Annotated in this window: 61 protein-coding genes, 1 tRNA gene and 2 pseudogenes (1 of these 64 cut by a window edge); 29 read left to right on the top strand and 35 right to left on the bottom strand. The window is 54.5% G+C overall.

Annotated features, from left to right (window positions below):
* From GSQ70_RS21600 to GSQ70_RS21555, 10 genes are all read left to right on the top strand, one after another.
* Positions 1 to 451, top strand: the final stretch of a protein-coding gene (locus tag GSQ70_RS21600) for a flagellar hook-length control protein FliK (protein ID WP_158784428.1). It extends 848 nt beyond the left edge of the window; 451 of the gene's 1,299 nt are visible here — the last part of the coding sequence; its start codon lies off the left edge, out of view; it ends in the stop codon at positions 449 to 451.
* Between the two features lie 149 nt (positions 452 to 600).
* Positions 601 to 1,080, top strand: a complete 480-nt coding sequence (fliL, locus tag GSQ70_RS21595; protein WP_158784427.1) for a flagellar basal body-associated protein FliL — start codon at positions 601 to 603, stop codon at positions 1,078 to 1,080.
* A 6-nt stretch (positions 1,081 to 1,086) separates the two neighbouring features.
* Positions 1,087 to 2,094 carry a flagellar motor switch protein FliM gene (gene fliM, locus GSQ70_RS21590; protein WP_158784426.1) on the top strand — a complete coding sequence of 336 codons (1,008 nt, stop codon included), beginning with the start codon at positions 1,087 to 1,089 and terminating at the stop codon, positions 2,092 to 2,094.
* Positions 2,087 to 2,488 carry a flagellar motor switch protein FliN gene (fliN, locus tag GSQ70_RS21585; RefSeq protein ID WP_158784425.1) on the top strand — a complete coding sequence of 134 codons (402 nt, stop codon included), beginning with the start codon at positions 2,087 to 2,089 and terminating at the stop codon, positions 2,486 to 2,488. Before fliM ends, fliN begins: the two co-directional genes overlap by 8 nt.
* On the top strand, positions 2,489 to 2,887 hold the full coding sequence (fliO, locus tag GSQ70_RS21580) for a flagellar biosynthetic protein FliO (protein WP_158784424.1): 399 nt from the start codon (positions 2,489 to 2,491) through the stop codon (positions 2,885 to 2,887).
* Complete coding sequence (fliP, locus tag GSQ70_RS21575) at positions 2,887 to 3,621, top strand: flagellar type III secretion system pore protein FliP (protein ID WP_158784423.1); 735 nt, start codon at positions 2,887 to 2,889, stop codon at positions 3,619 to 3,621. Before fliO ends, fliP begins: the two co-directional genes overlap by 1 nt.
* 18 nt (positions 3,622 to 3,639) lie before the next feature.
* Positions 3,640 to 3,909 carry a flagellar biosynthesis protein FliQ gene (gene fliQ, locus GSQ70_RS21570; protein ID WP_158784422.1) on the top strand — a complete coding sequence of 90 codons (270 nt, stop codon included), beginning with the start codon at positions 3,640 to 3,642 and terminating at the stop codon, positions 3,907 to 3,909.
* On the top strand, positions 3,909 to 4,694 hold the full coding sequence (gene fliR / locus GSQ70_RS21565; RefSeq protein WP_158784421.1) for a flagellar biosynthetic protein FliR: 786 nt from the start codon (positions 3,909 to 3,911) through the stop codon (positions 4,692 to 4,694). Before fliQ ends, fliR begins: the two co-directional genes overlap by 1 nt.
* 651 nt (positions 4,695 to 5,345) lie before the next feature.
* Positions 5,346 to 5,981, top strand: a complete 636-nt coding sequence (rcsA, locus tag GSQ70_RS21560) for a transcriptional regulator RcsA (RefSeq protein WP_158784420.1) — start codon at positions 5,346 to 5,348, stop codon at positions 5,979 to 5,981.
* Between the two features lie 265 nt (positions 5,982 to 6,246).
* A complete protein-coding gene (locus tag GSQ70_RS21555) occupies positions 6,247 to 7,950 on the top strand; it encodes a methyl-accepting chemotaxis protein (protein ID WP_158784419.1) in 1,704 nt (567 codons plus the stop codon).
* Between the two features lie 153 nt (positions 7,951 to 8,103).
* Here GSQ70_RS21555 and dsrB read toward each other — a convergent pair whose 3' ends face one another.
* A complete protein-coding gene (gene dsrB, locus GSQ70_RS21550; RefSeq protein WP_158784418.1) occupies positions 8,104 to 8,292 on the bottom strand; it encodes a protein DsrB in 189 nt (62 codons plus the stop codon).
* A 73-nt stretch (positions 8,293 to 8,365) separates the two neighbouring features.
* Complete coding sequence (locus GSQ70_RS21545) at positions 8,366 to 8,524, bottom strand: YqaE/Pmp3 family membrane protein (protein ID WP_158784417.1); 159 nt, start codon at positions 8,522 to 8,524, stop codon at positions 8,366 to 8,368.
* Positions 8,525 to 8,963: 439 nt separating this feature from the next.
* On the opposite strand from GSQ70_RS21545, the gene GSQ70_RS21540 reads away from it, so the two are divergent.
* On the top strand, positions 8,964 to 9,767 hold the full coding sequence (locus GSQ70_RS21540; RefSeq protein WP_158784416.1) for a mannosyl-3-phosphoglycerate phosphatase-related protein: 804 nt from the start codon (positions 8,964 to 8,966) through the stop codon (positions 9,765 to 9,767).
* 40 nt (positions 9,768 to 9,807) lie between these two features.
* Positions 9,808 to 11,028, top strand: a complete 1,221-nt coding sequence (locus tag GSQ70_RS21535) for a glycosyl transferase (protein WP_158784415.1) — start codon at positions 9,808 to 9,810, stop codon at positions 11,026 to 11,028.
* Here GSQ70_RS21535 and dgcQ read toward each other — a convergent pair.
* The 5 genes from dgcQ to GSQ70_RS21515 all read right to left on the bottom strand — a co-directional run bounded on the left by dgcQ (position 11,025) and on the right by GSQ70_RS21515 (position 14,557).
* Positions 11,025 to 12,707, bottom strand: a complete 1,683-nt coding sequence (dgcQ, locus tag GSQ70_RS21530) for a cellulose biosynthesis regulator diguanylate cyclase DgcQ (RefSeq protein ID WP_233268403.1) — start codon at positions 12,705 to 12,707, stop codon at positions 11,025 to 11,027. The two genes, GSQ70_RS21535 and dgcQ, sit on opposite strands and share 4 nt — an antisense overlap.
* Before the next feature lie 116 nt (positions 12,708 to 12,823).
* Positions 12,824 to 13,003 carry a YodC family protein gene (locus GSQ70_RS21525; RefSeq protein WP_158784413.1) on the bottom strand — a complete coding sequence of 60 codons (180 nt, stop codon included), beginning with the start codon at positions 13,001 to 13,003 and terminating at the stop codon, positions 12,824 to 12,826.
* 189 nt (positions 13,004 to 13,192) lie between these two features.
* Positions 13,193 to 13,324, bottom strand: a complete 132-nt coding sequence (locus tag GSQ70_RS26255) for a hypothetical protein (RefSeq protein ID WP_255455430.1) — start codon at positions 13,322 to 13,324, stop codon at positions 13,193 to 13,195.
* A gap of 46 nt (positions 13,325 to 13,370) precedes the next feature.
* A complete protein-coding gene (locus GSQ70_RS21520) occupies positions 13,371 to 14,273 on the bottom strand; it encodes a DUF808 family protein (protein ID WP_158784412.1) in 903 nt (300 codons plus the stop codon).
* Positions 14,274 to 14,290: 17 nt separating this feature from the next.
* Positions 14,291 to 14,557 (bottom strand): hypothetical protein, encoded by a 267-nt coding sequence (locus GSQ70_RS21515; RefSeq protein WP_158784411.1) that lies wholly within the window; start codon positions 14,555 to 14,557, stop codon positions 14,291 to 14,293.
* 185 nt (positions 14,558 to 14,742) lie between these two features.
* Between GSQ70_RS21515 and yedA the strand changes: the two genes are divergently transcribed.
* Together yedA and GSQ70_RS21505 are read left to right on the top strand one after the other, a co-directional pair.
* Positions 14,743 to 15,678, top strand: coding sequence for a drug/metabolite exporter YedA (gene yedA / locus GSQ70_RS21510; protein ID WP_158784410.1), 936 nt, complete (start codon positions 14,743 to 14,745; stop codon positions 15,676 to 15,678).
* A 111-nt stretch (positions 15,679 to 15,789) separates the two neighbouring features.
* Positions 15,790 to 16,746, top strand: coding sequence for an acyltransferase family protein (locus GSQ70_RS21505; RefSeq protein ID WP_158784409.1), 957 nt, complete (start codon positions 15,790 to 15,792; stop codon positions 16,744 to 16,746).
* On the opposite strand, the gene GSQ70_RS21500 is transcribed toward GSQ70_RS21505, so the two are convergent.
* On the bottom strand, positions 16,747 to 17,220 hold the full coding sequence (locus GSQ70_RS21500) for a very short patch repair endonuclease (RefSeq protein WP_158784408.1): 474 nt from the start codon (positions 17,218 to 17,220) through the stop codon (positions 16,747 to 16,749).
* 21 nt (positions 17,221 to 17,241) lie between these two features.
* Positions 17,242 to 18,165: a LysR substrate-binding domain-containing protein gene (locus tag GSQ70_RS21495; protein WP_158784407.1), complete on the bottom strand. Its 924-nt coding sequence runs from the start codon at positions 18,163 to 18,165 to the stop codon at positions 17,242 to 17,244.
* A gap of 71 nt (positions 18,166 to 18,236) precedes the next feature.
* Between GSQ70_RS21495 and GSQ70_RS21490 the strand changes: the two genes are divergently transcribed.
* Positions 18,237 to 19,118, top strand: coding sequence for a DMT family transporter (locus tag GSQ70_RS21490; protein ID WP_158784406.1), 882 nt, complete (start codon positions 18,237 to 18,239; stop codon positions 19,116 to 19,118).
* Here the strand turns inward: GSQ70_RS21490 and GSQ70_RS21485 are convergent.
* A complete protein-coding gene (locus tag GSQ70_RS21485) occupies positions 19,105 to 20,508 on the bottom strand; it encodes a DNA cytosine methyltransferase (protein WP_158784405.1) in 1,404 nt (467 codons plus the stop codon). The two genes, GSQ70_RS21490 and GSQ70_RS21485, sit on opposite strands and share 14 nt — an antisense overlap.
* 77 nt (positions 20,509 to 20,585) lie before the next feature.
* Positions 20,586 to 21,161, bottom strand: coding sequence for a nuclear transport factor 2 family protein (locus GSQ70_RS21480; protein WP_158784404.1), 576 nt, complete (start codon positions 21,159 to 21,161; stop codon positions 20,586 to 20,588).
* A gap of 173 nt (positions 21,162 to 21,334) precedes the next feature.
* On the opposite strand from GSQ70_RS21480, the gene GSQ70_RS21475 reads away from it, so the two are divergent.
* The gene (locus GSQ70_RS21475; protein ID WP_158784403.1) at positions 21,335 to 21,991 is read left to right on the top strand and encodes an epoxyqueuosine reductase QueH; all 657 of its coding nucleotides are present in this window, start codon (positions 21,335 to 21,337) and stop codon (positions 21,989 to 21,991) included.
* A 125-nt stretch (positions 21,992 to 22,116) separates the two neighbouring features.
* The gene (locus tag GSQ70_RS21470) at positions 22,117 to 23,703 is read left to right on the top strand and encodes a methyl-accepting chemotaxis protein (protein WP_199257292.1); all 1,587 of its coding nucleotides are present in this window, start codon (positions 22,117 to 22,119) and stop codon (positions 23,701 to 23,703) included.
* Positions 23,704 to 23,765: 62 nt separating this feature from the next.
* On the opposite strand, the gene GSQ70_RS21465 is transcribed toward GSQ70_RS21470, so the two are convergent.
* Both GSQ70_RS21465 and GSQ70_RS21460 read right to left on the bottom strand, forming a co-directional pair.
* Positions 23,766 to 24,014: a hypothetical protein gene (locus tag GSQ70_RS21465; RefSeq protein ID WP_158784402.1), complete on the bottom strand. Its 249-nt coding sequence runs from the start codon at positions 24,012 to 24,014 to the stop codon at positions 23,766 to 23,768.
* 73 nt (positions 24,015 to 24,087) lie between these two features.
* Positions 24,088 to 24,792, bottom strand: a complete 705-nt coding sequence (locus GSQ70_RS21460; RefSeq protein ID WP_158784401.1) for a phosphohydrolase — start codon at positions 24,790 to 24,792, stop codon at positions 24,088 to 24,090.
* A 603-nt stretch (positions 24,793 to 25,395) separates the two neighbouring features.
* On the opposite strand from GSQ70_RS21460, the gene GSQ70_RS21455 reads away from it, so the two are divergent.
* From GSQ70_RS21455 to GSQ70_RS21440, 4 genes are all read left to right on the top strand, one after another.
* Positions 25,396 to 26,055, top strand: a complete 660-nt coding sequence (locus GSQ70_RS21455; RefSeq protein WP_158784400.1) for a hypothetical protein — start codon at positions 25,396 to 25,398, stop codon at positions 26,053 to 26,055.
* Positions 26,056 to 26,134: 79 nt separating this feature from the next.
* The gene (gene mtfA / locus GSQ70_RS21450; protein ID WP_158784399.1) at positions 26,135 to 26,926 is read left to right on the top strand and encodes a DgsA anti-repressor MtfA; all 792 of its coding nucleotides are present in this window, start codon (positions 26,135 to 26,137) and stop codon (positions 26,924 to 26,926) included.
* 123 nt (positions 26,927 to 27,049) lie between these two features.
* Positions 27,050 to 27,125: transfer RNA gene (locus GSQ70_RS21445), tRNA-Asn, on the top strand.
* A gap of 2 nt (positions 27,126 to 27,127) precedes the next feature.
* The gene (locus GSQ70_RS21440; RefSeq protein WP_158784398.1) at positions 27,128 to 28,000 is read left to right on the top strand and encodes a LysR substrate-binding domain-containing protein; all 873 of its coding nucleotides are present in this window, start codon (positions 27,128 to 27,130) and stop codon (positions 27,998 to 28,000) included.
* A gap of 53 nt (positions 28,001 to 28,053) precedes the next feature.
* Here the strand turns inward: GSQ70_RS21440 and GSQ70_RS21435 are convergent.
* Positions 28,054 to 28,248, bottom strand: a pseudogene (locus GSQ70_RS21435) (flavodoxin); the annotation flags it as partial.
* Positions 28,249 to 28,637: 389 nt separating this feature from the next.
* Between GSQ70_RS21435 and GSQ70_RS26490 the strand changes: the two are divergent.
* Positions 28,638 to 28,751, top strand: a pseudogene (locus GSQ70_RS26490) (hypothetical protein); the annotation flags it as partial.
* A gap of 15 nt (positions 28,752 to 28,766) precedes the next feature.
* On the top strand, positions 28,767 to 29,192 hold the full coding sequence (locus tag GSQ70_RS26485; RefSeq protein ID WP_199257291.1) for an EamA family transporter: 426 nt from the start codon (positions 28,767 to 28,769) through the stop codon (positions 29,190 to 29,192).
* A 167-nt stretch (positions 29,193 to 29,359) separates the two neighbouring features.
* Here the strand turns inward: GSQ70_RS26485 and uxuR are convergent, their stop codons facing one another.
* The 3 genes from uxuR to uxuA form a co-directional block, all read right to left on the bottom strand.
* Entirely contained in the window at positions 29,360 to 30,136 is a 777-nt protein-coding gene (gene uxuR / locus GSQ70_RS21425) for a Uxu operon transcriptional regulator (protein ID WP_158784396.1), read from the bottom strand.
* 157 nt (positions 30,137 to 30,293) lie between these two features.
* Positions 30,294 to 31,709, bottom strand: coding sequence for a glucuronate isomerase (gene uxaC / locus GSQ70_RS21420; protein WP_158784395.1), 1,416 nt, complete (start codon positions 31,707 to 31,709; stop codon positions 30,294 to 30,296).
* A gap of 1 nt (position 31,710) precedes the next feature.
* Positions 31,711 to 32,901 carry a mannonate dehydratase gene (gene uxuA / locus GSQ70_RS21415; protein WP_158784394.1) on the bottom strand — a complete coding sequence of 397 codons (1,191 nt, stop codon included), beginning with the start codon at positions 32,899 to 32,901 and terminating at the stop codon, positions 31,711 to 31,713.
* 341 nt (positions 32,902 to 33,242) lie between these two features.
* Between uxuA and GSQ70_RS21410 the strand changes: the two genes are divergently transcribed.
* Positions 33,243 to 34,541: an MFS transporter gene (locus GSQ70_RS21410; RefSeq protein ID WP_158784393.1), complete on the top strand. Its 1,299-nt coding sequence runs from the start codon at positions 33,243 to 33,245 to the stop codon at positions 34,539 to 34,541.
* A gap of 14 nt (positions 34,542 to 34,555) precedes the next feature.
* On the top strand, positions 34,556 to 36,937 hold the full coding sequence (locus GSQ70_RS21405; protein WP_158785417.1) for a glycoside hydrolase family 31 protein: 2,382 nt from the start codon (positions 34,556 to 34,558) through the stop codon (positions 36,935 to 36,937).
* Positions 36,938 to 37,030: 93 nt separating this feature from the next.
* On the opposite strand, the gene GSQ70_RS21400 is transcribed toward GSQ70_RS21405, so the two are convergent.
* Positions 37,031 to 37,219, bottom strand: coding sequence for a hypothetical protein (locus GSQ70_RS21400; RefSeq protein WP_158784392.1), 189 nt, complete (start codon positions 37,217 to 37,219; stop codon positions 37,031 to 37,033).
* A 224-nt stretch (positions 37,220 to 37,443) separates the two neighbouring features.
* Here GSQ70_RS21400 and GSQ70_RS21395 point away from each other — a divergent pair, with 224 nt between their 5' ends.
* From GSQ70_RS21395 to GSQ70_RS21380, 4 genes are all read left to right on the top strand, one after another.
* A complete protein-coding gene (locus GSQ70_RS21395) occupies positions 37,444 to 38,205 on the top strand; it encodes a hypothetical protein (protein WP_158784391.1) in 762 nt (253 codons plus the stop codon).
* 145 nt (positions 38,206 to 38,350) lie between these two features.
* Positions 38,351 to 38,986: a TetR family transcriptional regulator gene (locus GSQ70_RS21390; RefSeq protein ID WP_158784390.1), complete on the top strand. Its 636-nt coding sequence runs from the start codon at positions 38,351 to 38,353 to the stop codon at positions 38,984 to 38,986.
* 160 nt (positions 38,987 to 39,146) lie between these two features.
* Positions 39,147 to 40,526, top strand: a complete 1,380-nt coding sequence (locus GSQ70_RS21385; protein WP_158784389.1) for a D-arabinono-1,4-lactone oxidase — start codon at positions 39,147 to 39,149, stop codon at positions 40,524 to 40,526.
* 17 nt (positions 40,527 to 40,543) lie between these two features.
* Entirely contained in the window at positions 40,544 to 41,365 is an 822-nt protein-coding gene (locus GSQ70_RS21380) for a glycosyltransferase family 8 protein (protein ID WP_158784388.1), read from the top strand.
* A gap of 115 nt (positions 41,366 to 41,480) precedes the next feature.
* Here GSQ70_RS21380 and phnE (GSQ70_RS21375) read toward each other — a convergent pair whose 3' ends face one another.
* The 17 genes from phnE (GSQ70_RS21375) to GSQ70_RS21295 all read right to left on the bottom strand — a co-directional run.
* Entirely contained in the window at positions 41,481 to 42,362 is an 882-nt protein-coding gene (gene phnE, locus GSQ70_RS21375; RefSeq protein WP_158784387.1) for a phosphonate ABC transporter, permease protein PhnE, read from the bottom strand.
* Positions 42,359 to 43,228 carry a phosphonate ABC transporter, permease protein PhnE gene (gene phnE / locus GSQ70_RS21370; RefSeq protein WP_158784386.1) on the bottom strand — a complete coding sequence of 290 codons (870 nt, stop codon included), beginning with the start codon at positions 43,226 to 43,228 and terminating at the stop codon, positions 42,359 to 42,361. Before phnE (GSQ70_RS21370) ends, phnE (GSQ70_RS21375) begins: the two co-directional genes overlap by 4 nt.
* 70 nt (positions 43,229 to 43,298) lie before the next feature.
* Positions 43,299 to 44,222 carry a phosphonate ABC transporter substrate-binding protein gene (phnD, locus tag GSQ70_RS21365; RefSeq protein ID WP_158784385.1) on the bottom strand — a complete coding sequence of 308 codons (924 nt, stop codon included), beginning with the start codon at positions 44,220 to 44,222 and terminating at the stop codon, positions 43,299 to 43,301.
* 27 nt (positions 44,223 to 44,249) lie between these two features.
* On the bottom strand, positions 44,250 to 45,083 hold the full coding sequence (gene phnC / locus GSQ70_RS21360; protein ID WP_158784384.1) for a phosphonate ABC transporter ATP-binding protein: 834 nt from the start codon (positions 45,081 to 45,083) through the stop codon (positions 44,250 to 44,252).
* Between the two features lie 123 nt (positions 45,084 to 45,206).
* Positions 45,207 to 45,956, bottom strand: coding sequence for a phosphonate metabolism protein PhnP (phnP, locus tag GSQ70_RS21355; protein WP_158784383.1), 750 nt, complete (start codon positions 45,954 to 45,956; stop codon positions 45,207 to 45,209).
* Positions 45,957 to 45,959: 3 nt separating this feature from the next.
* Positions 45,960 to 46,496 carry a ribose 1,5-bisphosphokinase gene (gene phnN / locus GSQ70_RS21350; protein ID WP_158784382.1) on the bottom strand — a complete coding sequence of 179 codons (537 nt, stop codon included), beginning with the start codon at positions 46,494 to 46,496 and terminating at the stop codon, positions 45,960 to 45,962.
* Complete coding sequence (gene phnM, locus GSQ70_RS21345; protein WP_158784381.1) at positions 46,496 to 47,632, bottom strand: alpha-D-ribose 1-methylphosphonate 5-triphosphate diphosphatase; 1,137 nt, start codon at positions 47,630 to 47,632, stop codon at positions 46,496 to 46,498. The genes phnN and phnM overlap by 1 nt, the downstream gene beginning before the upstream one ends.
* Entirely contained in the window at positions 47,629 to 48,330 is a 702-nt protein-coding gene (phnL, locus tag GSQ70_RS21340; RefSeq protein ID WP_158784380.1) for a phosphonate C-P lyase system protein PhnL, read from the bottom strand. The genes phnM and phnL overlap by 4 nt, the downstream gene beginning before the upstream one ends.
* A 13-nt stretch (positions 48,331 to 48,343) precedes the next feature.
* The gene (gene phnK / locus GSQ70_RS21335) at positions 48,344 to 49,105 is read right to left on the bottom strand and encodes a phosphonate C-P lyase system protein PhnK (protein ID WP_158784379.1); all 762 of its coding nucleotides are present in this window, start codon (positions 49,103 to 49,105) and stop codon (positions 48,344 to 48,346) included.
* Entirely contained in the window at positions 49,102 to 49,947 is an 846-nt protein-coding gene (locus GSQ70_RS21330; protein WP_158784378.1) for an alpha-D-ribose 1-methylphosphonate 5-phosphate C-P-lyase PhnJ, read from the bottom strand. Before GSQ70_RS21330 ends, phnK begins: the two co-directional genes overlap by 4 nt.
* Positions 49,940 to 51,013, bottom strand: coding sequence for a carbon-phosphorus lyase complex subunit PhnI (locus GSQ70_RS21325; protein ID WP_158784377.1), 1,074 nt, complete (start codon positions 51,011 to 51,013; stop codon positions 49,940 to 49,942). The genes GSQ70_RS21330 and GSQ70_RS21325 overlap by 8 nt, the downstream gene beginning before the upstream one ends.
* The gene (phnH, locus tag GSQ70_RS21320) at positions 51,013 to 51,588 is read right to left on the bottom strand and encodes a phosphonate C-P lyase system protein PhnH (protein WP_158784376.1); all 576 of its coding nucleotides are present in this window, start codon (positions 51,586 to 51,588) and stop codon (positions 51,013 to 51,015) included. The genes GSQ70_RS21325 and phnH overlap by 1 nt, the downstream gene beginning before the upstream one ends.
* The gene (gene phnG / locus GSQ70_RS21315; RefSeq protein ID WP_158784375.1) at positions 51,585 to 52,034 is read right to left on the bottom strand and encodes a phosphonate C-P lyase system protein PhnG; all 450 of its coding nucleotides are present in this window, start codon (positions 52,032 to 52,034) and stop codon (positions 51,585 to 51,587) included. Before phnG ends, phnH begins: the two co-directional genes overlap by 4 nt.
* Positions 52,035 to 52,754: a phosphonate metabolism transcriptional regulator PhnF gene (gene phnF, locus GSQ70_RS21310; protein WP_199257290.1), complete on the bottom strand. Its 720-nt coding sequence runs from the start codon at positions 52,752 to 52,754 to the stop codon at positions 52,035 to 52,037.
* A 148-nt stretch (positions 52,755 to 52,902) separates the two neighbouring features.
* The gene (locus tag GSQ70_RS21305) at positions 52,903 to 53,340 is read right to left on the bottom strand and encodes a lysozyme (RefSeq protein ID WP_158784374.1); all 438 of its coding nucleotides are present in this window, start codon (positions 53,338 to 53,340) and stop codon (positions 52,903 to 52,905) included.
* Positions 53,324 to 53,656, bottom strand: a complete 333-nt coding sequence (locus tag GSQ70_RS21300) for a phage holin, lambda family (protein WP_233268402.1) — start codon at positions 53,654 to 53,656, stop codon at positions 53,324 to 53,326. Before GSQ70_RS21300 ends, GSQ70_RS21305 begins: the two co-directional genes overlap by 17 nt.
* A 79-nt stretch (positions 53,657 to 53,735) precedes the next feature.
* Positions 53,736 to 55,283 (bottom strand): lytic polysaccharide monooxygenase (locus tag GSQ70_RS21295; RefSeq protein WP_370521092.1); only part of this gene is annotated, 1,548 nt, incomplete at its 5' end.

Raw genomic sequence — 55,283 nt, 5'->3', positions numbered from 1 at the left:
GAGTTCGCAGTTGGGCAGCCCGGAATGGCAGCAGGCGCTGGGACAGCAGATCGTGATGTTCAGCCGTAACGGACAGCAGACCGCCGAACTGCACCTGCACCCGCAGGACCTGGGCAGCATCCAGATCAGCCTGAAGCTGGATAACGACCAGGCTCAGCTGAATATGGTTTCAGGCAACAGCCACGTGCGAGCCGCGCTGGAAGCAGCCCTTCCCCAGTTGCGAACTGCACTGGCAGAAAGCGGGATCAACCTCGGCCAGAGCAATGTCAGTAGCGATGCTTTCCAGCAGGGCCAGAGCTTCAGCGGGCAGCAGGGACAGCAGCAAAACAACAGTCGTGGCAACACATTTAGTCTTGCCAGTGAAAATGATGGTGATGTAACCCCGATTGCCGTTCCTGCCGCGCTGCAGGCTCGTGCAGCCGGTTCCAGCGCTGTTGATATTTTCGCCTGACGGTAACAAACGCATAAGCTAACGGCAAAATCCGCGCCTTTTCTACCAATTGTTTGGAACAGGACGCGGGATAATCTGCCCATAAAGCCGTGGGACAGTGGATAAGTTCAGTCCACACCTCGAAATAATCACAGGAAGTTATAGCTCATATGACTGATAAAAAAGCCAAAAGCGGCAAAAGCAAGCTCCTGATACCGTTAATAGTATTGGTAATACTGGTAGCTTGCGGCGCTGGGGGCTACGTGGTCTGGCACATGATGAAGGGCCCTGCTGACGCCACTCAGGCTGCGAAGCCTGAGCCACCCCCTGCGCCGGTCTTCTTTGCCCTGGACACCTTTACCGTGAACCTGATCAACCCGGATAACGATCCTGACCGCGTGCTGTATGTAGGCTTTACCCTGCGCCTGCCCGATCAGGACACGCTGCGCCGGATGACCGATTATCTGCCGGAAGTGCGCAGCCGTTTACTGCTGCTGCTCTCCCGCCAGAACGCTGCAGCATTGAGCAACGAGCAGGGTAAGCAGGAACTGGTTAATCAGATTAAAACTGTACTGGCACCGCCGCTGGTACCGGGACAACCTCAGCAGACGGTGAATGATGTGCTGTTCACTGCCTTCATCCTGAGGTAAGGCAGAATGGGCGACAGCATTCTCTCACAGGCAGAAATTGACGCGCTGCTCAATGGCGACAGCGACAGCGCGGCAGAAGAAAACGTCAGCAGCGTGGGCGACAATGACATTCGTCCTTACGATCCCAATACCCAGCGTCGCATGGTTCGCGAACGTCTGCAGGCGCTGGAGATCATTAACGAACGTTTTGCGCGCTCGTACCGTATGGCGCTGTTTAACCTACTCCGCCGTAGCCCGGATATCACCGTCGGTGCGATTAAAATTCAGCCTTACCATGAATTTGCCCGGAACCTGCCGGTGCCAACCAACTTAAACCTGATCCATCTGAAACCGCTGCGCGGTACGGCTCTGGTGGTGTTCTCTCCGAGCCTGGTCTTTATCGCCGTGGATAACCTTTTTGGCGGTGACGGTCGTTTTCCGACCAAGGTTGAGGGACGTGAATTTACGGCAACCGAACAGCGTGTGATCCGCAAGATGCTGAAGCTGGCGCTTGAAGGCTACAGCGAAGCGTGGAAACCGATCTACCCGCTGGACGTGGAATACGTACGCTCTGAAATGCAGGTCAAGTTTACCAACATCACCACCTCTCCTAACGACATTGTGATCACCACACCGTTCCAGGTGGAGATTGGCAACCTGATTGGGGAATTCAACATCTGTATTCCGTTCAGCATGATTGAACCGCTGCGCGAAACGCTGGTGAATCCCCCGCTGGAGAACTCGCGTCAGGAAGACCATAACTGGCGTGAAACGCTGGTTAAGCAGGTTCAGCACTCTGAGCTGGAGCTGATCGCCAACTTTGCCGACGTGTCGATGCGCATCTCAAGCCTGCTGGCACTGAAACCTGGCGACGTATTACCGATTGATAAACCGGACCGCATTATCGCTCATGTGGATGGCGTGCCGGTATTAACCAGCCAGTACGGCACCCTGAACGGGCAGTACGCGCTGCGTGTGGAACATCTGATTAACCCGATTTTGAATTCGATGAATGAGGAACAGCCCGATGAGTGACACCAAGAAGCCGTCCGAAGACGACATCTCCGCGGACGACCTGTGGGCTGACGCGCTGAACGAGCAGTCCGGCAGCTCCTCGCAAGAAGGGGTGTTTAAAACTCTGGAAAACAATGACATCTCCGGGTCGCTACAGGATATCGATCTGATTATGGATATCCCGGTCAAGCTGACCGTTGAGCTGGGTCGCACCAAAATGACCATTAAAGAGCTGCTGCGCCTGACTCAGGGTTCCGTGGTCGCGCTGGACGGTCTGGCTGGTGAGCCACTGGATATTCTGATTAACGGTTATCTGATTGCTCAGGGTGAAGTGGTGGTGGTCGCCGATAAATACGGCGTGCGCATTACCGATATCATCACCCCGTCAGAACGTATGCGTCGCCTGAGTCGTTAAATGAATACCAACACCAGTCAGGTGCAGCAGCAACCCACCGCCCAGCCGGTGATCTCTACCGGCTCGATGCTGACGCAGGTCAGCAGCGTACTGGCGGTCATTATTCTGTTAATTCTGGCCTGTGCCTGGGTAGCCAAACGCCTTGGTTTCACCCCTAAACGTGGGAGCACGGGTCAGAGCCTGTCCGTCAGCGCCAGTTGCCAGGTCGGCCAGCGCGAACGTGTGGTGATTGTTGATGTGGAAGACGCCCGCCTGGTGCTGGGCGTTACCGGTCAGCAGATCACCCATCTGCATACCCTGCCGCCGAAACCGCCGCAGGAAAATCCGGAAGCTCCGGCTGCGACGGCAGATTTCCGTCAGGTTTTACAGACGTTAATCAAACGCCCCGGAAAGCCATAATGAAACGCTCTCTTCCCCTGCTGGCTCTGCTTCTGCTGCTGGCACCCAATGTTCACGCCCAGCTGCCGGGCCTGATCAGCCATCCGATTGCGAATGGTGGTCAGAGCTGGTCGCTGCCGGTTCAGACGCTGGTGTTTATCACCTCGCTGACCTTCCTTCCGGCTATTTTACTGATGATGACCAGCTTCACGCGCATCATTATTGTGTTTGGCCTGTTGCGTAACGCCCTGGGCACGCCCTCTGCGCCACCGAACCAGGTGCTGCTTGGCCTGGCGCTGTTCCTGACCTTCTTTATTATGGGGCCGGTGTTCGACAAAATTTACCAGGATGCCTATCTGCCATTCAGTCAGGACAAGATCACCATGGACGTGGCGATCGATAAAGGGGCTCAGCCGCTGCGTGAATTTATGCTGCGTCAGACCCGCGAAGCTGACCTGGCGCTGTTTGCCCGCCTGGCGAACACCCCGCCATTGCAGGGACCCGAAGCCGTGCCGATGCGTATTCTGCTGCCTGCTTATGTGACCAGCGAACTGAAAACGGCTTTCCAGATTGGTTTTACCGTTTTCATCCCGTTCCTGATTATTGACCTGGTTGTCGCCAGCGTGCTGATGGCGCTGGGGATGATGATGGTACCGCCTGCAACAATATCGCTGCCGTTTAAGCTGATGCTGTTCGTGCTGGTTGACGGCTGGCAGCTGCTGATTGGTTCACTGGCACAAAGTTTCTACTCTTAAATTTCTCCGGAGTCACTTATGACACCTGAATCGGTCATGGTTATTGGTCACGATGCAATGCAGGTAGCGCTTGCTCTGGCCGCCCCGCTGCTGCTGGCGGCTCTGGTCAGCGGCCTGCTGATCAGCCTGCTGCAGGCGGCAACACAGATTAACGAACAGACTCTCTCCTTTATCCCTAAAATTCTGGCCGTGGTCACCACCATGGTGGTAGCCGGTCCGTGGATGTTAAATCTGATCCTGGATTACATGCGCACCCTGTTCAACAATCTGCCGTACATGATCGGCTAATGATCAACATCGACAGTAATGAACTGCTGATGTGGGTGAGCCAGCTGTTCTGGCCGCTGGCCCGCGTTCTTGCCCTGATCATGACTGCGCCGTTGCTCAGCGAAAAGTCGATCGGTAAAAAGGTTAAAATCGGTCTCGGACTGATGATTACCTATGTGCTGATCCCTTCACTTCCGCCGGTTAACGTGACTTTGTTCTCAGTTGGCGGTTTCTGGCTGCTTTTGCAGCAAATTTTAATTGGTATTGCGATTGGTTTTACGATGCAATTCGCGTTCGCGGCGGTCAGGCTGGCTGGCGAAGTGATCGGACTGCAAATGGGACTGTCATTCGCCACCTTCTTCGATCCCGCCAGCCGTCTGAACATGCCGGTGCTGGCGCGTTTTCTCGATATTCTCGCCATGCTGCTGTTTTTATCCTTTAACGGCCACCTCTGGCTGATCTCGATGGTGGCCGACAGTTTTCACACCCTGCCAATCGGCGGCGACCCGATAAATGGCAATGCTTTTATGGCGCTGACTAAAGCGGCAGGTATGATTTTCCTTAACGGAATGCGATTAGCGTTACCGCTAATAACTTTGCTGCTCACCCTTAACCTGGCCCTGGGTTTGTTAAACCGTGTTTCACCACAACTGTCCGTTTTCGCCATTGGCTTCCCTGTCACCTTATCGTTAGGCATGGTGTTCCTGAGCCTGATGATGCCTCTGCTGGCCCCGTTCTGCGAACATCTGTTCAGCGAAGTGTTTGATTTACTCGCGAGTGTTCTGAGTGAACTCCCTGCCAGATAAATTAATGTATGGACTAATGCATAATTAGCCATTGTTAAGCAGTAGAAATATGTCTGTGCATTTTTCGAACCAGTTTTATCAGAATTGCCTTAAGGAAATTCTGATAAATTGCCCGCCGCAATGAAAATTATTCTTATTAAATTCTGATTAGCGTATTTTGTTTCTCGAAACGGATGAAATGTTACCTGAACATTAATGTTCACAAAATACACAACATCTTGTTTTAACAAGATATTTTATTTTTGTTAGTTTTCCTTGTATCAAACTGCGTTTTACGGCATTGTCAACACTCCTCTCCGGATCACTCATTCGTGAGATGAATGTTTTTTAGGAATCGTCCTATCAGATTTTTCTGTGTTCTGCGCGATAGTGGCGGGGTTCACAAAATGATGCCGAAAGTTGTTGTAAGACAAATCTGCCAACGGGTCTGCCTGAAAGATCGCTCTTTCAGCGTCACGGCCGGGCATTATGTCGACCAAACTCAAATGTTACATCGGGCATGGACGAGTCAGTCGGAGCATAAGGCTCAGAATGATTCAATGCTGAAGTACTAATAACAAGACTGAAGTCAGAACGCTTACTCTCTAAACTACACAATCGCGTAATTCATCGTTGATTTAAACGGATAACAATTTGGTGAGGGTCGCAATAATGCCTACAATTATAATGGATTCATGCAGCTATACACGACTAGGGCTTACAGATTATATGATGGTGAAAGGAGTTAAAAAGAAAAATATCACTTCTGTTACCGATATCGATCAGTTACAAACCAAATGCCAACAGTACCAGCCAGGCGTGGTTTTTATTAATGAAGATTGCTTTATTCATGAAGCAGATGCCAGCCAGCGCATAAGAACAATTATTATGCAGCATCCTGACACACTGTTCTTCATCTTTATGGCAATATCCAATATCCATTTTGAGGAATACCTCTACGTTCGTAAGAACCTGATTATTACATCAAAATCGATAAAACCGGCTACGCTGGACAATCTGCTGCTGTCGTATTTTCAAAAGAAACTCAACGTTTCGCCACGTTATTCCGCTGGTTTCGACGTTCATCCACTGACGTTAAGCCAGACAGAATCAAACATGTTAAAAATGTGGATGTCTGGTCACGATACCATTCAGATATCGGACAAAATGCAAATTAAGGCCAAGACAGTTTCTTCCCACAAGGGAAATATTAAACGTAAAATTAAAACACACAACAAACAGGTTATTTATCATGTTGTCCGTTTAACAGACAACGTCACCAGCGGTATCTACGTTAATGTAAGATAACAAGGTGTGAAAAAGCCGACGCTTGTCGGCTTTTTTATTTTCTTTTTTTACATCTTTATGACAGATATAGTCCGGTAATTTTCCCGTCAGGTTTCCGTAAGTTTAGTTACAAAGCGCGTTTCCCCCTCTGCAACCTCCAGACGATCTTCTTACTGATTTTGTTAACCAGATCGCAATTCTTTGTTAAGACTTTTCTGAAGACTGCCGATGTTCTCTCTACAGACCGTAGCCCGGCTTCGCTTCCCCTCACAGAGAGCAAAAGGATATGAAATCATCACAAATCAGCGCCGAAACGCCCAGTATCTGGCAGCATCTGCGGCTCGTTCCTCTCTTTGCCGCCATCCTCGGCGGGATTTTGCTGTTATTTGCCCTGTGTATCGGCCTCGCCAGTTATTTTTTGATTCAGAGTAATCAGTCATTAAAAGATGTCACCGAAGAGATTCAGGTGCGCATGGCTATATCCAACAGCTCCAACCACCTTCGGACCGCCCGACTGAACGTGATCCACGCCGGTGCTTCAGCCCGTATCGGCGAAATGGACGCCTTCAGCGATAATCTTAAGCAAACGGAAAAGCGCATACAGCAGGCCACCGACAGCTTTAACGATTATTTAAAACGTCGGGTAAAAACACCGGCTGACCAGGCACTGGATGGCGAATTAAAAGCCCGCTTTGATGCCTATGTGACGCAAGGTTTACTGCCGATGGTGAAAGCGGCCAAAGATGGCAGTTTTGAAGGCGTGATAGCCCAGGAAACAGATTATACCCGCAAGCTGGATGACGCTTATAACGGCGTCCTGCTGAAAGCTATCGCCATCCGTACTCAACGTGCCGATGCCATCAACAACGAAGCGGATGCACAAACGCGCAACGGCTTTATTATGATGGCCTGCGCCTTTGGTGCGGCTCTGCTGCTGACTCTGGCCACCTTCGTCTTCCTCCGTCGCGTAGTGATTACCCCCCTGCGTCAGGCCGTCGACCGCATTGAGCATATCTCCCGTGGCGATCTGACCGCCCCGCTCCAGACCTGGGGACGCAGTGAAATTGGAACGCTCGGCAACAACCTTCAGACTATGCAGCAGTCGCTGGTCAAAACTGTCGGCACGGTACGTGAAGGTGCCGTGGCAATTTACCAGGGTTCCAGCGAGATCTCTGCCGGTAACACCGACCTCTCCTCCCGTACCGAGCAGCAGGCTGCCGCGCTGGAACAGACCGCAGCCAGCATGGAAGAGCTGACTGCAACGGTTAAACAGAATGCCGAGAACGCCCATCACGCCAGCCAGCTTGCCGCCGATGCTTCCGGAAAAGCCCGCCAGGGTGGCGACATTGTTTCCGGGGTGATCAGCACCATGAACAATATTTCCGGCAGCTCGAAGAAAATCGCCGAGATCACCACGGTGATCAACAGCATTGCCTTCCAGACCAACATTCTGGCACTGAACGCCGCGGTGGAAGCAGCACGCGCAGGTGAACAGGGTCGCGGATTTGCGGTGGTGGCCAGTGAAGTGCGTAACCTGGCGCAGCGCAGTGCCGGTGCGGCGAAGGAGATTGAGGGGCTGATTGCCGAGTCAGTCGATTTGATTGGCAAGGGATCGTCTCAGGTTACCCATGCAGGCGATACGATGACAGACATCGTGGAAGCCGTTCGCCGCGTGACCGATATCATGGCGGAGATTGCTGCCGCATCCGATGAGCAGAGCCGCGGGATCCAGCAGGTCAGTCTGGCAGTGACCGAAATGGATAATGTCACCCAGCAGAACGCCTCGCTGGTTGAGGAAGCCTCTGCGGCAGCCTCCTCACTGGAAGAGCAGGCCTCCCGCCTGACTCAGGCCGTGGCCGCTTTCCACCTCAGCGACAGCGCACCGCGTAAAACAGCCACTCAGGTTCCGGCTGCCAGCCCGGCGAAAGCTTTGCCGGTCCCGGCCCGTCCGGCTCTTGCCACCAGCAGCGATAACTGGGAAACCTTTTAACTGCTGACCGGCTGAAGTGTGTTAGTAAAAGCTAAGGGGCGACTATTCGCCCCTTAGCTGTAAGATACGCACGTTTGCAGAGACGGTCTCCCTTTCGGATCAATGATTATCCCCGCCCGTTATCACGGAACAGTCCCGTCAGGAGCGCCATTTTTATGGATGCGGTTCGACAAAAATGCCGTCCGAATGGCCTGTTTCGTTAAAGAACCAGATCCCCATCGGATAATCCTCCAGCGCAACCAGAAACATGGTGCCCTCACTGAAGTCTTCCACTGCCAGCACCGTGCCCGGCCTGCGCGGCCCGCCGTCAGTTTTCACCGTCACCCGATCGTTCACTTTCATACTGTCAGTCTCCCCTTATGTGTTCCACTAAGTTTATCCGAGAATAACCCGCTTTGCCGGAACAGACGTTGACTTAGCGTCGGGCAATCACCCATACCGCGTGCACAATACCCGGAATGTAGCCGCACAGAGTCAGCAGGATATTCAGCCAGAACGCCCCGCCGAAACCCACCTGCATAAACACACCTAATGGGGGAAGAAGTATTGCAATAATTATCCGGATAAAATCCATAATGCCTCCGCTGCAGGAAAAAAGTTCGTTTTATAATCGATTGATAAGTATAGCAGTTATCACTCAGTCCACCCTAAGCCCGTTGTAAAACTACGTAAGGTGAAAACCCTGAAGGCCTTTTCGTTTTTTTAACGTTTCACGGTGAGACTTCTTACGGGCTGCCCGCTTACACTGTCCCCACTGCACCAACCCCAAAGGCGCAGTCAACCTAAAAAGTAACAAGGATTTTTGCCCGCGCAGCGCGGGCTTTTTTTTGCCTTTTTTCCCCCTTTCCCGGTTATTCTCCATGCCTGCCACTTCGACCATTCAGGACAATTGCTGGCAGCGATCCCCCTTCCGCCACCGGAATTCTCTCCCGCCCTGGATCCGAAGGTGAGCAAGAACGCTATACTCGATGATTATCCTGCTTTTTTGTCCGGCTCTGATTGAGGTAATGACCATGCCCACGCTCCAGGATCCGCTGATGATTGTGACCGACCTTGACGGCTCACTGCTGGATCATCACACCTACAGCTGGCAGCCCGCGCAGCCCTGGCTTGACCGCCTCAAAGCCGCCGGGGTCCCAATCGTCATTTGTTCCAGTAAAACGGCGGCTGAAATTCTGCCCTTACAGCAGTCGCTGGGCATTACCGGCGCGCCTTTTATTGCTGAGAACGGCGCGATTGTGAAATGGAAAAACCTTAATGAACTCGCCGGCACCTCTCAGCCAGGAAAAAATTATCCTGCGCTCTGTGCGACGCTCCAGCACTTTCGTGAGCGGTATGGCTTCCGATTCACCGGTTTTTCCGATGTGACGGAAAAGGAAGTGGCCGACTGGACCGGCCTGACACCGGGTAATGCCGCTCTGGCAATGAAACGGGAGGGTTCAGAAAGCCTCATCTGGCGTGACAGCGCAGAAAATTTTATCGCTTTTCAGCAGGCGCTGGCGGAGGAAAAACTTGAACTGGTGCAGGGCGGGCGCTTCTGGCACGTGATGAATCAGGGACGTGGCAAAGGGACGGCGCTGGCCTGGCTGCTGGCCCACTATCCACCTCCGCAGGGAAAACGCTGGGTCACCCTCGGCCTCGGTGATGGCCCTAACGATGCACCCATGCTTGACGAGGTGAATCATGCCGTAGTGATAAAAGGCTACAGTAAGAACAGCGTGCAACTGTTACGCGAGGATAAAGAGAATATTTATTACAGCACAGGCTATGGCCCACGGGGCTGGAGCGAAGGCCTGTCGCATTTTGTCCGGAGTTAATTTCAACGAGCCCGCAAGCGTGCGTTTTAAGGGGAAGACGATGAGTGATTTTTTCCAGAATGGCGTAATAACCAATTTTCATAATCTCACCGGCCGCTCCGTGGACGAGCTGGAGAGAGATCTGATGCAGTTCTCCACTAAACGCAAAATGGCGCTGATTCTGCCGTCACTGTTTTCCGAACTTGAGGGGCCGGCGCTCGGCCATATTGTGGATGAACTGGCAAAGGTGCCCTACCTGGAAGAGATTGTTATCGGGCTGGATCGGGCCGACCGGGATCAGTTTCTGCATGCACGGGAGTTTTTCTCCCGTCTGCCGCAGCGCCACCGAATTTTGTGGAACGACGGCCCGCGCCTGAAAGCTATCGATGCCGAGCTGGATAAAGAGGGCCTGTCGCCATCCCAGCCAGGCAAAGGCCGCAACGTCTGGTTCTGCACTGGCTACACGCTGGCCTCGGACCGTTCAGCCTGCGTTGCGTTGCATGACTGCGATATCGTCACCTATGAGCGCGGCATGCTGGCCCGCCTGCTCTACCCGCTGGCCAACCCTTCGTTTCAGTACGAGTTCTGTAAAGGATTTTACGCCCGCGTGGCCGACAACAAACTCAACGGGCGCGTGGGACGCCTGCTGGTCGGCCCACTGCTGCGATCGCTGCAAAAAGTGTATGGTCACTCGGAATATCTCGATTATCTCAGCAGCTTCCGCTATCCGCTTTCAGGAGAATTCGCTATGCGCACCCACGTGCTGAACGGCATAAAAATTCCCGGTGACTGGGGGCTGGAGATTGGCGTGCTGTCGGAAATTTACCGCAACTACACCACGCGCCAGAGCTGTCAGGTTGAGATTGCGGATAACTATGACCACAAGCATCAGCCGCTGTCGGAAGAGGATGGTACCGGCGGCCTGCGCCGGATGAGTAATGATATTGTCCAGTCGCTGCTGCGGAAAATGGCCACGATGGGGGTGAATATTACCAGTGACTCCTTCCGCGTGCTGAAGGCCACTTACTATCGTAATGCGCTGGATATGATGGAAATTTATAACCACGAGGCCAACATGAACGGCCTGAAGTTCGACCAGCATGCAGAAGAAGCCGCGGTGGAGATGTTTACCCAGTCGATTCTGGAAGCCGGGCAGTCATTTATTGAACGCCCGAATGAAAAGCCGTTTATCCCCAGCTGGAGCCGCGTACAGTCGGCTTTCCCTGACATTCTGCAGCGCATCTACCACGCGGTGGAAGAGGATAATGAAGGGAAAGTTTAACCTTCGCTGCATACGCGGTTACGCCCTGATTCTTTAGCAATATAAAGCCTGCCGTCGGCAACCGACTGCAGGCTTTCAAACTCATAATCCCCGCACTCTTCACTGCTGGCCACGCCGAATGAAGCGGTAATGTGCAGCAGCAGCGTACTGGAAACCGGCACCTGCTTCTTCGCCAGTTTCTCTCTCACCCTATCGGCAATCGCTATCGCCTCTTCCTTACTGGTATCCGGCAACGCAATGCAAAATTCTTCACCCCCTACCCGGCCAGCCGCATCCTTCACCCTGATCGTTTCCTGCAGGATGGCCGCCGCATGCGAGAGTACCCGATCGCCAGCCTGGTGCCCGTGAGTGTCATTGACCAGCTTGAAGCGGTCGAGATCCAGCTGGATAAGCGCAAAAGCCTGCTGCTTCAACTGGCAGCCCCGTGCCAGTTCGTCCGCGCGTTCAAAAAATGCGCTCCGGTTCAGCATTCTGGTCAGCCCGTCGTAGTTTGCCCGCCAGCTCAGCTGCTCCTGCAGTTTCAGCATGCGGGTCACCAGCGTGATAAGGGCCTGATGCGACAGCACCAGCACCAGGGAGAACAGCAACCACATCAACACCAGTACCAGAGTGACACGGCCAGTCTCACCCTGAATCCCTTCCTTCAGCGTATCGACATTGACCATCACGTCTTCGGAATTGCTGGTTTTCACCCAGGAAACAAACAACGTTCCAAAACGCAAAGCCCCCTGTTTGCTCTTTTTGACCGCCTTTATCAGTTTGTTCACCTCACCGGCGTCGAGTTGTTCCCTGATGAGCGGGCTGCCGGGAGAAGCCGCAATCAAATTCATCTCCCGATCGTAAAACTGCACGGACCCCAGATGGGACTGAGGCGTAACGTGCTGCAAGAAGTCGCTGACGCGGCTGGCAGAGAAATCCATCGCCAGCACGCCATACCAGTGTCCGTTTAAATCCACCGGCAGGCTGGCCGTCACCATTTTTCCTTCCTCAAACGCCCCGTCATATAATCTGCTCCAGCGGGTTTTACGCTGCGGATTAAGCTCCGGGCTCATACCTGTAAAATAGGAACGTTTCATAAACAGGCCGAAGCTTTCCAGCGTTTCCTTATCGTCTGAAGGCGGTTTGGAACTGAGGAAAAAACCCGATCGAGAGATATACCACAGTCGCGAGTGAAAATTGTGGTTGGGGTCGTTGAGTTGCAGAATGAAGCTCATCTCCATGGCCGCGGTCAGCTCATTTTTCATCCCTTCACCGTCATGCCTCTCCATCAGCGGGAATAGCTTGAGCTCATCATCAGAAATTCCGCTAAGCTGCATAGTGCGTTTAATATTGGGGGTCAGGTGCCAGACAGAGAGAGAACGAAGTTGCTGAAAGAGTCTGAGCTGTTTGCGGATGTTATCGTTTTCCACCGGTGACTGCATGGCATGCACCAGCATATTGCGATAAAAAAACAGCTCATCAAGGCTGCGCTGCAACTGGCGTTCCAGCCCGCTGGTGATAGTGTTAAGCCCGATTTGCTGATTCACCTCATAGGTATTTTTCAGCACCATAGCTTCGCGCCAGGTGAGCGTCGTGGAAAACAGAAAGACCAGCAGAAAACAGATATGAATGACTGTTTTGGGCCGTAAGAGCCAAAACTCTTTGGTTCGATTCAAAGCGTCAGACTCCCGGATCGCCACTCTGCAAATGCAGATAATCCTGAGAGTTTAGTTGCGACGCGCCGCGCGCGCCAGCGGCAAGTTAAAGAGAAATAAATGAAAACAGGACGAAAATGCTCGTCCTGTTCGGTGCCTTACTAACTGGCAAGCTGGCCCTGAACGAGGTTCAAAGGACAGAGTTCATCTTCCCTGAACGCCTCACGCCTGACGCTGTGGCCATCGTACCAGCGGCACTCGACCATGCCGCTGGCATAGCCGGTAACAATCATTGCCGGACCGCCTTCTTTAAGCTGCACTTCCTCACTGATCAGAATCATGCCTGTCTCCTGTGCTGGATTACCAGACCTCACGCCGGGAAATTTAGGTATAGCAGGCAGGGCAGGATAATTCCGTTAATGACAGGTAAAAGTTTTGTTAAATCGAATTAAGCAGTTAAAAATGCGAAAAATAAAAAAAGCGAATAAGGTTAATTACTCGCTTTTAAGGCAGAAAAGGGGCGATGTGGACTAAATTTTACATCCTTCACAATCCGCTTCATCGCCAGTATCAGCCGGGACTTCACTGGCTTTCTTTTCTGCGTTAGCTTCGGCTTGCTCCAGCTGAGCATCAATATCAAATTCAAAAATGTCGTCTTTCATCATCACTCCGGATTGCTGACTTGCTGATAAGCTGCCTTTATACTGATTATGCCCTGGCTCTGGCAATCAGATTTACCACTGACAGCACGATCGACCCCACGATAAAGCCCAGCACCAGGTTTGCCAGGTTGCTGACCAGCGAAGCCATCAGGCCGCTGTAATCCGCCGTGAAGTCGCTGATAAAATGGTGAACCTGCGGAATGCCATGGGCAATAATCCCGCCACCCACCAGAAACATCGCCAGCGTACCCACCACTGATAACACCTTCATCATCTGCGGGGCCATCGCCAGCAGGAAGCTGCCAACTCCCTGCGCCAGCGAGGAGGATTTCTGTTTGAGCCACAGGCCCAAATCGTCAATTTTAACGATGCCGGCCACAATGCCATAGACGCCTACGGTGACCAGAATGGCAATGCCGGAGAGGATCAGCACCTGATTGAGCAGCGGAGCTTCAGAAACAATTCCGAGGGTGATCGCCACAATCTCGGCAGAAAGAATAAAGTCGGTACGAACAGCGCCCTTCACCTTCTTCTTTTCAAATTCCGCCGCTTCCTGCTTATCCAGATTGCGCAGCCGCTGTTCGCGCGCTTCGTCGGTTTTCGCTGACTTGTCTTTATGCAGGCTGTGGAAGACTTTTTCCACGCCTTCATAACAGAGGTAGGCCCCCCCCACCATCAGTAACGGCGTTATCGCCCAGGGAGCCAGCCAGCTTATCACCAGCGCCAGCGGCACCAGAATCAATTTATTCAGAAAAGAGCCTTTCGCCACGCCCCAGACTACCGGCAGTTCGCGATTGGCCTTTACTCCGCTTACCTGCTGCGCGTTCAGCGACAGGTCATCGCCCAGCACGCCTGCGGTCTTCTTTGCCGCCACCTTGCCCATCACCGAAATATCATCAAGCAACGTGGCAATATCATCCAGTAATGTCAGTAAGCTACTTCCTGCCAAAATATCCTTCCTTTTCGTTAATCATGCTGACAGCAGGGACAAACCTGCAACTCGGTCACCGCCATATCGGCAATGCCGTCACACTCCCACTCCACCCGTACCGGCTGCCCTTCGGCCTCCTGGTGGTGCAGATATTTGCTGACCGGACTTTCCGTCATCCCGGAGACATCCTCTGTTGCCACCAGCTTGTCGCCAACATAAATGCGTGCGGTCGCCTGAGTATTGACCATGCGCTCCCCGCTGATTTTGTACAGTCGTCTTACCGTGAGTTTGATACTGGCCATAATCCACCGTGGACAGAGGAATGTTAAAGAGTGTGATCTAAGCAATTATGACCTGAATATGCAAATTATGTAAAAGACGGCAATATAATCGCCAGGACACATTGATCTGCCTGCGGTGTACATTATTGCTGGTTAAAACATTTAACCAACGTTAAATTACATCCCCTTAACATGAATGGAGTCAGATGATGTTACGCCGTCCCCCCGCCCTGCTGCCGCTGCTGGCCTCGCTGTTTGCCCTGTACTTTATCTGGGGATCCACCTATTTCGTGATCCGCATTGGCGTGGAAAGCTGGCCGCCGATGATGATGGCCGGGCTGCGTTTTTTGCTGGCCGGCCTGGTCCTGTTGACCTTTTTACTCCTGCGGGGTGAAAAATTACCCCCTCTGCGCGCAGCAGGCAATGCGGCGCTGGTCGGTATCATGCTGCTGGCGATGGGAAATGGTGCGGTCACCGTCGCCGAGCATCAGAATGTTCCTTCCGGGATTGCTGCCGTAATGGTTGCGACCGTCCCGCTGTTTGCCATGTGCTTCAGCCGTTTGTTTGGCATTCAGACCCGCTGGATTGAGTGGCTGGGCATTGCCGTCGGGCTGGTGGGAATTATCCTGCTGAACAGCGGTGGTCATCTTGGTGGCAATCCCTGGGGCGCGCTGATGATCCTGACCGGTTCTCTCAGCTGGGCTTTCGGTTCAGTCTGGGGCTCGCGCATTACGTTGCCAAAAGGGATGATGGCAGGTGCGGTGGAGATGCTGACCGCTGGCATGGTGTTGCTGATTGCCAGTAAGCTCGGCGGCGAACATCTGCTGACTGCCCCGACGCTTTCTGGCTTTCTGGCGCTGGGTTATCTCAGCCTGTTTGGGTCGATTATCGCTATCACTGCCTATATGTATCTGATCCGCAATGTTCCCCCGGCGATTGCCACCAGTTATGCCTACGTCAATCCGGTTGTGGCAGTGCTGCTGGGTATCAGCTTTGGCGGCGAAAGCCTGACTCCGGTTGAGTGGCTGGCGCTGGCGATCATCGTGCTGGCGGTGGTTCTGGTGACGCTGGGTAAATACCTTTTTCCCGGCAAAACGCTTAGATCGGTGGCAGCTGAAACGCCTCCGGGCGCAGAACGTTAATAAGCGCTCCCGCCGTCGGGTAATACAGGCCAGGTGTTAGTAATGCGTTTATTTTATCATCACTCAGGAGTGTTATAGTGCTGTCCGTTTTAAAGGCAAGGAAAAACGGCGATGAATTATACTGGGCTGAACCTGATAAAAACCCTGGGATGCCTGACGGCGGTAACCTTCTTCACGTTGTACAATACATACGATAACTATTCCTATAATTACAGTACCATTCTTACCTTTCTGACTTTTATTTCGACCATTGCCACCCCGCTGTTTTTTGTGGTGACCGGTTATCTGGATGCCTGTGCCCTGCGCAGTAAGGAGTGGCGGTTAAAAAAAATCCGCGCCATTCTGGTGATTTTCCTGTTCTGGTATTCGGTCTGGTATTTTGTCGGCCCCTATTACAAGGGGTATCTGATCCAGCCCTGGTTCGTGCTGACGCTGCTGATGATTTACTGCGTTCACCCACTGATCGACCGGCTGGCACAGAACAGAAAATTGCTGATTGCCACGGTGCTGACCCTACTGGTGCTGGCTTTTTATTATGATTTACAGGCACTTCATTATTCCGATAACCGCTGGTTTTCCCTGCCTGCCGAGTTCAGGCTGTGGACATGGGTGCTCTATTATTTAACGGGCCAGCTCCTGTTTAATCCGCTGGTGAGCGCCTTTTACTCACGGCCTGTGGTGGCAAAAGCCGCCCTGATTGCGGTGCCGTTCGTTTATATCTTCACCTGGCTGTATGAGAAGCATTTCTTCTTTACCCTGTTCAGCGTCGAGCGTAACGGTTTTATTCTCACTGGCTCGCAGGTTTATATTCTGGTGGTACTGATTATCATCGCGATTAACGGACTGGAGGTGGGGGAATATGTACAACAATTGTCAGCGAAGCTCAGCAAAACCATGACCGGAGTCTATATCCTGCACTACTCATTTTTCAATTTACTGATCCAGTGGATCACTATTACCTCGCTGACCACCAAACTACTGACCCTTATGCTGACGTTCCTGCTGTCGGTCATGCTGACGCTGGTGATGCTGCGGTTCAGGATGACCCGACCGCTGGTGACCTTTTAATCAGTCAACTATTCGCCGGATACCCTGCCAGTCGATTTCACCATTTCCTTCCCCGGCGAAGATCCACTCTTCCAGCCGGGAGGTCATGGCTTCTTCTTCGAGCTTCGTTTTACCGCGCAGCGCACATTCCCACACCACCAGCACCTTCCAGCCTGCCGCGCTCAGTTCGGCAATATAGCGCTTATCCCGCTCCACGTTACTGCTGATTTTCCCAAGCCAGAATGCTGTACGGGTTGCCGGAACCTTAAAGAGATGGCAGTGATGGCGATGCCAGAAGCAGCCATGCACAAAAATAATGGTCTGATAGCTATCCAGCACGAAATCCGGCCGACCGGGCAGCGATTTATCCTGCACGCGGTAGCTGAATCCCAGCTCTGACAGCAGTTCTGCCAGGCGGTTTTCAATGGCGGTGTCGCGCGTGCGGATGGCACGCATGTTTTTACTGCGGATTTCAGAGGTGTGAACATCAGCCATAGTATCATCCTTATTTTCTGACTAAGTATAGTCTTTCCCTGAACCCGGGATCTGGCTGGTCAGCCAGTCCGCCATAGCGATCAGATGTCGCTCACCCGCCTGCGCCTTATTCATCAACAGATAGTAGCCTTTATGGCTCGGCGCCCTGGCGGTAAACAGCTGCACCAGTTCTCCCTGTACCAGCTCGCTTTCCAGCAGCAGCGGATCGGTGATCATCACCCCCTGCCCGGCCTTTGCCGCCTCAATCGCCAGCAAAGTCTGGTCAAAATGGATGCCGGAGATATCACTGATATTTTCCTCGCTGAGCCTGCTATTGAGCCGCAGCCAGACCGGCCACCAGGGATGCAGCGTGCTGTGCAGTAGCGTGGCGCGCTGCAAATCTTCTGCGTATCTCAGCTGCTTCATCTCAATGTAACGCGGGCTGGCAAAGACGGAACTGTCATCATTTACCAGCAACCGGGTGAAGAACTGTTTACTGTCGCCGTCAAAATGACGGATCAATATATCCGCTTCTCCAGCGGCCAGGTCAACGTAAGAAGTGGTCGCATTGAGATGTAAATCGTACTGCGGGAAAGCCCGGATAAAATCACCCAGCCGGGGGCTGAACCACTTCGCCGCCAGCCCCGGCGGCATCGACAGTCTGATCTGTCTCTTCTGAGGCTGCCTTACCGCCTGGCTGAGCTGCGCAATCTGACCGAGCAGCGGCGCAATTTGCTGATGATAGTTCATGCCTTCCGGCGTCACCGTAATCCGTCTCACATCCCGTACCAGCAGGGCGATCCCCAGCCATTTCTCCAACTTTTTAATCTGCTGCCCGACCGCGCCCGGCGTAACGTGAAGCGCTTCTGCCGCCAGTTTGATGCTGCGCCTGCGTACCACTTCGTCAAAGGCCACCAGCGCCCGCAGGGGAGGATAAGCATTCATGGCGTAGTTTTTCTCTTTCATTCACCTGTTTATCTGCCTTGTAACATGTCGGGGCTTTGCCGACAATCGCTGTTTTTAACCGTGGTAAAAAGATGAATCTACCAGGACTGGCATTTGCCCTGCTGGGATTGATTTGGGGCAGTAATTTTATTTTTATGCACTGGGCCAGCGCCTGGATTACTCCGTTGCAGATAGTCCAGCTCAGGGTCTTTTTTGGTTTTATCCCACTGCTGATCATCGGATTGTGGCAGGGAGTGTTCCGCCGGGAACACTGGCGCTATACGCCACATTTCGTGGTCATGGCCTTACTGGCCACCGTACTCTATTACTGGGCCTATGCGGCAGGTACCGCACTGCTGCTCTCCGGCATTTCGGGTGTGATCAGCGGCTGCATCCCGTTGTTCTCCTTTATTGTTGCCGCAATTTTTCTGCGCCATGAGCCGATCACTCCACGTAAGCTGCTCGGCGTGTCGCTGGGGCTGGTTGGTGTGCTGATGATCGCCCGCCCATGGCAGGCAATGGCCATTGACCAGCATGGCCTGTGGTTGATGATTGCCGGTTCGCTGTGCATCGGTGTGTCGTTTGTCTATACCAAAAAATTCCTCAGCGATCTGCCGATCCCCGCGCTGGCACTGGTTAACTATCAGATGGGAGCAGCACTGATTATCCTGCTGGTGCCGGGTGGCTTCGACAGCATGATGAATATCACTGCCAGCAGCAAGGCGCTGCTGGGCCTGGTTATTGGGCTGGGGATTCTCGGAACGGGCGTAGCCTATTTTATCTATTATTATCTGGTGCGTTCTCTGGGGGCCGTAACCGCTTCATCGGTCACCTACATCCCTCCGGTCATTGCATTGCTGATTGGCTACTTCTTTGCCGGAGAGCCGATTGGCAGCGTGGAGATAGTCTCCACACTGCTGATCTTCCTTGGCGTCTGGCTGCTGCAGAGTGGCAGAAAAACTAGCGCGCCTTAAGCTTAACCGCCTGCTCAATCCACGGCAGCAGCAGTTTTGCCACCGCGCCGAAGGCAGGCACCACCACCGAGTTGCCGAACTGCCGGTAAGCCTGGGTATCTGAAACCGGGATGCGGAAGCCGTGCCCGCCAGAGGTTTCGAACCCCATCAGCCGGGCGCACTCTCTTGGCGTCAGGCGGCGGGGACGATGCTGCTGATTCTGCGGATGGTCAAAATCGCTTTCGCCCAGCAGGTGATCCCAGCCACGATCGATCAGAATTTCAGACCCGTCTTTGTAGTAGCGTGCTGACAGGGTACGCACCACGCCATTTTCTTTCTCCGGGTTAACCAGCCCGTAGCCAAACCCGTTGCCTTTAGCCTGATGCTTCCTGGCATAATTATAAAGATACTTCCACAACGTCGGCGTAAGGATGTATTTCGCATCCACCGTTGGCTCCAGCAGATCACGCAGCGGCGTTCTTTTCTGAGGATAAAGAGTGGAAAGCGAGGTCAGACTGAATGTCGGCAGTTTCAAATCGCGGCGGAATCCCACCAGCACAATACGTTCGCGGTGCTGCGGCAGGAAATGTTTGCCATCGACAATTTTCGGATCGGCTGCGCCGCTGGCATCAGCATCGGCCACGTCGTAACCCAGCTCATCCAGCGTATCCATAATGATGCGGAAAGTTTTTCCCTTGTCGTGGCTCTTGAGGTTTTTTACGTTCTCCAGCACGAAGATAGCCGGTTTTTTGGCGGTGATAATCCGTGCCACATCGAAAAACAGCGTGCCCTGGGCTTCACACTCAAAACCGTGAGCACGGCCTAAAGCATTCTTTTTCGACACGCCAGCCAGCGAGAACGGCTGGCAGGGAAAGCCCGCCAGCAGCACATCATGATCGGGCACCTGCCGGTCGATATGCAGGTAAGCTTCCTGCTCGCCGATAGCCGGATTGCCACTCAGCGTGACGTCGCGAATATCCTGATTGAAGGCGTGCGTTTCCGGATCGCAGTACCAGTTGGCTTTATATGTTTTCACCGAGTACTTGTTCCACTCGCTGGTAAACACGCACTGCCCACCGATCGCTTCAAAACCACTGCGAATCCCGCCAATACCGGCAAACAGATCGATAAAGCGGAAGGCATAATTCGGGTGATGAGCAGGCGGGGTGGGAAGCATACTGTTGAGCAGGCCGATCTCCGCTTCGCTCAGCAGCCGGGTTGCTGGGGAACCTTTCGCCAGGCGGTTCAGCGCCTCACGGGTCCAGCCATGCTGGCTGAGCGTTGCCGCCACCGTTTTCAGATCATAAATATCCAGCACCCGCGCCATCAGCTGGCGGTCCTGCTCAAACTGACTCTCCTGCTGATGTGCCGGTTCCGCTGACTGCGCGGCAATGCGGTCGAACTTGCTCATAATCACCCGGTAACAAAGAATATACCGGGCTAGTCTATCACTTCATTGCTCTGCTGCCAGGCGGTAATCCGGCCCGATCAGCTTTTTAACCAGCGCTGGCCTTCTTCCTTCATCGCTTTTTCCAGAGCGCTGCCTTTAGTTGCAAACACCCGGTTTACGCCAAAACCACTTTTTTCCAGCAAATAGGCCAATGCAGCATATTCACGGGGATAGTTGGCCGCTGCGTCATTATCAATCGTCACCAGGCCCTGTGGGAAGGTGAAATAGCCCATATCATAAATGCTCTGGCGCTTAACGATCCGCCACTCACCCTGCCGTTTCTCTACCCAGTCATAAAAACGATTATGGGCAGCACCACCCAGTTTCAGGTCGACATTTTCCGCCACGATCACCGCATTGGTTTCAACCAGTGCTTTGTGGTTATTAAAGGTGATGACCGGCGCACCAATCATATGTTTGGTGCGCAGCGGCGAGGCCCCCATATTGATCGAACCTTCGATAAACTGGCTGAACGGGCCTTCAAACCAGGTGACTTCAATCACCCCATCATCATGAAAAAGTCCACGCAACCGATCCCATTCGGCCAGGTCGCGGTGGATCCAGCCGGTCATCAGGTCACTTATCGCCAGACGGTCTTCTACACTATTCGTCATATCTGTAATCCTTACAATTGGTCAGGCATTAATTATGCGCAGCCCGTTCAGTCGCTGCCAATGGATGCCTCAACCGATCCGCATCAATTGCCAACGCGGGCGGCAATTCGTGACATCCGCCGGTTACCCACCTAAACTGACGTTGTTTTTAACGAATAACGGAGTCTGACGCGATGAGCGACATCTCACGCCCGCCCCTGAGCCTGCCGAAAGGTGCCAATAAATTACTGCTGCACTCCTGTTGCGCGCCCTGTTCTGGCGAAGTGATGGAGGCAATTCAGGCTGCCGGTATCGACTATACAATCTTCTTCTACAACCCGAATATTCATCCGCAGAAAGAGTATCTGCTGCGTAAAGAAGAGAACATCCGCTTTGCCGAAAAGCACGGCGTGCCGTTTATCGATGCCGACTATGACACTGACAACTGGTTTGAGCGGGCCAAAGGAATGGAGTGGGAGCCGGAACGTGGCGTACGCTGCACCATGTGTTTCGATATGCGTTTTGAACGCACCGCGTTGTATGCACACGAGCATGGTTTCCCGGTGATCTCCAGTTCGCTGGGCATCTCGCGCTGGAAAAACATGCAACAGATCAATGACTGTGGCGTGCGGGCGGCCGCACCCTATCCTGAGCTGACATACTGGGACTATAACTGGCGTAAAAAAGGCGGTTCGGCGAGGATGATCGAGATCAGCAAGCGCGAGCGCTTTTATCAGCAGGAGTACTGCGGCTGCGTCTATTCACTGCGAGACACCAACCTGCATCGCAAAAGTCAGGGCCGCCAGTTGATCAAGCTTGGTGTGCTCTACTATGGCGACGAAGAACAATAAGTAACGGAATATCCGCAGGTAATTTGCGTTATCAGCGGATCTATCGCTGTTTCTTCTGCGGACTGGCAGCATGTAACACGACTGACATATAGGGAGTGAATACTCTTTTTTTTTTGGAGTCCTTTATGTCGATGCTCACCACTCTGCGCCTGCTGCGACCGCGCCGTTTATCCATCAGGTTTCCGGCCTGGTTGCAAAGCCTGCGCGGCGCATTTTCCCTGTTTCTGATCCTGTTCTGCCTGTTGCAATGTGCCAGCGCCCTGCTGCTGACCCGGCTGGTGGACACCACTCAGCAAAACGTCACCGTTTCCCACCGGCTGGTGCAGCGCCAGTCGCTGCTTGATAAAGCCCGCATGGAGCTGCTTACCGCCAGCGATAACAGTAACCGTGCCGGTATCTATCTGATGCAGGACAACCAGACCGGCTCGGTGGACAGCTGGAAAAGCCTGGCTGAAGCGGCTCAGGTCTCGCTCACCAACGCACAAAAACTGTTTGCCGATTACCACGCCGACGAGAAAAGCCAGCTGAAGCAGAATTTCGATATGCTGGTTGAAGGACTGAACGAGCAGCTGAAAGGCCTGAATGCGAAGGATATCGACTCTGTTTTTATGGTACCGATGCAGGCCTTTCAGCAACAGTTTAACGACTCTTATTACCAGACAATCAGCGCAGCCAACGCGAAGTCGGCCCACCTCAATCAATCCACGCTCGGATCGCTGACCACCAGCCGTGACGTTTCGCTGGGCATTTCAGCGGTACTGCTGCTGCTGTTGATGGCTGGCGGACTGATGCTGTTGCGCGGAGTGATCCTGCCGCTTAATCGCGTTTCAGCGCAGCTGATCCGCATTGCCGTTGGCGATCTTTCCCACTCTGCAGGCACCAGGGGATGGCAGGCCAGGGAAATCGGACAACTCACCCGCAGCATTGAAGAGATGCAGCAGGGATTGCAGCATATTGTCGGAGAGATTAACGCCATTTCGCTGGCGGTGATGAACAGCGCCGATCAAATGGCGCAGCAGAACGAGGCGTTCAACGCCCACAATCAGCAGCAGAGCACCGCCTTTGAACACATCAGTGAACGGCTAAACCGGGTGGCCGAAGAAGTGGAACACAGCGTTGAATTCGCCAGCCACGCCACCCGACAGGTTCAGGAAGCGGATAAGCTGACCCAGCGCTGCGGCGTGATGGTGGCAGATGTGGATGCCCAGATGCGGGAGATTGTCGGTGCTTCGGGCGAAATCGCCGGAATTGTCAGCCTGCTTGATGGCCTGTCGCTGCAAACAAAACTGCTGGCGCTGAATGCTGCTATTGAGTCAGCGCATGCTGGCGTGTATGGCCGTAGCTTCTCAATAGTGGCAAAAGAGATTGGCCTGCTATCGGAGAAAAGCGCCGCTTCAACACGAAATATCGACAGCCTGATCGCCAGCACGCATCACCATATCGATAACGGTTTTACCAAGGTTCAGACGCTTGAAAGCCTGTACGGGGAAATTGCCCAATCGGTCACAGGCGTGGTAACCGTGCTGCATGAACTTCAGCAGAATGCCAGTGCGCAAAGCAAGCGGATAAATAACGTCGCCATCGAGATAGGACGCCTCAATCAGCAGGTGAAAAACAGTGAAGCGCTGACGGAAAAAAGCGCCAGCGCGTCGGAAAATCTGGTCGCCCATGCGCAACGTCTGTCACAGAGTGTCAGTCAGTTTGTGATGTAAGGACGAGGATGGCTGATGAGGGAAATGCCCCTGACGGAAAATCAGGGGTAAGCAGAAAGGAGTTACTTCTTCTTTTTCGACTTTTTCAGTAAAGCGCGGATCTGTTTGAGTTCAGCAGAGGTCAACTGTGGATCAACGTCTTCAGACAGGTCCTGACTGTCCACCGCAGGATGCTGATGGGTGGTCAGGCTGCTCTGTAAGCGTTGGGTCACTTCCTGGCTGAGTGAAATCTGATTTTCAAGGGCAAGCGTTTTCAGCGTTTCCTTTAAGGCGGGATCGATTTTAATCGTTAAGCTAACGGTGTCGGTCATACCTGATTCTCCTGAGTATTGTCCTCAACACCGTAGCCTGAAAAGTGCTATTTAACTATACGTTCATAAAAATTTAATATTTCTCAAGCATGGGCGAGAATTCCATTAACACTTTCTCATCCAGTCCGCAGTGATCGCCCTTCAGTTCAGCGCATAGCTTGGCCATATAAGTCACCAGAAATTCGGCATTATATTCCGCCAGTCGTCTGCCCTCAGCGGTCTGCATTGTCTCTGGCAACCGCAGCAGTTTTTTCTGGAAATGGTCCAGCGCCCATTCAGTATCGTTTAAGGGTCTGACCCGTCCCAGCGGGTCGTTGCTGTCAAACAGCGATCGCCCCAGCGCACCGGAAACATAGAACACACGTGCCAGCCCTATCGCACCCAGCGACTCCAGTCGGTCGGCATCCTGCACGATTTTTGCTTCCAGTGTTTCTGCCGGTACGCCCGCGCTGAAACTGTGTGCATGCACCGCATGTGACACCGCATCGTGCTTCTCTTTTGGAAAATCAGGGAAGACGTTCAGTAATATCCGGCGCGTTTCTACTGCGGCCTTAGCGGAAGCCAGATGTCTTTCGGGATGATTTTTGGGCAGGTTCACAATGTCATGAAAATAACAGCCTGCCAGCACAACCAGCTCATCAGCTTCTGTGCCTTTCATAATACGCTGAGATGTCTGCCAGACCCGGCGTAAGTGCGCCACGTCATGGGCTTTGTCATCCTGTGGCCAGGTCTGATGCAGCCAGCTTTCAAAGCGGGTTTGCCAGTGAATAAGTGTCATAGACTTCTCCTTATTGTTTGGACTTTAAGAGATGTCAGTGGGAAGTACCTGTCCACTGTAGGGAAAACCGTCTGTACCATTTGGTCAAAAACGAGATCCACATCATGTTTATAGCGTTAATTTTAACGGATTCACACCATATTTTGTTTTTTCATGCTTTTGCCATAGAGAAATAACTGATTAGATTTCAGGCGAATGCTTAAACATACATAATGTACGAATTAAAATAAGTTATCGGCATTTTACCTGTTGTTAAGTTAGAATCGTGGGCAGCAAGCCGTTAATCACAGATTTATGCGTGCTATCAGCAGCGGGTAACCAGCCGGTAGCTGTAACTGTAAGGGATTGTAAAGATGGCATATGTCAAATTTGTGATCGCAGGATAATCCCCGATTGTCTCCAACGAGAGGATCGGAAGTCTGACCAGATAGCAGAGCCGTGTTTTATACGCTTCTGACAGGTCAAAAATTAACAAGCACAGCTAATGATTAGTTTCTAATTTGGTTCAACTTTTTTCTCGGGCTAATGTTCGGAATTTTCTGTATTGTTTTTTTAGTGAGGCTGTGATCAGCATTTCCACAAGTGTGTAACAGAGGTCAAACCATGAAAGAACGCCCGATTTTGTTTAACGATCAACGGGTGCGAGCGCTGCTCTCAGGCCAACAGAGCCAAACCCGGCGCATCATGAAATCACAACTCCTGGGTCCCGGTCAGGATAACCATGAGGGTTGTTATGGTATCGACGTGCTGAATAATCAGTTGCAAGGCAACCGCGTAATGGCTATGGAAAACTTAAGTTACCACTGCCCGTATGGCCAACCCGGTGACCGCCTGTGGGTCAGGGAAACCTGGCGCGGGCCGGTGATTAATTCGCAGGAGATGACAGAGTACGAGCGTACGCCTGCCCTGTTTAAATCCGCGCGCTACTGCCAGTACCGTGCCGATACCAGTCAGTTTTCTAACGCAGCAGATGAAAATGAGTATTTTGGCTGGCAGGCAGGGATCCATATGCCGCGCTGGGCCAGCCGTATCGACCTGCAGATCAGCAGTATCAGGGTGGAACGAATTCAGGACATCAGTGATGACGATGTGATCGCCGAAGGCGTGCAGACGGATTCTCACTTCCTGAACAACTTTTTTACCATGCACAATGAGGCGGTTTCTTCGAAAGATGCCTACCGTAAACAGTGGGCGCTGCAATACGGCGGCACCAGTTGGGAAGTGAACCCATGGGTTTGGGTGATTGAATTCAGCAGGATCTGAACAGCTTCCTCCCGGCTTCCCGGCCAGCGTTTCATCATGGCCGGGGCTGTTTCGTTTCCTTTCCGGATTGGATTGTACGATGATCAAATGGCCATGGAAAACCACTGACGATGCCGCCAATAACCTCCCATGGCAGCAGGCACTGGATATCCCTTTACTCGGTTCGCTAAGCGAATCCGAACAGCGATGGCTCATTCAGCATGCGCAACGTTTCCTGCAGCAAAAAAGAGTGGTCGGACTTCAGGATTTTGCACTGGACGAACTGAAAAGCTGCCGAATTGCCCTGTTATTTTGCCTGCCGGTATTGAATCTGGGTTACGAGTGGCTGGACGGTTTCCATGAAGTGTTGATTTACCCTGCTCCCTTTATGGTCGATGACGAATGGCAGGATGAATTTGGCCTGGTGCATTATGAAAGGATGGCGCATGCAGGACAGAGCTGGCAGCAGGGACCAGTGGTACTGAACTGGCTGGATGTGCAGGACTCATTCGATCTTTCCGGCTATAATCTGATAATCCATGAAGTGGCGCACAAGATCGATGCCCGGGGCAGCGGCCATGCGAACGGCGTTCCGGCAATAGCCCTGCGGGATGTGGCTGGCTGGGAGCAGGATTTGCATGCGGCAATGAATGCGATTCAGGATGAAATCGATCTGGTCGGCGAGAATGCAGCCACTATCGATGCCTATGCAGCCAGCGATCCGGCGGAGTGTTTTGCAGTGCTGTCGGAATATTTCTTCAGCGCGCCCGAACTGCTACTGGAACGCTTCCCGACTTTATATCGTCGCTTCACCCTGTTCTATCGCCAGGACCCGGCACGCCGCCTGAACGATGAACAGTCAATGCAGAATTCCGGCGGTATCGTTCATTAATTGACGGCAACCTGTTCACAATTCGATCGCGTTGATTTAAACGCAGCCAGTTGAAAGCTTGGGTGTTTTTTACTGTTGACAGCCCTGAATGACCCCGCTAATATGCGCCCCATCGAAACCGATTCCTCTGTAGTTCAGTCGGTAGAACGGCGGACTGTTAATCCGTATGTCACTGGTTCAAGTCCAGTCAGAGGAGCCATATTGAAGAAGCCCGCTCGGGGTTACCTGAGCGGGCTTTTTGCTGTCTGGAAAAGGGCATTATTAAAGGGGAAACGGGTGTTTCCCTTTGAGGCGCTTCAGGCTCTTGAAGAACGGTTGAACCTGCGCCTGCTTACCCGTACCACCCGCAGTGTCGCCCCCACAGAAATCGGTGAAAGAATTATTGCCTGCCTGCAACCTCATATTACTGAGATGCAGCGAGAGTTAGCATCCATCGTACACTCCGGCGGCTCTGCATCTGGCAATATCCGTATTTCAGCAGGGGAACATTCGGCCCGAAGCTTGCTGTGGCCAAAGTTAAAACCTTTTTTAAAATTGTATCCTGACATCAAAATTGAAATTGTTGTCGATAATGGCTTTGTCGATATCGTGGATGGCCGCTTCGATGCCGGTATACGTCTGGGTGAAAGCATCGATAAGGATATGGTTGCCGTCAGGGTCGGTCCGGAGTTACGTCTGGTCGCTGTGGGAGCACCGTCTTACTTTGAAACTCATGGTATTCCGCAAACCCCTCATGACCTGCAAAATCATAACTGCATCAATATGCGCCTGCCCACTGCCGGTGGGTTATACCACTGGGAGTTCGAGAAAGACGGTAAACCGCTGCGAGTCCGTGTTGAAGGACAGCTGATATTTAACCTGCTTTCCGAAAGGATCGACGGCGCCACTTCCGGATTTGGCATCGCCTTTATACCCGAGGATATGATCAGAGAACAATTAATATCGGGAGAGCTTGTTACGGTACTGGATGAGTGGTGCCCGAGTTTCCCGGGTTATTATCTCTACTATCCAAGCCGCAAACAGCACCCACCAGCGTTTGCCCTGCTGATCGATGCTCTGAGGTATTCCGACTGAATAGCAGGCAGCGCCAATCCGGCATTGCATGCCAGTAAGGATTCAACCCGCTGTCAGCTCCGTACCGCCTCTAACCAGCCGTTCACGGTTTCGGTGGTTCTTCGCTCCTGATCGCACTCCATCACCAACGGTTTCTCGCGCCGGGCCTCCGGGGCCAGACTGGCAAGAACCTCCACGCTGTGACCCACGCCGTAGCCGCCATGAATTATAAAAGGGATTAGCATTTTTCCCGCGAGGTTGTGTGTACTTTAGATGACGGGTTGATTTTGCAGGTAGAACCATCTCGTGAACCAGCAGCACTGTCCTGTTATGTTGTAGTCATCGGCTTATCAAATTTTTTTGAGTGAGGGCTTTGATGGCATATTTTCGCTCCGTAATGAACGTTATATGTTCGGCTTTAATTTTCGCTCTGGCTGGGGTATTAGTTAAACTCGTATCAGCTGATATGGATACTCTGTCACTGGTATTCTGGCGGAATCTTTTTAGCTTTCTATGTGTCGCGATGGCAGGAGTTTTCTCAGGTAAATTCAGTTTTAAATCCGAGAGAAAAGGCACACATGCGTTAAGGTCACTTTTTACATTTTTCGCACTGCTGACTTATTTTTTTGCTGTTTAAAATTTTGAATTAAGCACCGCAGTCTTACTTCAGCAGACCTCACCTGTATTTGTTCCTATCTTAGCGCTTCTGGTACTCAGGAAATTTCCAGACCGCTTTGTCTGGATAGGGACAATCGTTGGTTTCATTGGGGTAGCGTTGACGAGTGGCGTGGGCACACATAGTCTTAATACAGGTGATCTGGCTGGGATCATTTCGGGCATAATGGGTGGGGCAGCCACGATCACTATCTGGCTAATGTCAGAAACGGAATCTCCATATCAACAAATGCTTTTTTTCTCACTATTCACTCTTCTTTTTTCGTTGGTGTTAATTCCCTGGGTATGGCATTCATTCGATTTATCAACCATTCCCTATTTAATGTTGTTAGGTATAGTTACAACTTTAGCGCAATATTTTCTTTCAGTGGCATGTTCTTATGCGCCTACCGATAAAATAGTGTCCTGGACTTACCTGTCAGTCGTGTTCGCCGCGTTTTTTGGATATATTGGATGGCATGAGAAATTAACCCTGAGCATGATTTCTGGAATGGTAATGATAGTTATTGGCGCACAGATAACGCTAAAACGAGCCTAACTACTGGACTCGTTAACTGTTCTGCTCCGCGCAGACTAAATAACCGAGGCAGACCCCTCCCGGATCGATGCGCGCTAATACTTGGCCAGAGATGTGGCAGTAGGCATTCATCGCATCGGTCATTTTGCGTGAAGAGTTATCCAGGGAAGAGAAATCCCCCCTTTTCCTCAGATCCCCTCATTCAGCGGCCAGGACTCGAACAAATAGCCGTCGAAATTCAGGTCATCGACGTCAGAGAACTCCAGCAGGCGCTGCTTGACGTTTTCGAGGTGCTGCCACATGGCGAATTTCGCTGCCCGGGCATCTTTTTTGATCAGCGCAGCGAGGATTTTTTTATGGTCGCCGAGCCACTCCTTGCGGTAGCGGGAATCGCTCAGATGGCGGTGAAGCTGCGCCCACATCGGGTTATTGACGCGCCACTGCCAGGATTGTTTGAATAACTCCACCAGCATACTGTTGTGCGTGGCTTCGGCGATGGCGAGGTGGAACTGCATATCGCCATTTTCGGTATCATCCAGACTTTCGGAAGCCAGCTCCTGCTCTTCCAGCTGCAGCGCCTGGCGCATCTTGCTGATATCGGCGGGAGTGACCTGCAGTGCAGCGAACTCAGCGATATTGCTTTCCAGCAGCTGCCGCGCCTGCAACAGCTCGAAAGGACCCGCGCCTGCACCCTGCGGTGCCGGGTTTTCATTTGCCACTGGCTGGCTGAGCTGTGGCTGACCGACCACGAAGATCCCTGCGCCACGTCGCACATCAATCAGCCCTTCAATTTCCAGCATGATCAGCGCTTCACGCACCAGCGTGCGGGTCACGTTAAACTGTTCAGCAATTTCCCGTTCGGCAGGCAGGCGATCGCCGGTTGCATAGGGTTTTTGCTTAATCAGGTTACGCAACTGGGCGGCAACTTCCTGATAGGGGCGCTGTTGCAGGGGGGCTGATTTCATCACGATATGGGCTAACCTTCGTCGTCTGTATTGCTACCGGGCCGTCTTGATAGCGTCAAATATACTGCGGACAGCAGGACAATGCCATTTCGGTTCGCCACTTTATTAAGCTGGCTGACCAGCGTATTGATTCTGGTCAACCACCTGGCGGCACGTCTTACCGATCCAGGGAGAAATAACGCTCGGCATTATTAAAGCAGACATTTTCCACCAGCGTACGCAGCATTAGCTGGTCGTTCGGCACCTCGCCCTCTTCCACCCATGTTCCGATCATGTTGCACAGAATACGGCGAAAATACTCGTGGCGGGTATAAGAGAGGAAACTGCGAGAATCCGTCAGCATGCCAACAAAGTGGCTCAACAGCCCCATCTGCGAGAGCTGTGTCAGCTGGCGGATCATCCCGTCCTGCTGGTCGTTGTACCACCAGCCGGAACCAAACTGCACTTTACCGGCCATGCCGTCCCCCTGGAAGTTACCGGCCATGGTCGCCACCACTTCATTATCTTTCGGGTTAATGCTGTAGAGGATGGTTTTTGGCAGCTGGTTATTTATCTCCATACTGTCCAGCAGCCGCGACAGCGGCCAGGCAATGTTGTTATCGCCCATCGAGTCAAAGCCAACATCCGCCCCCAGCGTGCGGAACATGCGCGTGTTGGTATTACGCAGCGCGCCGATATGCATCTGCATCGCCCAGCCGCGCTGATGATACTGCGCGCCCAGCCAGACAAACAGCGCGGTGGTGTACTGCGCCACCTCCAGCTCGCTCAGCTCCCCCCCCTGCAGACGCCGGGTCAGGATCGCATCCAGTTGCCGGTCATCGGGGATCGGCGCATAGCGCAGATTTTCAATGCCGTGGTCGGAAGCACGGCAGCCATGCGCGACAAAATGATCCAGACGTTTTGTCAGCGCCTTACGCAAATCGTCAAAGCGGCGAATAACCACATCAGCCACCAGCTCCAGCTTATGGATGTAGTCAGCAAAACCGTCCAGCTCAATTTTCAGCACCCGGTCAGGACGCCAGCTTGGTGCCACTTCCACCGTAAAATCTTTATCTGCGGCGATTTTGCGGTGATGCTCCAGTGAATCCAGCGGATCGTCGGTGGTGCCGACCATGCGAACGTTCATCTGGCGCATAATGCCGCGCGCTGAAAACTCCGGCGTGGTCAGCTTCTCATTACATTCATGCCAGATCGCCCCGGCCGTCTCTGGGCCGAACAGCTTGCCGGTGATGCCAAATGGTCGCTTCAACTCCAGATGCGTCCAGTGATACAGCGGGTTCCCCAGCGTCTGTGGCACGGTGTTCGCCCAGGCCAGATACTTCTCGTAATCGCTGCTCTGATTGCCGGTGATCAGTGCCTCTTCCACCCCGGCACAGCGCAGCGCACGCCATTTATAGTGGTCGCCTTCCAGCCAGATCTGCCCCAGATTGTCGAACTGGCGATCTTCCGCAATCTCACGCGGGCTTAGGTGGCAGTGATAATCGTAAATCGGCATCCCGGCGGCAAAGTCATGATACAGGCGACGGGCCGTTTCGGTTTTTAACAGGAAATCTTCGTTCATAAACGACTTCATTTCAGGCTCCCTTTGAAAAGAAGGCACGGTGGACAGCCAGTTCCACCCCACGGATTTCAGCCAGGCCTTTCAGGCGACCAATTGCGGAATACCCCGGATTGGTTTTCTTGTGCAGGTCGTCCAGCATCTGGTGACCATGATCCGGACGCATTGGGATCAGGGGCTGCTCTCCGGCATTTTTCCGGCGCTGTTCTTCCTCAGCAATTGCCCGGATAACTTCATACATATCCACGTCACCGCCGAGATGTTCCGCTTCATGGAAGCTGTTCGGGTTGCTTTCACGCTGAGTGGAGCGCAGGTGAATAAAATAGATACGCGAACCAAAACGCCTGGCCATAGCGGGCAGATCGTTATCTGCACGTACGCCGTAAGAGCCAGTACACAGGGTAAAACCGTTAGCCGGGCTGCTCACCGTATCCACCATCCACTGCATATCTTCCGCTGTGGATACGATACGCGGCAGGCCCAGAATCGGACGCGGTGGATCGTCCGGATGCACCGCCATGCGCAGCCCGACCTGCTCCGCCACCGGGATAATCCCCTTAAGGAAGTAAGCGAAGTTCTCACGCAGGCGTGCATTATCAATGCCGTTATAGCGATCGAGCTGCGCCCGGAATTTCTCCAGGGTATATCCCTCTTCCGAACCCGGCAGCCCGGCAATAATGTTACGGGTCAGACGCTCTCTGGACTCTGTGCTCATGGCAGCAAAACAGGCATCTGCCTGCGCCAGCTCTTCAGCCGTGTAATCTTTCTCTGCACCCGGGCGCTTCAGGATATGGCGTTCGAAAGCGGCGAATTCGATCTGATCAAAACGCAGCGCTTTCGCTCCGTTTGGCAGTTCCCACGCCAGGTCAGTACGGGTCCAGTCCAGAACCGGCATGAAGTTATAGCAAACGGTGTGGATGCCGCACTCCGCCAGGTTGCGCAGCGTCTGGCAGTAGTTAGCGATCCACTGGTCAACCTGTCCGCTGTGCGTTTTGATCTCTTCATGGATTGGCACGCTTTCCACCACCGACCAGACCAGGCCAGCCTGCTCCACGATGGCTTTTCTTTTCAGGATTTCAGCCAGGCTCCAGACTTCACCATTAGGAATATGGTGCAGCGCGGTGACGATGCCCGTTGCGCCTGCCTGCCTTGCATCCGCCAGCGTGACGGGATCGTTAGGGCCATACCAGCGCCAGGTTTGTTCCATTTTTCTGCCTCCAGGATCGTAGAGAGAACCCGCCTGCCGCTGAAGAAATGTCGGTTAAAATTGGTTCACCATTCAGCTTAAAACAGGCCAGTCCGGTAGATATTCTGACTTTCACCGCCCTAAACTCCCGCTTAATGGCGTTCATATCAACCACAAAAGGCTAAATTGGTTAACCAAATCACAAATACGCCATCAGCCTGGCGACCCGTTGCCTGAGGTGTGCTTCACTCACCCGGCGAAATCAAAAACGGTTAATGACATTGCGGCAAAAACGGCTTCCTGTTCGGTTGGCCGCCTTAAATTTATTTCGCGCCTACCCCCAATCAAATGTGGAGAACAATATGAACCGCAGTGTAATGACAGGGAGCGCGGTAAAAAGCAGCCGCATCATCCGTAACTTGCGCTGGTGGGTTCTGGTGCTGTTTTTGACCGGCGTAACCGTCAACTACATCACCCGTAACTCACTGGGCATCCTTGCGCCGGAACTGAAAACCAGCCTGGGGATCACTACCGAACAGTACTCATGGATTGTCGGTGCTTTTCAGCTGGCTTATACCCTGTTCCAGCCCCTTACCGGCTGGCTGATCGATGTGATGGGTCTGAAGGCTGGCTTTCTGATCTGTGCCAGTATCTGGTCGCTGGCCTGTCTGTTCCATGCGGGCGCGGGCAGTTGGGTTCACCTGCTGTTCCTGCGTTTTATGATGGGCGGTGCCGAAGCGGCTGCCACGCCCGCCAATGCCAAAACGCTGGGCGAATGGTTCCCGAAAAAAGAGCGCCCCATTTCGGCCGGTTGGGCTGGCGTGGGCTTCTCAATGGGTGCCATGCTGGCCCCGCCGATTATCTACTTCGCTCACGGCTCCTTTGGCTGGCAGGGTGCCTTCCTGTTTACCGGTATTCTCGGGCTGATCTGGGTGGCGGCCTGGGCGCTGTTCTATCACAATCCGGAAAAACACCCGAACCTGAGCCAGGAAGAGCTGACATTCATCAAGCAGGATAATGAACCGGAACCCATTAAGTTGCCGTTCTTCCAGGCGCTGAAAGTGGTCGGTAAAAATAAACGCTTTTACGGCATCGCCATTCCGGCATTTATGGCCGAACCGGCCTGGGGCGTGCTGAGTTTCTGGGTACCGCTCTATCTGGCGAAGAATATGGGGATGGATCTGAAGCAGATCGCCATGTTTGCCTGGCTGCCGTTCCTGGCTGCAGACCTGGGCAGTGTCGCCAGCGGTTACCTGACTAAAATTTATCTGCGTTTTTTCGGCTGTACCCGCGTTAACTCCATCGTCGCCAGCTCGATAACCGGTGCTTTCCTGATGCTGTCACTGGCTCTGGTCGCCCTGACTAAAGATCCCTATATGGCGATTGCGCTGATTTCCATTGGCGGCTTCGGCCATCAGATTATCTCCTGCATGCTCAGCGCGCTGGTGGTGGAGTCTTTTGACAAAGGCCAGATGGCGACCGTTAACGGTATGCGCGGCTCCTTCGCCTGGATTTCCAGCTTTATATTTTCACTGATTATCGGCGTCACCGCTGACACCATCGGCTTTAACCCGCTGTTCGTCGCCATGGGCTTCTTCGACCTGATTGGTGCCATTTTCCTGATCTCTTTTATTGCTGAACGCCGCGCAAAACGCGCCTGATATTGAGGCTGATGATGAAAACGCTGAAACACTGGACCTTAACAAAATCCGCTGACCATCATGTTGAACTGACGGTTGAAGGCAAACATCTGTTCTGCCTTTACGTGCTGGAGCAGAACCTGATCCGCGTGGCGTTGAAACGCCAGGGAGAGTTTGAGCTGGACCGCACCTGGAGCATCGCGCCGGGCGAAGATGTGCCCTGGGAAGGCCGCCAGCGTGAGAGTCTGGCCGGTTTCAGCCTGCCGGAGTTTACCCTGCACGAAGAAGCCGACAGTCTGGTGCTGGCAACGGAGCAGCTACGGGTGACGGTTCATCAACCGCTGTATCTGGAATGGCATTACCGCGACGCTCAGGGCGAGTGGCAGTTTTTGACCTGCGACCGCCCAACCAGCGCTTACCTGCTGAATGCTCATGGCGACGGCGTGGCGCACTACCAGCGTCGCCAGCCTGATGAACGCTTCTATGGCCTGGGCGAAAAAGCCGGCGATTTGCAGCGTAATGGCAAACGCTTCGAGATGCGCAATCTGGATGCGATGGGTTACAACGCCGCCTCGACAGATCCGCTGTATAAGCATATCCCCTTCACCATCACCCGACGCGATGAGGTCAGCTTCGGGCTTTATTACGATAACCTGAGCAACACGCAGCTGGACCTGGGCAACGAACTGGATAACTACCATCTGCCCTACCGCCGTTGGCAGGCCGAAAGCGGCGACATCGATTACTACCTGTTTGTTGGCCGCCGGGTGCTGGATATCACCAAAGCCTTTGTTCGTCTGACCGGCAAAACCCTGTTCGGCCCTAAATGGAGCCTGGGCTACAGCGGGTCGACCATGCACTACACTGATGCGCCGGATGCTCAGGATCAGCTGATGAACTTTATCCGCCTTAGCAGCGAGCATGCCATCCCCTGCGATTCATTCCAGCTCTCTTCCGGCTACACCTCAATCAATAACAAGCGCTACGTTTTCAACTGGAACTACGACAAAGTGCCGCAGCCGAAGAAGATGAGTGCCGCGTTCCACGATGCCGGACTGCGTCTGGCAGCCAATATCAAGCCCTGTCTGCTTCAGGATCACCCAAAGTATGAGGCGGTGGCGGCGAAAGGCTTGTTTATCCGCGACTCGGAAAGTGATGCGCCGGAACGCTCCTCATTCTGGGATGACGAAGGATCGCACCTGGACTTCACTAACCCGGCGACCATTGCCTGGTGGCAGGAAGGCGTCACCAGCCAGCTGCTGGAGATGGGCATTGATTCCACCTGGAATGACAACAACGAGTACGAAGTGTGGGACGGCGAAGCCCGCTGCCACGGCTTCGGCAAGAGTATCGCCATTAAGGATGTGCGCCCGGTGATGCCACTGTTAATGATGCGCGCCTCAATGGAAGCGCAGCAGCGTTTCGCACCGGATAAACGCCCTTTTCTGATTTCCCGCTCGGGTTGCGCAGGGATGCAGCGCTATGTGCAGACCTGGAGCGGTGACAACCGCACCAGCTGGCAGACGCTGCGCTATAACATCCGCATGGGCGTGGGAATGAGCCTGTCGGGACTGTATAACGTCGGCCACGATGTTGGCGGTTTCTCTGGTGACAAGCCAGATGCAGAACTGTTTGTGCGCTGGGTGCAGAATGGCGTGATGCATCCCCGCTTCACCATCCACTCGTGGAACGATGACCACACCGTCAACGAGCCGTGGATGTACCCTGCCGTCACCCCGGCGATCCGCGAAGCGATTGAGCTGCGCTATCGCCTGATGCCGTACCTCTACACTCTGCTGTGGCAGGCCCACGCGGATGATGAGCCGATGCTGCGCCCGACCTTCCTCGACCACGAGCACGATCGGCAGACCTTTGCGGAATGCGATGATTTTATGCTGGGCCGCGATCTTCTGGTCGCCAGCGTTGTTGAGCCAGGCCAGCGCGAGCGCAGCCTGTGGCTGCCGGACAATCAGGCTGGCTGGTATGATTTTTACAGCGGAAACTGGTACGGCGGCGGTCAGCAGATCACTCTGGATGCCCCGCTGGAAAAACTGCCGCTGCTGGTTCGTGCCGGTGCCGGTCTGCCCCTGAGCCAGCATCTGAAGCCGGTTGACGCTGAGCGGGATAACCAGCGTGAACTGAAGCTGTTCCCGCTGAAAGGCGTGGGCAACGCTCAGGGAGTGTTGTTCGAAGATGACGGCGAGTCGTGGGGTTATCAGCAGGACAAAGCACTGTGGCTGAACTGGGAGATGCACTGCACTGCCGGAGAAATCAGGCTGACCTTCAACCGCCGTGGGAGCTATCTGCCCGCATGGAAGAGACTGCAAATCACTCTGCCACAGCAGGAGCAGCGTCGGCTGATTATCGACGGAATTGAACGCAGCGAGTGGACAGTTTCACAAGGCCAGACACCCTGAAAAAAGCCCGTTCAGTGCTGAGCTGAACGGGCTTTTTTAATCAGAGCGCACAGCTCATTCCAGTAGCTATATCGAATGCTGTGAGGATGGCGGCTATTTTTCATAATGGTCCCGTGAATGCAGATAGCTCATTTCGAAACCGTACAACTGACTGACCGGTAACAGGGATTCGGCAACCCGCGCGGCGTCCAGCGGTTCATCGATCTGCACGGCCTGAGAAAAGCTGTTTTGCAGCCAGCTCAGTATCTCTGTGGTCCGGCTAAGCAGGTTAACGTTTTGCATCTCAGTTCCTTCACTCGGTGTGGTCTGGAACTGATTTAAACCTGTCTGCCGCGAAGAGGGAAATATCAACTTATGCAAACTTTATATGCTGTGGTGCTAAGCATGCCAGGTATTCGGCTGAAAAAGCGCCTGCCGCAGATTTCTTCGCTGTAACTTATGCCATACTCGTCCCTTCTGTGCACGGGCGGCCGCCCGTCTTCCCCTTCCCGATAAAGAGAATGCTCATGAGCAACTTCCTCACACCCGCGGCGGCTTACCTTAACCGTCGTAATGAGCTGCTGGCCGGGCGTTCAGTGGTGCAGTCGCCAGCGGTCATACAGACCATCAATAAAGCGCTGCTGGCCAGTGAAATAGCCATGGCGACGTTTTACGATCTGGAATCCCTGCGCTCGCTACAGCAGCGCAAAGCCCGGCTGATTGACTGGCATGATCCAAAACGTCAGCGGGAACTGCTCGACTTCGAGCTGCGCTGCAACGAACTGACGCTGATGGATGAAACTGACGAAGCCGCGTTTGACGCCTACCAGCTTGCTTTCAGCCAGTTTGCCGCCGACTATCCGTGGCAGCATGCCAGCATCGAGATGGTGCAGAATGAGCTGTTTTCCACCACATTCACTCTGTGGCAGGAAACGCTGGAAGAGCTTTTCGCGGCCGACCACAGGCAGCATCTGTTTATCCGCATTGATAAGATCCTGACCTTCTCAATTGGCAAGATCCCTGTGCTCGGCGAGACCAGGGATGTCTGGCGGGCGCTGAAGACGGTCATCGCCTCCTGTCGGCAGCGCGCGCCCGAAGATGAAGCCTGTTTCACCTCGCTGGAGAGCTACAGCGAAGCCGCGAATTTATGCAGCCGGGGAATATTGTTGTTTTGCTTTACCACTGAAGCGGTGCTGCGAGGCCAGGCATTACCGGACGAAACGCAGCTGAATGAAAAGATTAAAGACCACTTTGATAGCGTTATTGATGGCACCCATCCCTGGTTTTGACCCGCTGCGCTACCGGCTTCTGCTGTCAGAACGCCGGAGTCTGATGCCGATCACACTGCCCCGAACGTAGCCTTAAGCTTTCTGTGGTATTCTTAACATCCTTGTTACTGCAACGGTTTAAAGACCACGGATTTATCGACCCGTTATGCCCGCTACTGCCAAAAGAAAGAATGACCCGGAAGGGTTGAAGAAACGTATCCTTGCCGGTGCCCTTGCCACCTTTGCTGAATTCGGCCTGCAGGGTGCCCGTATGGAACAGATTGCTGAGCATGCTCAGACCACCAAGCGCATGGTGGTGTACCACTTTAACAATAAAGAAAATCTTTATATGGAAGTGCTGGAGCAGGTCTATCAGGCCATCCGTGAACATGAAACCGGACTGAATCTCGCGGAGATGCCGCCGGTGGTGGCGATGGCACGTCTGGCCGAAGCCAGCTTTGACTACCACATCACTCATCCGGATTTTATGCGGCTGGTGTGCAGTGAGAACCTGATGCGCGGCCGCTATATCAGCCAGTCAACCCGCATTAAGGCGCTGAATCAGAGCGCGCTCGACGTGCTGGAAAGCGTGCTGGTGCGTGGCAAAGCCACTGGCGTATTCGATCAGAAAGCGGATACCGTGGATGTTCACCGCCTGATCAGCAGCATCTGTACGCACAACGTCTCCAACCGCTACACCTTCCATACGCTGTTTGGCGGCAACGAGACGGAACAGCAGAGCATCGCCCGCAACCGCCAGTTGGTGGTGGATGCCACACTGCGTTACCTGCGCCCGGCCTGACTGAAAACCTGTACAGAAACTTAATACGACGTACAACTTTCTCTGCTCCGGACGCTGTCGTTCCGGGGCAATTCAGCTACGCTTACTGTGTCGGATCCTGAAAGCTCACTTCCGCGCTTGTAAACACAATCCTGTTATTGTCCTGAAAAAGGAGTTGTCGATGACACCCGAAAATACCGGTTATCCTCGCCGTAAACCGCAATTGGGCGACGAGTCCAGATTGTGGAACTGGGCACAGAATGCGACGCTGGCAGAGAAGAGCGCAGTCAGTACTCCAGAAACAGAAGAGGAACTGCGGGCGATCCTTACCAACAGCAGGGGTAAAATCCGCGTGATGGGCAGCCGGATGTCGCCGGGTCGAATGCTGAAACTGGCCGCCGCTGGCGATACCCTGCTTGATTTACAGCATTTACGTGGCCTGCTGGATATCACCGAGGACAGCGCCACTTTTGCCGGTGGCACCCCGCTGCACGAGGTGTATGAAATTCTCACCGGCGTGGGCAGAATGTTGCCGTCTTCCCCTGGTGTGATTGCGGCCCAGACGCTGGCTGGTGCGCTGGCGACCGGCACTCACGGCCAGGGGCTGCAGCAAAGCTCCATCGCTGACGAGGCTTTAAACATCCGCATGGTGCTGGCCGATGGCAGCGTGCAGGAGTTTACTCGCGATCACCCTTCCTTCTCCGCTGTCCAGCTGGGATTAGGCTCGTTAGGGGTGGTGACTCAGGTCACGCTGCGTACCAAGCCCTCGCTGGTCTACACCTGTTTTAAGAACGCCGTTAGCGCTGACACGCTGGAAACAGATCTGTTGGACTGGAATCATAACTATGCCCTGAGTAAAGCCTGGTGGTTCCCGAATGAAAATCAGGTCCATGTCTGGGCAGCCCGGGAGGCCACCGAAGAAGAGACAGAAAGCTATCACGATAACAACGACGACCTGCTGAAGCAGGAAGAGACCAGCGACGCAATGAATGACACCGTCGATCAGACGCTGAAACATATGCGCAGTGACACCAAGATCGTCGATGAGAACGGCAAGCCTTTTCGCACCGTTACCCGCTTTAAGGATTTTTCAGATGTCACGGGCGATGTCTATCAGGTCTTCTGTCGCGGCATTGCCACCCCGCAAATTAATGTTGAGATCGGCATTCCGCTGGCGCGGGCCGCAGAGGTGATCCGCAAGATTAAAGAGTGGCATACGGAAACCCAGCCGCACATGCACTATCCGATTATTCTGCGCTGTACCGGTCCGTCCACTTCCTGGCTGAGTCCCGCTTATCAGCAGGACACCTGTTTCTTCGGTTTTGTCGTTTATTACGCCGAGGACGGTTCCCTGTCGGAAGAAGGGGTGGCGTTCCTGCAGGCGGTGGAAAAAGTGCTGGCAGCGGAAGGCGGAAGACCGCACTGGGGCAAATATTTTGAAGCGCCGCTGTACAACTGGCCGGCGATCTATCCGCAATGGGAAGCCTTCCGCAAAGTGCGCGACGAGCTGGACCCGCAGCACAAATTTGAGAATGCGTTTACCGCACAACTGCTCGACTGATGATAAGGAGAGAGCCAATGAAGGCATGGGCTACCCTGCTGACGCAGCCGGGCTATCTGGTGGGCGTGAAGGCGCTGCATAAGTCGCTGAAGAGAGCGAACAGCGCATACCCGTTGATTGTCATGGTGACTGAAAATATCGATGCACCGTCCCGTCAGGCGCTGGAAAGTGAAGGCTGCCTGCTGCGTGAGGTGCAGCCGATCAGCCCGGACAGCAGGCTGCAGCATAACTATGCTAACGCGCGCTTCTCTGAAGTGTGGACCAAGCTGGCGGTCTGGCGGCTGACAGAATTTGAGCGCATCGTGTTTCTGGATGCCGATATGCTGGTGACAAAAAACATGGATGAGCTGTTTAAGCTGCCGTTGGCTGAAGGGCAGATCGCCGCCTGCCACGCCTGCCGCTGTAATCCTAACAAGATTGCCAGCTACCCCAAAAGCTGGCGGCCGGAAAACTGTTTCTACAGCTATTGTCAGGGCGTGCACCACACTGAGCAGCTGGATGAGGTGGACAACTATCTCAACGGCGGTTTCCTGGTGCTGAAACCGGACGAGGCGGTGTTTGACGATATGCTGCATCAGCTGGCGGAGCTGAACGACCTGTCACGCTATCTGTTTGCCGAACAGGATTTCCTTAACGACTACTTCCACCAGCATTGGCAGCCGCTGCCGTATATCTATAATGCGCTGAAAACATTGCCCTTCCAGCATGCAGCGATGTGGGACATGGCGGAAGTGAAGAACATTCACTACATCATTGATAAACCATGGGAGAAGAAGCTGGATCCGGATGACCGCTACTATTCACTGAACAAAATGTGGTGGGACATTACCTCATCTTAAATCCGGGCATATGGCTGTTTGCCGGGGCGAAAGGATTCGCCCCGGTAAGATAAGGAGTGGATGATCCCCGTTGCGAGATTAATTCCACCCATATTGGTGATTTGCGCCGACAGTTCTATTCCTGCCCAAACAGCGGAACCGGTCTGCCGCTGATATAGCGTTTACGCAACTTCGCCGAGACATAATCCATCGCCATCACGATCGCCACCAGAATCAGAGTGATAAACATCACCACATCCCAGTTCCATAAACGCATATTCTCGGCATAGACCAGCCCCACGCCACCCGCACCAACAAACCCCAGCACTGCCGCAGAGCGGGTGTTGGATTCAATCTGGTAAAGGCTCAGCGCCAGGAAGGCCGGGAATGACTGGGTGAAAATGCCATAGCGGTGCTTCTGCAGCGAATTCGCGCCCACTGCATTCAGGCCACGGCCCGGCGAACGCTCCACGGCCTCATGTCCTTCGGCATAGAGTTTTCCCAGCAGCCCCACGTCCTGCATCACAATTGCCAGTACCCCGGCCAGCGGCCCCATTCCTACAGCACGCACAAAAATAAGGCCCCAAATCGCCATATCGATCCCGCGCAGAATATCCAGCAGGCGACGCACTACCACGGCAACAGGACGTAATATTGAGGAAGACATCACATTACGCGCAGCAAAAAATGATACCGGCAGCGCGACCAGCGTGGCCGTAATCGTTCCGGCGAACACAATGGCAACGGTGATAAATATCTGCGTGAAATAATAGGCAAACGGCCAGTTCGCCACGTCGTGCCAGACAAACATCCGCAGAAAGTAGCGGCTAATCTGCGTGCTGCCGGTGGCAAGCATAGCCCAGCTGATGCCAAACATATTGAAGAAGAAAATGTAGTAAGCCAGTACTGCCGCTGCCACCAGGCCGATACGGCGCAGGTAACGGCGCTGCACGGAGAACAGTTCGCTGTGCTGTGATTTGAGTGAGGCCAGAGAGTCTGACCCGGCTAATGCTATCATACGGCTTTCCCCTCAACCACCCAGTGACGCAGACGCCCGGAAAGCGCGTCCAGCAGTGAAACCACAATGATAATCAGCAGCATGGTCATGCTGACCTGATCGTAGCGATCGAGTTTAATGTTGGTCATCAGCTCCTGACCAATGCCCCCTGCGCCCACCAGACCAAGAATGGTCGACTGGCGGAAGTTCACTTCAAGGCGCATAAAGCTGTAGGAAAGAAACACCGGTTTAACCTGCGGCCACAGGGCAAAGCGCATTCTTTGCAGCGTACCGGCACCGCAGGCGGAGAGGCCACGACCGGGCTTGTCTGAAGCGCTTTCAATCGCCTCATAAAACAGCTTGGTCAGGCTGCCAATGGTGTGCAGCGCCAGGGCGAGGAAGCCCGGAGTTACGCCGATCCCGAAAGCCATCACAAACATCACCGCCCAGGCCAGTTCCGGCATGGTACGAAGAAAAGCTACCGCAGTGCGGATGGCATAACGAACGATGGGCGGTGACTGGGTGTTATCAGCCGCCAGGAAAGCCAGCACCACCGCCGCGATCACCGACAGAATGGTGGCAGCCAGCGCCAGATTGAGCGTTTCCCAGATCAGCGGCAGCTGGATATGCAGACGATAGCCCCAGTAAGCCAGCGAGCCTTCGGTATGCCCGTCCGCGAACAGCACGTTCCAGTGCAGCACCGGCACTGTTTCGGCCAGATAGTCGAAGAAGTGCGGCAGAGAGGACCAGAGCGTTTGCAGGCTGAATTCAGAAATGTTGCCGGAAGCAATATAGAGGGCCAGCAGGGTCAGAGACCAGAGTACGGTGTCGCGCTTTTGTTTGCCCCGTACCTGCTGATAGTAGCGTTCAAAGTCTGTATTTTGCATGCGTTACCGCTTTTGTCGGTGTTCAGGGTGGCCCCGCCTGGCCGAAGCCAGGGGGGGCACCTGCCGCGTATTAACGGGCTTTGGTCAGTTCACGCTTCATATCGATGATGTTCTGGAAATCCGCCACGCTCGCCGGAGCGATATGCTGGGTGCCGCCCATCGCTTTGATAAAGCAGCTGTGGTCGGATTTATCCAGTTTTTTGATGGCGGCGACAAGTTTTGCTTTGAAGTCCGGGTCCAGCTTGTTGCTCACCAGGATTGGGCCGTTAGGGATCAGCGGCGACTGCCAGATAATGCGGATCTGCTTCATCAGGTCCGGATGATCCATGCGGATCATCCGGGTGAAGGCGCCGCTGGTGTAACCTGTGTTGTAGTCGCCGATCATTGAAGCCCAGGTCACCGCGCCTTCAAACTGGCCGTTCAGTACGCCTAACACATCCTGCTCGTGGCCGCCGGAGAAGGTGACGCTGGAGAAGAAACCGTTGTATTTGTCATCAATCGAGCCGCCGAACTGCTTTTTAAAAGCCTGGTTCGGGATCAGGAAGCCGGAAGTGGAGTCCGGATCGGCCATGCCGAAAGATTTGCCTTTCAGATCTTCCAGCTTTTTGTAAGGGCTGTCAGCTTTGACGATAACGACTGAGTGGTAACCGGTTGACTGGTCAGTGTCATCAGCAGCGATACCGACGATATCCACGGCTTTCGGGTCGTTGATGTACACGGAAGCATAAGAAGAAGGTGACATGCTCAGCACCATATCCACTTTGCCGCCCAGCAGGCCCTGGATCACACCAGAATAGTCAGAAGAGTTGCGCAGTTTGGTGTCCACGCTCAGCTCTTTGTCGAAGAAATCTTTCACGCACTGGTTGTCACCAATCTGCTGTGTGGCGTTCTGGCCACCGAGGATGCCAAGGTTCAGTTCCTTTGGCGCGGCGGCCTGAGCATAGTTAACTGCCATTACGCTGGTAAGCACCGCCGATAAGAATAATTTTTTCATTGCTGAGTCCGTATCCCAAAAATTGGCTTAGTTAAGTTGCGTCATCTCTTCGCCATACAGGGTATGGAGAAGGTCTTCTGTTAACTGCGACGGATGCCCGTCGAAAACAATGCGTCCTTTGGCGATGCCAATGGCGCGCGTGCAATATTCTTTCACCAGCTCAACGGAGTGCAGGTTCACCATCACGCTGATGCCGTTTTCACTGACCTGACGTAACACGTCCATGATGCGACGGGTATTTTTGGGGTCCAGCGAGGCAACCGGTTCGTCGGCCAGCAGGATTTTCGGATTTTGCATCAGCGCACGGGCTATCGCCACGCGCTGCATCTGGCCCCCTGAAAGGTTCTCGGCACGCTGCAGCGCCTGCGGCAGCATGTTCAGCCACTCCAGCAGGCCGATAGCGCGGGCGCGGTCCGCATCCGGGAACACTTTGAAGAAGGATTTCAGCGTTGAGGTCTGGCTGAGGCGGCCGAGCAGGACATTGGTGAGCACATCCAGGCGGGGAACCAGGCAGAAGTCCTGGAAGATCATCCCGCACTCGCTGCGCCATACACGCATCTGACGAGTATTCAGCTCAACGATGTTCTGCTGATGGCCCGACTCACGGAAATTAATAATTTCGCCGTCAGTGGCCGGAATGGTGCCGTTCAGTATATGCAGCAGCGTGGATTTTCCCGCGCCGGAACGGCCGATCACCGCCACCAGCTCGCCGGAATGCAGGTCGAAATTGATATCGTGCAGCACACGATTTTGTGCTGAATACGCTTTGCCCAGTCCCTGTACCGCCAGCACTTTTTTCTGTGCTGACCACACTGGAGCGACTTCAGGTGCAGGGGTCGGTTTTAACAGTGCCTGTGCCATAGTTTTTCCCGTTGAGAGTCTGGCGTTAAGCCTTGTGGGCCCTATTAACGGCGAGGACGGTGACAATTTAATGACGCGGGGATGATGAAAAAAAAACGCGGAGCGGAAGCGACGTTTTTATCGTTATATTTCCACGACCAGACCATCCCAGGCGGCAGCGACGCCCGGCGGCAACGCATTGTCTGCCAGCCAGTTATCCACGTCATGACTGATATGGGTCAACCAGCACTTTCGCGGCGCGATTAAGGTGTGTAAGGCCAGTACCCGGGTGATGTCGTTATGATTGTGCGGCTGCTCTTCCGCTGGCGCATAGCTGCAGTCGAGCACCAGATGATCGATACGGCGCTGGCGGAGAAAATCCAGCGTCTCCTGCGGCAGTCCAATGGTATCGGTCAGGTAAGCCAGGGTTCTGCCGCCCTGCTCAATCAGGTAGCCATAGGTGATTTTCGAATGGATCAGCGGCAATGGCGTCATCACAATGTCGCCGCAGGGCACCGGGTCAAAGGGTCGCAGAAAGGGCTGAAACGCCAGCAGACCGGGATGGCGATACAGATCGTCGCAGCCCTGCTCGTCAGGCGGACAGTACACCGGGATTTTCGCACCCATTCCCCAGCGCAGCGCAAATAACCCCTGCACGTGGTCCATATGAAAATGCGTGAGAAAGATGCGGTCCAGCTCACCGGGAGCAAACTGCTGCTCCAGGTGACACTGACCGGCATCCAGCAGCGTGGTCTGCCCCTGATGGCGTATCACCCCGCTGGTTGGCCCGCGTCGCCGTTCCGGCTGCTGCCTGGCCAGCTGGCAGGCGGTACAGAAACAGCCAAAAACCGGTACCTGACGGACATCGCCGGTGCCGAGAAAAGTAAATTGCATCGGTTACTCCTCACTGGCCAGCAGCGCCAGAAAGCCGCTCAGCGTCTGACTCAGCGCACCGTCGTTATTCAGCGCCAGGCAGCCCTCAGGCACGCTTTCCCTGGCACGACGCAGCCGCCGGGCAATCTCTTCCTCATCCTCCCTGCCCCGCTGACGCAGGCGCTGCTCCAGCACTTCGGGCGTCACCTGCAGGCAGATCGGCAGCAGCTGGCTGCCATAGCGTTGCTGCACCGCAGGCAGATGCAGCCGTGAGCCGTTGACCACCACATCCAGCCCATGCTGCAGCCACAGGTCAATTTCAATTCCCAGTGCGTAAAAGTGCTGGTGCGCCTGCCAGTCGATGGCAAACAGCCCTAACGTTTTACGCCGCCGGAATTCGATCTCGCTCAGCGAGACGTGGTTCTCCCCTCCGGCATCGGCGGCACGGGTGATGTAGCGATGCGCCACCATCAGTCCCGATGGCGCCGTTTCCCGTAGCGCATCCAGCAGGCTGTCCTTGCCTGAACCGGAAGCGCCGGTCAGCCAGATGATCCTGGCCATCAGTATGCAGCCCTGCCTTTCACCCAGACGGAGCGGACGTAAACCTGATCCTGATGCGCTTTAACCAGCACCAGATCGGCACGTTTGCCCTCGGCAATCATGCCGCGATCGTTCAAGCCAATAGACTGCGCAGGGTTACGGGTCACCATAGCGATGGTGGCAGGCAGCTGAAAATCGTTGCGCTCATCACGCGCCAGGCGGAAGGCGGCATCCAGCAGGCTGGCCGGATAATAATCCGAAGAGAGAATATCCAGCATGCCCAGCGCAGCCAGATCGTGAGCCGCCACGTTGCCGGAGTGGGAACCGCCCCGTACGATGTTAGGTGCGCCCATCAGCACCCGCAACCCCGCCGCACGAGAGGCGCGGGCCGCTTCTTCGGTGGTCGGGAATTCGGCAATCACGCTGCCAATCTCCTTCGACTCCAGCACGTGGGCCTGCGTGGCATCATCGTGGCTCGCCAGCGGAATATTGTACTGGCGGCACCAGGCGGAGATAGCCTGACGGTTCGGCAGCGACCAGCGCTCAGCAAAGCGCAGCTGTTGAGATTCAAACTCATCCATCTCAGCATCGTTCAGGTTGTATTTGCCCTGGAAATAGACCCGGTACTTCTCCAGAGAGGTGTACTGACGCTGCCCCGGCGAGTGGTCCATCAGCGACACCAGCGACAACTCCGGTATGCACATCAGCTGTTCAAACAGCGGCAGCGTGGACTCATGCGGCAGCTCGCAGCGCAGGTGCAGACGGTGCTCGGCGCGGTTAAGCCCGTGCTTTTCGCTGTGGCGGATGGCGTTGATCATCTTCTGCAGGTTCTCCAGACGATGGCCGCCGTCGCGCACGTCGCCCACCCCAATGGCATCCAGCACCGTGGTGATGCCGTTTGCCACCACCAGCGCATCGTGGCTGCTCATGGCAGAATGCGCAGGCCAGTCAACCTTCGGCCGTGGAGTAAAGAATTTGTCGAGGTTATCGGTATGCAGCTCCACCATTCCCGGCATCAGCCAGTCTCCCTCGCCGTCAATCGCCTCCGGCAGCTGGCTCGGCGTCTGGGAAAAGGCCTGAATCACACCGTTTTCCACTGCCAGCGATCCGCTGACCACTTCATTTTCCAGAATCAGTTTGACGTTATTAATGATCATACGGCGCTCCCGGCAATGGGATTCATAACATGCAGGCGGTTGGCAATACGGTCGCGGACTTCGTTATCGTGGAAAATGCCCACAATAGCGGCGCCGCGATCGCGGGCTTGTTCAATCAGGCTTACCACGGCAGCACTGTTGGTGCTGTCGAGTGAGGCAGTCGGTTCATCCAGCAGCAGCACCGGATAGTCGGCGATAAAACCACGGGCAATGTTGACGCGCTGCTGCTCACCGCCAGAAAAAGTCGAGGGTGCCAGCGCCCACAGGCGCGACGGCACGTTCAGGCGGCTGAGTAATGTTTTAGCACGATCGGAGCTTTCCTGTCGCTCCACCCCACGCTCCAGCAGAGGCTGCATCACCACATCCAGAGTGGAAATACGCGGGATTACGCGCAGAAACTGGCTGACCCAGCCAATAGTGTCACGGCGCAGCTGGAGGATCTGGCGGGCCGGAGCCGTCACCAGATCAACCCACTCTCCCTGATGCTCCACCCAGATGTGGCCGCTGTCAGGCAGGTAGTTGGCATAAAGAGAGCGTAGCAGCGTGGACTTTCCGCTGCCGGAATGGCCGTGTAGCACCACACACTCCCCGGCGGAGACCTGCAGGCTGGCATGCTGCAGTACCGGCAGCTCGGCCCCGTGCTGGTTATGCAGCACAAAAGTTTTGGACAGATTTTCGACGCGCAGTTTAAGGCTCATAGGGGTTTCCAGATTAGCTCAATACCGAAGAGACCAGCAGCTGGGTGTAAGGATGGTGCGGATCGTCCAGCACCCGGTCGGTCAGGCCGCTCTCCACCACTTCTCCCTGCTTCATTACCAACAGTCGGTGGGCCAGCAGCCGCGCCACGCCCAGATCGTGGGTGACAATCACCACCGCCAGGTTCAGGTCACGTACCAGGCTGCGCAGCAGATCCAGCAGGCGGGCCTGCACTGACACATCCAGTCCTCCGGTCGGCTCATCCATAAATACCACCTTCGGATGGGTCACCAGGTTGCGGGCAATCTGCAGACGTTGCTGCATCCCACCGGAAAACGTGCCCGGCAAATCATCAATACGTGACAGCGGGATCTCCACGTCCTGCAGCCACTTTCCGGCAGTGGCGCGGATGTCACCATAATGGCGCTGACCGACGGCCATCAGGCGTTCGCCGATATTGCCCCCGGCAGAAACCTGCGCTCGCAGGCCGTCCATCGGATACTGGTGCACCACGCCCCACTCGGTGCGCAGCAGGCGGCGACGATCGCTTTCACTCAGGCCATACAGCTCCTGGCCCTGATAGATAATCTCGCCCTGCTGCGGGGTCAGGCGAGCAGAAATCGCCTTCAGCAGCGTGGTTTTGCCGGAACCGGACTCGCCAACGATGCCCAGCACTTCACCGGAAAACAGCTCAAAGGAGACATCGCTGAAGCCTTTGCCCGGCGCATAAAGGTGGGTTAACTGGTTGACCGCCAGCAGGGGTTGTTCGGCTTTCATGCTTGCTTCGCCTTTTGTTGCTGATGACAGTAATCGGTATCGGAACAGACAAACAGGCGCGCGCCCTGGTCATCCAGCACCACTTCATCCAGATAGCTGTTGCGGGCCCCGCAAATGGCGCACGGCTCTTCCCATTTCTGCACGCTGAACGGGTGATCGTCAAAGTCAAGGCTTTCCACTTTGGTGTAAGGCGGCAGCGCATAAATGCGCTTCTCGCGTCCGGCACCAAACAACTGCAGCGCGGGCATCATATTCATTTTCGGGTTGTCGAATTTCGGGATGGGCGACGGGTCCATGACGTAGCGGTCATTAACCTTTACCGGGTAGGCATAAGTGGTGGCGATATGACCGAAGCGGGCAATGTCTTCATACAGTTTGACCTGCATGATGCCGTACTCCTCCAGCGCGTGCATGGTGCGGGTCTCGGTTTCACGCGGCTCGATAAAGCGCAGCGGCTCCGGGATCGGTACCTGGAAGATCAGGATCTGATCTTCGGTCAGCGGCGTTTCCGGGATGCGGTGGCGTGTCTGGATCAGCGTGGCATCCACGGTGCGTTCGGTAGTGGCTGCGCCACTGACTCGCTGGAAGAAGCGACGAATCGACACCGCGTTGGTAGTGTCATCCGCACCCTGGTCAATGACCTTCAGCACATCATGCTGGCCGATAATGCTGGCGGTCAGTTGAATACCACCGGTGCCCCAGCCGTAAGGCATCGGCATTTCCCGCCCGCCAAAAGGCACCTGATAGCCGGGGATCGCCACCGCCTTGAGGATTGCCCGGCGGATGGTACGCTTGCTTTGTTCATCGAGATAGCCGGGGTTATAACCGCTCAGTTCAGTCACGGTGCTTCTCCTGATAATCGGCACGCAGGCGGTTGAGCAGCTCAAGCTCGGCCTGGAAGTCTACGTAGTGAGGAAGTTTCAGATGTGAGACAAAGCCAGCCGCCTCAACGTTATCCGCATGGGCCAGCACAAACTCTTCGTCCTGCGCCGGGCTGGTGATACGTTCGTTGTACTCGCCGGTTTGCAGCGCGCGATCCACCAGCGCCATCGCCATCGCTTTACGTTCGGCGCGGCCAAACACCAGACCGTATCCCCGCGTCAGATGCGGCGCTTTATCAGCCGGAGTGGTGAAGCCGTTGACCATTTCACATTCGGTCAGCAGCACTTCACCAATTTCCAGCGGGAAGCCCAGCTCTTCCGGTTCGATTTCCACCGTGACGTAACCGGTACGGATCTCACCGGCAAAGGGATGGTTGCGGCCATAGCCACGCTGGGTGGAATAGCCCAGTGCCAGCAGAAAACCCTCATCCCCGCGCACCAGTTGCTGCAGACGGGCAGAACGCGGCATGGGCCAGGATGGCGGCTCGCGGGTAATGTCCAGCGGTTCGCTGCCGTCATCCTCTTCGGTGACGGCCAGCCCTTCCCGGGCCATCAGTTCAAACATGTGCGGGCAGGGATCGATCAGTGGCTGCTCAGCGCGTGGCGCGGCAGGGGCTTTACCCTCTGCCAGCAGGGTAAAATCCAGCAGGCGATGCGTGTAATCGTAGGTCGGGCCGAGCACCTGCCCGCCGGGCAAATCTTTATAAACGGCAGAGATACGACGCTCCAGTCGCATATCGGCGCTGTCCAGCGGCAGGCTGTCAGCCAGGCGTGGCAGCGTGGTGCGATAGGCGCGCAGCAGGAAAATCGCCTCTACCAGATCGCCACTGGCCTGTTTGATGGCCAGTGCCGCCAGCTCGCGATCGTGAATGCCGCCCTCGGTCATCACGCGATCCACTGCCAGCCCCAGTTGCTGGTCGATCTGGCTGCAGTTCAGTTCGTCCGGGCCTTCGCCCCGGCGCAGGTTTTCCTGCAGTTGATGGGCGGCGGCAATCGCCTTCTCACCCCCTTTCACGGCAACGTACATCAGCAGACCTCCACATCAGTAGTGCGTGGCAGCGCCATCATGTTTTCGCCACAGGTGAAGATCAGATCGATTCCCTGTGGAAAGCGATGCGGGCGCTCGCGCAGATAACTAAGCACGCTTTCCGGCAGCTGCGGAGCAATCGCGCGCGGCTCCATCAGACCCGGGCCGCTGAGGCGCAGCGTCAGACCGCCGCTCAGGGCAGGCACTTCAATTATCACCGTGGTGCTTTTTTCCGGCGCGGCGTTATCGCCCGGAGAGAACTGATCGAGGGCAGTATCGGATTTGGCATGCAGCAACGCGAACGGTGCATCGGGTTCAGGAGTGACTGGCGCACCGGTATGAAAGCGCAGGTTGCTCAGCAGGACATCACTGCTCAGCGTGCTGTCCAGCCAGATTGGCGTTTCGCGGTCAACCAGGGTCATCATCACGGCAGTGGCCGCCTGAGAAACCTTGCCCCAGGCAGGCAGCTGCGGCAGGGAAACCATCACGCCCGGCTCGCTCATCGCTTTCAGAATACGTCGAAAGGCGCGCTGCGAATCGGCAACCGGATGGGTAAAGCTGGCGAGTAAGGTCATTCGTTGTCTCCCCGGACAAGGGTGAAGAAATCGACGCGGCTGCTGGCGACTTCCCGGGCGCGCAGTGTGAGTTTTTCCTGGTGGGCAGCAGCCAGAGGGGTAATGATCCTCTGCTGGATCAGCTCACTGAAGCTGGTCTGCTGCAGCAGCGCATCCATCAGCGCGCACAATTCGGCGTGATCTTTATTACGGCTCATCACATAGCTGTAGCCGCAAATACCATCCGGCAGACGCACCACGGCGCGGGTCACGGTAGTATCGCCGAGGATAAAGCGACGGCCGGTGCCACCCATCCTCGCCTGCAGGCGGGTTAACCCGGTTTCCGGCGTACGCAGCAACTCATACTCTGGGTGAAGATCCAGCGGCTGCCAGTGCGTCAGCAGGGTTTCCGGCTGGCAGTGCGCCAGTACCGAAAGCCAGTGCTGTCTTGCCTTCAATGACTCCATTTAGTGCTCCAGCGTCAGTTCGATCATGTCGGCGCGGGTCAGGCTGACGGAGTATTCCGCCAGCTGTCCGCTACCGGTGCAGGTGTTCAGCGTACGGACACACAGCAAAGGAGAGTGCAGTGACACTTCCAGCAGCTTGCTCTCTTTAGCCTGTGCGCGGCGTGCGGTGATACGGGTTTGCTTACGGCTTAAATCCAGCGCCAGTTCGCGCTGCATGAATTCATGTAACGATCCGCTGTTAAACTGCTGCAGCTTTGGCCACCAGCGCAGATCGGCCAGATAGTGGTTGATCACACAAACCGGCACGTCGTTGACGCGGCGCAGGGTGCGCAGGTGAACAACCGTGTCGCCTTCCGCCAGGCCGAGCGCGGCGGCAATTTCGCCATTAGCCGGACGTAGCACCGCCAGCAACCTTTCACTGGTTGGATGGCTGCCCTGCTCCATCAGGTTCTGGCTGAAGCGGGCCTGCGCATGCAGCGGATAGTTGTAAGGGCGCATCAGTACCAGGATACCGACGCCCTGACGGCGCTGAACCAGTCCTTTGTTAACCAGCTCGTCAACGGCGCGGCGGAGCGTGTGGCGGTTTACGGCATAGCGCTCCGCAAGCTGTTTCTCTGAGGGCAGATACTCGCCGCAGCGGTAGTTGCTGCTCAGTTCCTGCTCCAGCTGGGCGGCTATTGCCTGATAAACAGTGGTCGGATGTCTGGATAAGTTCAGCATGTGAAATAACCTCAATCGCCATGGAGGTGCCCGAAGCGGAGTGCCCGCCCGGAGTACTTTTGATTGCGGTTATGGTGCGCGGGAAATGTGACAGAGGGGTTAAATCAAGATGTCGGGGAGATGAATTTGCGGGCGAGGCCCGCGATGGTTAACGGAGGAACAGCTCACGTTCACGCTGACGGCGCGGCAGCAGGATATCGGGATTGTTTCCCGCCCTTTTCCACATCAGAAAAGCATCCGCAGCCCCGGCATAATCACCCGTGTTGAGCTTTTTCTTTACCGTTGAGCTGGCAAAAGAACCGGCACCGATATTAAAAATCAGGCTGCAAAGCGCGTCATACTGATTTTGCGTCAGGGTTACGGTGACGTTCTTTGTAATAGCCTGTTCTGCCGTTGCCAGATCCTGCAACAGCAACTGGGTGGATTTTGCCGTAGTAATCTCTGTATTTCTGGCGATGGGCATACCATCAACGTAGCCGGTATGGCCGACGCCAATCGTTGGGATCCCCACTGAATCAAGATAGGCGCTCAGCCTTTCGCCCTCTTCCTGCTTGATAAATTGAATGCCGTTATCGCTGATTTTCATTTCTTTCACCTCCCAGGCGTTTACTCAGTTTGCCTTCGATCAGTTCGCGAATTTTCTCCACACCGACAAAGCCAATAATGCCGCCAATCAGATTGACTGCATTTTCGGGCAGACCCAGATGTTCCAGAGAGCCGGAAATCGCCAGAGTGAAGATCCCGCAGATAAAGGGGCCTGACACGATTTTCCAGATTGGTTTGCTGTCATAAATGCCCATAAAAAAGGCAATCAGCATGGAGGAAAGCGCGGAGAATACTGCGGGTAAGTACTCCAGGATCCATTCTGAGCAATGTTCCAGGATGCTGTGTAGTGTGGACATCATTGACAACCTCAGACAGATTCGGCCGGAGACAGCAGGCTGGCCAGCTCCCTCTGGCCAGCCTGTTATCAGTTACCCGTCAGGCAATTTGGGCCCACAGGGTTTCAGCCACACCCGGTGCCCAATCCGGCACGTGGGCAGTATGAGCTTGCAGGCAGATCCAGTTTTTACCCTGATAGCTGACCTTGTCGCCGGTTGGGTAGAAGGTACCCAGTTTCCACTCCGGATACAGATCGCCACCGCCGTTATCTTCGTCAGCCAGCGTGGTCACTGCCAGCACGTTCGACGGCACAGACAGCTGGCCCTGGGAATCAAAAGCGGCCACGAAATAGCGATAAGCCGTTTCCGCCTTCAGGCCGGTGTCGTCATAGCTCAGTTGCGCCACGCCGCTACGGGCAATTTCATTGCCATCACGGTAAACGATATAACCGGCCAGCGTGCCGCTGCTGGTTGATGCACCCCACATCAGCTTCACCGTATCTGCGGTGGTCCCCATGCTGTGCAGATGAGTAGGTGCCGTTGGCGGAGTACCCGGGATAACCGTGCCACTGGTGGTAACCACAATGGCCTGGCTCAGCGCGGATTCGATACCCGCAGCATTAATGGTGCTGACTGCATAACCATAAGCGGTGTTTTCGCTCAGGCCGGTGTCGGTGATTGTAAGCGCGGTAGTCTGACCAACAGGATTGCCATCACGGTACAGGCGGTAGGCTGAAGCCGTCGTCACGGAAGCATTCCATGACAGAGTTGCGCTGCTGGTAGTCACGCTGCTGGCGCGCAGGCCTGCCGGAGCAACAGGGGTCACTTCACCACCGTTATCATCACCGCTAAAATCCAGGTCAATCACGTGGTAGAAGGCGTTGCCGGTATTTGCCACTTCCCAGACGGCCAGGATCACATGGTAACCAGTACGCTGCGGCAACATCACATCATGCACGGTAGGCTGCGGCGGATTCAGCGCCTCATGGTGGCTCCAGTATGGTTGCTCAGTCAGTTCTACTTTGTAGAACGGTTGATCTTCAAACTGCGCACGACTTAGCGGCAGATTAGGGTTCCAGTCTTCGCGGGTAATAAAGTAATTCCAGCGACGGGTATCGTGAACCGCCGAGTAATACCAGGAAATTTTTAACATCTCGGCAGAAGCCACGCTGTGTTTCTGCCAGTGAGTGCCCGCTTCATCAAGGAAATTACCGTTGCCCTGATTGGCACTGGCAATTTTACCGTCCGGTGGCGGTGCGAAGTTGGTGACATCACTCGGTGCAACAACATCGGTCAGCCCACTGGCGGTAGCAGGGAAAAATTTACCGCATTCACGCTGGTTCAGCATGCCTTCATCGATTTTTCCTTCCTGCCAGGCGATATAAGCGCGTGATGCCGGTGAAAATACGTGACCGTGACGAAGCATCGGGCCGGATTTGCTGGTACTGATAATGTCAGAAGAACGTTCAGTCATGGTGTTAATACCTTTATAGTTTTTAGCGAGAGTAAATTCACGCCACAGGGAGGTAGCCACATTCGGCGCCCAGTAGATATTGGAGTCATGGACCATCAGGCAGACCCAGACCGCTGACCCCCAACGCACCAGATCGTTGTCGTGATAACGCACACCGGTAGTCCACTGCGGATA

The organism is Pantoea sp. BAV 3049, assembly GCF_009765445.1.
In the GTDB taxonomy this organism is placed as follows: domain Bacteria; phylum Pseudomonadota; class Gammaproteobacteria; order Enterobacterales; family Enterobacteriaceae; genus Erwinia.
Note: the sequence above shows the minus strand (reverse complement) of the source record. Positions and strands in the feature narration are given on the sequence as shown.

Bases quoted from the DNA above. Each gene is read 5' to 3' on its own strand.
- rcsA (WP_158784420.1), top strand. From the start codon at position 5,346: ATGCCTACAATTATAATGGATTCATGCAGCTATACACGACTAGGGCTT.
- fliP (WP_158784423.1), top strand. From the start codon at position 2,887: ATGAAACGCTCTCTTCCCCTGCTGGCTCTGCTTCTGCTGCTGGCACCC.
- phnL (WP_158784380.1), bottom strand. From the start codon at position 48,330: ATGAGCCTTAAACTGCGCGTCGAAAATCTGTCCAAAACTTTTGTGCTG.
- phnM (WP_158784381.1), bottom strand. From the start codon at position 47,632: ATGATCATTAATAACGTCAAACTGATTCTGGAAAATGAAGTGGTCAGC.
- phnG (WP_158784375.1), bottom strand. From the start codon at position 52,034: ATGGAGTCATTGAAGGCAAGACAGCACTGGCTTTCGGTACTGGCGCAC.
- GSQ70_RS21465 (WP_158784402.1), bottom strand. From the start codon at position 24,014: ATGACCGACACCGTTAGCTTAACGATTAAAATCGATCCCGCCTTAAAG.
- GSQ70_RS21380 (WP_158784388.1), top strand. From the start codon at position 40,544: ATGAAGGCATGGGCTACCCTGCTGACGCAGCCGGGCTATCTGGTGGGC.
- GSQ70_RS21395 (WP_158784391.1), top strand. From the start codon at position 37,444: ATGAGCAACTTCCTCACACCCGCGGCGGCTTACCTTAACCGTCGTAAT.
- GSQ70_RS21555 (WP_158784419.1), top strand. From the start codon at position 6,247: ATGAAATCATCACAAATCAGCGCCGAAACGCCCAGTATCTGGCAGCAT.
- uxuA (WP_158784394.1), bottom strand. From the start codon at position 32,901: ATGGAACAAACCTGGCGCTGGTATGGCCCTAACGATCCCGTCACGCTG.
- GSQ70_RS21475 (WP_158784403.1), top strand. From the start codon at position 21,335: ATGAGCGACATCTCACGCCCGCCCCTGAGCCTGCCGAAAGGTGCCAAT.
- GSQ70_RS21470 (WP_199257292.1), top strand. From the start codon at position 22,117: ATGTCGATGCTCACCACTCTGCGCCTGCTGCGACCGCGCCGTTTATCC.
- GSQ70_RS21460 (WP_158784401.1), bottom strand. From the start codon at position 24,792: ATGACACTTATTCACTGGCAAACCCGCTTTGAAAGCTGGCTGCATCAG.
- GSQ70_RS21540 (WP_158784416.1), top strand. From the start codon at position 8,964: ATGCCCACGCTCCAGGATCCGCTGATGATTGTGACCGACCTTGACGGC.
- GSQ70_RS21500 (WP_158784408.1), bottom strand. From the start codon at position 17,220: ATGGCTGATGTTCACACCTCTGAAATCCGCAGTAAAAACATGCGTGCC.
- uxuR (WP_158784396.1), bottom strand. From the start codon at position 30,136: ATGAAATCAGCCCCCCTGCAACAGCGCCCCTATCAGGAAGTTGCCGCC.
- fliN (WP_158784425.1), top strand. From the start codon at position 2,087: ATGAGTGACACCAAGAAGCCGTCCGAAGACGACATCTCCGCGGACGAC.
- fliM (WP_158784426.1), top strand. From the start codon at position 1,087: ATGGGCGACAGCATTCTCTCACAGGCAGAAATTGACGCGCTGCTCAAT.
- yedA (WP_158784410.1), top strand. From the start codon at position 14,743: ATGATGTTACGCCGTCCCCCCGCCCTGCTGCCGCTGCTGGCCTCGCTG.
- GSQ70_RS21400 (WP_158784392.1), bottom strand. From the start codon at position 37,219: ATGCAAAACGTTAACCTGCTTAGCCGGACCACAGAGATACTGAGCTGG.
- fliO (WP_158784424.1), top strand. From the start codon at position 2,489: ATGAATACCAACACCAGTCAGGTGCAGCAGCAACCCACCGCCCAGCCG.
- GSQ70_RS26255 (WP_255455430.1), bottom strand. From the start codon at position 13,324: ATGAAAGACGACATTTTTGAATTTGATATTGATGCTCAGCTGGAGCAA.
- GSQ70_RS21480 (WP_158784404.1), bottom strand. From the start codon at position 21,161: ATGACGAATAGTGTAGAAGACCGTCTGGCGATAAGTGACCTGATGACC.
- GSQ70_RS21505 (WP_158784409.1), top strand. From the start codon at position 15,790: ATGAATTATACTGGGCTGAACCTGATAAAAACCCTGGGATGCCTGACG.
- GSQ70_RS21535 (WP_158784415.1), top strand. From the start codon at position 9,808: ATGAGTGATTTTTTCCAGAATGGCGTAATAACCAATTTTCATAATCTC.
- fliQ (WP_158784422.1), top strand. From the start codon at position 3,640: ATGACACCTGAATCGGTCATGGTTATTGGTCACGATGCAATGCAGGTA.
- GSQ70_RS21485 (WP_158784405.1), bottom strand. From the start codon at position 20,508: ATGAGCAAGTTCGACCGCATTGCCGCGCAGTCAGCGGAACCGGCACAT.
- dsrB (WP_158784418.1), bottom strand. From the start codon at position 8,292: ATGAAAGTGAACGATCGGGTGACGGTGAAAACTGACGGCGGGCCGCGC.
- GSQ70_RS21545 (WP_158784417.1), bottom strand. From the start codon at position 8,524: ATGGATTTTATCCGGATAATTATTGCAATACTTCTTCCCCCATTAGGT.
- mtfA (WP_158784399.1), top strand. From the start codon at position 26,135: ATGATCAAATGGCCATGGAAAACCACTGACGATGCCGCCAATAACCTC.
- GSQ70_RS21305 (WP_158784374.1), bottom strand. From the start codon at position 53,340: ATGAAAATCAGCGATAACGGCATTCAATTTATCAAGCAGGAAGAGGGC.
- GSQ70_RS21455 (WP_158784400.1), top strand. From the start codon at position 25,396: ATGAAAGAACGCCCGATTTTGTTTAACGATCAACGGGTGCGAGCGCTG.
- phnK (WP_158784379.1), bottom strand. From the start codon at position 49,105: ATGAAAGCCGAACAACCCCTGCTGGCGGTCAACCAGTTAACCCACCTT.
- GSQ70_RS21525 (WP_158784413.1), bottom strand. From the start codon at position 13,003: ATGATTCTGATCAGTGAGGAAGTGCAGCTTAAAGAAGGCGGTCCGGCA.
- phnP (WP_158784383.1), bottom strand. From the start codon at position 45,956: ATGCAATTTACTTTTCTCGGCACCGGCGATGTCCGTCAGGTACCGGTT.
- phnE (WP_158784387.1), bottom strand. From the start codon at position 42,362: ATGATAGCATTAGCCGGGTCAGACTCTCTGGCCTCACTCAAATCACAG.
- GSQ70_RS21410 (WP_158784393.1), top strand. From the start codon at position 33,243: ATGAACCGCAGTGTAATGACAGGGAGCGCGGTAAAAAGCAGCCGCATC.
- phnE (WP_158784386.1), bottom strand. From the start codon at position 43,228: ATGCAAAATACAGACTTTGAACGCTACTATCAGCAGGTACGGGGCAAA.
- GSQ70_RS21300 (WP_233268402.1), bottom strand. From the start codon at position 53,656: ATGTCCACACTACACAGCATCCTGGAACATTGCTCAGAATGGATCCTG.
- phnH (WP_158784376.1), bottom strand. From the start codon at position 51,588: ATGACCTTACTCGCCAGCTTTACCCATCCGGTTGCCGATTCGCAGCGC.
- phnD (WP_158784385.1), bottom strand. From the start codon at position 44,222: ATGAAAAAATTATTCTTATCGGCGGTGCTTACCAGCGTAATGGCAGTT.
- GSQ70_RS21495 (WP_158784407.1), bottom strand. From the start codon at position 18,165: ATGAAAGAGAAAAACTACGCCATGAATGCTTATCCTCCCCTGCGGGCG.
- GSQ70_RS21390 (WP_158784390.1), top strand. From the start codon at position 38,351: ATGCCCGCTACTGCCAAAAGAAAGAATGACCCGGAAGGGTTGAAGAAA.
- uxaC (WP_158784395.1), bottom strand. From the start codon at position 31,709: ATGAAGTCGTTTATGAACGAAGATTTCCTGTTAAAAACCGAAACGGCC.
- fliL (WP_158784427.1), top strand. From the start codon at position 601: ATGACTGATAAAAAAGCCAAAAGCGGCAAAAGCAAGCTCCTGATACCG.
- fliR (WP_158784421.1), top strand. From the start codon at position 3,909: ATGATCAACATCGACAGTAATGAACTGCTGATGTGGGTGAGCCAGCTG.
- GSQ70_RS21385 (WP_158784389.1), top strand. From the start codon at position 39,147: ATGACACCCGAAAATACCGGTTATCCTCGCCGTAAACCGCAATTGGGC.
- phnF (WP_199257290.1), bottom strand. From the start codon at position 52,754: ATGCTGAACTTATCCAGACATCCGACCACTGTTTATCAGGCAATAGCC.
- GSQ70_RS21405 (WP_158785417.1), top strand. From the start codon at position 34,556: ATGAAAACGCTGAAACACTGGACCTTAACAAAATCCGCTGACCATCAT.
- GSQ70_RS21325 (WP_158784377.1), bottom strand. From the start codon at position 51,013: ATGTACGTTGCCGTGAAAGGGGGTGAGAAGGCGATTGCCGCCGCCCAT.
- GSQ70_RS21515 (WP_158784411.1), bottom strand. From the start codon at position 14,557: ATGGCCAGTATCAAACTCACGGTAAGACGACTGTACAAAATCAGCGGG.
- phnC (WP_158784384.1), bottom strand. From the start codon at position 45,083: ATGGCACAGGCACTGTTAAAACCGACCCCTGCACCTGAAGTCGCTCCA.
- GSQ70_RS21490 (WP_158784406.1), top strand. From the start codon at position 18,237: ATGAATCTACCAGGACTGGCATTTGCCCTGCTGGGATTGATTTGGGGC.
- phnN (WP_158784382.1), bottom strand. From the start codon at position 46,496: ATGGCCAGGATCATCTGGCTGACCGGCGCTTCCGGTTCAGGCAAGGAC.